At 71.8% G+C, this 57,671-nt stretch carries 26 protein-coding genes (1 of these 26 cut by a window edge); 7 read left to right on the top strand and 19 right to left on the bottom strand.

Annotation, left to right across the window (positions count from 1 at the left end):
- The 7 genes in view from ABZ374_RS03455 to ABZ374_RS03425 are tightly spaced (at most 52 nt apart) and all read right to left on the bottom strand, a layout consistent with a single transcriptional unit that may run on beyond the window.
- Positions 1-2,188, bottom strand: the 5' portion of a protein-coding gene (locus tag ABZ374_RS03455; protein WP_360305643.1) for a type I polyketide synthase. It extends 929 nt beyond the left edge of the window; only the first 2,188 of its 3,117 coding nucleotides appear in the window; its start codon is at positions 2,186-2,188; its stop codon lies off the left edge, out of view.
- A 2-nt stretch (positions 2,189-2,190) separates the two neighbouring features.
- Positions 2,191-8,766, bottom strand: a complete 6,576-nt coding sequence (locus ABZ374_RS03450) for a type I polyketide synthase (RefSeq protein WP_360305641.1) — start codon at positions 8,764-8,766, stop codon at positions 2,191-2,193.
- A 9-nt stretch (positions 8,767-8,775) separates the two neighbouring features.
- Entirely contained in the window at positions 8,776-14,412 is a 5,637-nt protein-coding gene (locus ABZ374_RS03445; RefSeq protein ID WP_360305639.1) for an SDR family NAD(P)-dependent oxidoreductase, read from the bottom strand.
- 39 nt (positions 14,413-14,451) lie between these two features.
- A complete protein-coding gene (locus ABZ374_RS03440) occupies positions 14,452-17,547 on the bottom strand; it encodes a type I polyketide synthase (RefSeq protein ID WP_360305637.1) in 3,096 nt (1,031 codons plus the stop codon).
- A gap of 52 nt (positions 17,548-17,599) precedes the next feature.
- Positions 17,600-18,331, bottom strand: a complete 732-nt coding sequence (locus tag ABZ374_RS03435; protein ID WP_360305635.1) for a thioesterase domain-containing protein — start codon at positions 18,329-18,331, stop codon at positions 17,600-17,602.
- Positions 18,328-19,575, bottom strand: a complete 1,248-nt coding sequence (locus ABZ374_RS03430; RefSeq protein ID WP_360305633.1) for a cytochrome P450 — start codon at positions 19,573-19,575, stop codon at positions 18,328-18,330. The genes ABZ374_RS03435 and ABZ374_RS03430 overlap by 4 nt, the downstream gene beginning before the upstream one ends.
- The gene (locus ABZ374_RS03425; protein WP_360305631.1) at positions 19,572-19,802 is read right to left on the bottom strand and encodes a phosphopantetheine-binding protein; all 231 of its coding nucleotides are present in this window, start codon (positions 19,800-19,802) and stop codon (positions 19,572-19,574) included. Before ABZ374_RS03425 ends, ABZ374_RS03430 begins: the two co-directional genes overlap by 4 nt.
- Before the next feature lie 476 nt (positions 19,803-20,278).
- Between ABZ374_RS03425 and ABZ374_RS03420 the strand changes: the two genes are divergently transcribed.
- Positions 20,279-21,187 carry a putative nonproteinogenic amino acid hydroxylase gene (locus tag ABZ374_RS03420; RefSeq protein ID WP_360305629.1) on the top strand — a complete coding sequence of 303 codons (909 nt, stop codon included), beginning with the start codon at positions 20,279-20,281 and terminating at the stop codon, positions 21,185-21,187.
- Positions 21,188-21,338: 151 nt separating this feature from the next.
- Here ABZ374_RS03420 and ABZ374_RS03415 read toward each other — a convergent pair whose 3' ends face one another.
- The gene (locus ABZ374_RS03415; RefSeq protein WP_360305627.1) at positions 21,339-22,265 is read right to left on the bottom strand and encodes a phytanoyl-CoA dioxygenase family protein; all 927 of its coding nucleotides are present in this window, start codon (positions 22,263-22,265) and stop codon (positions 21,339-21,341) included.
- A 740-nt stretch (positions 22,266-23,005) separates the two neighbouring features.
- Here ABZ374_RS03415 and ABZ374_RS03410 point away from each other — a divergent pair.
- Positions 23,006-26,149 carry a BTAD domain-containing putative transcriptional regulator gene (locus ABZ374_RS03410; RefSeq protein ID WP_360305625.1) on the top strand — a complete coding sequence of 1,048 codons (3,144 nt, stop codon included), beginning with the start codon at positions 23,006-23,008 and terminating at the stop codon, positions 26,147-26,149.
- Here the strand turns inward: ABZ374_RS03410 and ABZ374_RS03405 are convergent.
- The 11 genes from ABZ374_RS03405 to ABZ374_RS03355 all read right to left on the bottom strand — a co-directional run bounded on the left by ABZ374_RS03405 (position 26,133) and on the right by ABZ374_RS03355 (position 53,660).
- Positions 26,133-26,894, bottom strand: coding sequence for an ABC transporter permease (locus ABZ374_RS03405; RefSeq protein ID WP_360305623.1), 762 nt, complete (start codon positions 26,892-26,894; stop codon positions 26,133-26,135). The two genes, ABZ374_RS03410 and ABZ374_RS03405, sit on opposite strands and share 17 nt — an antisense overlap.
- A complete protein-coding gene (locus ABZ374_RS03400; RefSeq protein ID WP_360305621.1) occupies positions 26,891-27,829 on the bottom strand; it encodes an ATP-binding cassette domain-containing protein in 939 nt (312 codons plus the stop codon). The genes ABZ374_RS03405 and ABZ374_RS03400 overlap by 4 nt, the downstream gene beginning before the upstream one ends.
- A 119-nt stretch (positions 27,830-27,948) precedes the next feature.
- Positions 27,949-28,686, bottom strand: a complete 738-nt coding sequence (locus tag ABZ374_RS03395) for an alpha/beta fold hydrolase (RefSeq protein ID WP_360305619.1) — start codon at positions 28,684-28,686, stop codon at positions 27,949-27,951.
- 15 nt (positions 28,687-28,701) lie between these two features.
- Positions 28,702-33,732 carry an amino acid adenylation domain-containing protein gene (locus ABZ374_RS03390; RefSeq protein WP_360305617.1) on the bottom strand — a complete coding sequence of 1,677 codons (5,031 nt, stop codon included), beginning with the start codon at positions 33,730-33,732 and terminating at the stop codon, positions 28,702-28,704.
- Positions 33,733-33,737: 5 nt separating this feature from the next.
- Positions 33,738-41,579 carry an amino acid adenylation domain-containing protein gene (locus ABZ374_RS03385; protein WP_360305615.1) on the bottom strand — a complete coding sequence of 2,614 codons (7,842 nt, stop codon included), beginning with the start codon at positions 41,577-41,579 and terminating at the stop codon, positions 33,738-33,740.
- An 11-nt stretch (positions 41,580-41,590) separates the two neighbouring features.
- A complete protein-coding gene (locus ABZ374_RS03380; protein ID WP_360305613.1) occupies positions 41,591-49,351 on the bottom strand; it encodes an amino acid adenylation domain-containing protein in 7,761 nt (2,586 codons plus the stop codon).
- A gap of 43 nt (positions 49,352-49,394) precedes the next feature.
- The gene (locus ABZ374_RS03375; RefSeq protein WP_360305611.1) at positions 49,395-50,582 is read right to left on the bottom strand and encodes an NAD(P)/FAD-dependent oxidoreductase; all 1,188 of its coding nucleotides are present in this window, start codon (positions 50,580-50,582) and stop codon (positions 49,395-49,397) included.
- 146 nt (positions 50,583-50,728) lie between these two features.
- Positions 50,729-50,959 (bottom strand): phosphopantetheine-binding protein, encoded by a 231-nt coding sequence (locus tag ABZ374_RS03370; RefSeq protein WP_360305609.1) that lies wholly within the window; start codon positions 50,957-50,959, stop codon positions 50,729-50,731.
- Positions 50,960-50,993: 34 nt separating this feature from the next.
- Positions 50,994-52,589 carry an amino acid adenylation domain-containing protein gene (locus ABZ374_RS03365; RefSeq protein WP_360305607.1) on the bottom strand — a complete coding sequence of 532 codons (1,596 nt, stop codon included), beginning with the start codon at positions 52,587-52,589 and terminating at the stop codon, positions 50,994-50,996.
- Between the two features lie 161 nt (positions 52,590-52,750).
- On the bottom strand, positions 52,751-53,410 hold the full coding sequence (locus tag ABZ374_RS03360) for an FMN-binding negative transcriptional regulator (protein WP_360305605.1): 660 nt from the start codon (positions 53,408-53,410) through the stop codon (positions 52,751-52,753).
- Positions 53,411-53,444: 34 nt separating this feature from the next.
- Complete coding sequence (locus tag ABZ374_RS03355) at positions 53,445-53,660, bottom strand: MbtH family protein (protein WP_360305603.1); 216 nt, start codon at positions 53,658-53,660, stop codon at positions 53,445-53,447.
- 556 nt (positions 53,661-54,216) lie between these two features.
- Between ABZ374_RS03355 and ABZ374_RS03350 the strand changes: the two genes are divergently transcribed.
- Genes ABZ374_RS03350 through ABZ374_RS03330 form a run of 5 tightly spaced genes read left to right on the top strand, consistent with a single transcriptional unit; the run spans position 54,217 to position 57,581 of the window.
- Complete coding sequence (locus ABZ374_RS03350; protein WP_360305601.1) at positions 54,217-55,125, top strand: thiamine pyrophosphate-dependent dehydrogenase E1 component subunit alpha; 909 nt, start codon at positions 54,217-54,219, stop codon at positions 55,123-55,125.
- Positions 55,125-56,105 carry a transketolase C-terminal domain-containing protein gene (locus tag ABZ374_RS03345; protein ID WP_360305599.1) on the top strand — a complete coding sequence of 327 codons (981 nt, stop codon included), beginning with the start codon at positions 55,125-55,127 and terminating at the stop codon, positions 56,103-56,105. The genes ABZ374_RS03350 and ABZ374_RS03345 overlap by 1 nt, the downstream gene beginning before the upstream one ends.
- Positions 56,102-56,401 carry a lipoyl domain-containing protein gene (locus ABZ374_RS03340; RefSeq protein WP_360305597.1) on the top strand — a complete coding sequence of 100 codons (300 nt, stop codon included), beginning with the start codon at positions 56,102-56,104 and terminating at the stop codon, positions 56,399-56,401. The genes ABZ374_RS03345 and ABZ374_RS03340 overlap by 4 nt, the downstream gene beginning before the upstream one ends.
- The gene (locus ABZ374_RS03335) at positions 56,398-56,646 is read left to right on the top strand and encodes a phosphopantetheine-binding protein (protein WP_360305595.1); all 249 of its coding nucleotides are present in this window, start codon (positions 56,398-56,400) and stop codon (positions 56,644-56,646) included. Before ABZ374_RS03340 ends, ABZ374_RS03335 begins: the two co-directional genes overlap by 4 nt.
- Positions 56,643-57,581, top strand: coding sequence for a ketoacyl-ACP synthase III (locus ABZ374_RS03330; RefSeq protein WP_360305593.1), 939 nt, complete (start codon positions 56,643-56,645; stop codon positions 57,579-57,581). The genes ABZ374_RS03335 and ABZ374_RS03330 overlap by 4 nt, the downstream gene beginning before the upstream one ends.
- The last annotated feature ends 90 nt before the right edge of the window (positions 57,582-57,671 follow it).

Here is a 57,671-nt window from a genome sequence, read left to right as displayed (position 1 = left end):
CGTTGACGACGGCGATGCTCACCCGGTCCTTCCACGGGGTCAGCCGGGCCGCCACGAGGTCCGCGGACTCGACCACCGACGCCATCCCGCCGTGTCCGATCAGGTCCACCAGAGCCTTGCTGCGCAGCGCCACGATCTTGGCGGCGTCGCGCAACGACAACGCGCCGCACACGTGCGCGGCGGCGATCTCGCCCTGGCTGTGCCCCACCACCGCGGCCGGTTCCACACCCCAGGACCGCCACAGCGCGGCCATCGACACCATCACCGAGAACAACGCCGGTTGCACCACGTCCACCCGATCCAGCGTGGGCGCACCCGGCACCTCGCGCAGCACGTCGAGCAGCGACCAGTCGACCCACTCGGCCAGCGCGGCCGCGCACTCGTCGAGGGTGCGCGCGAAGACCGGGAAGGTGTCGTGCAGTTGCCGGCCCATGCCGACCCACTGCGAGCCCTGTCCCGGGAACATGAAGACCACGCCGCCGAGCTTGCCGGCGGCCCCGCGCAGCACCGCGGCGGACTCCACGCCGTCGGCCAACGCTTCCAACCCGCCCAGGAGTTCGTCTCGATCGTGGCCCAGCACCACGGCCCGATGCTCGAACCGGGAGCGGCTCGACCACAACGACCGACCCAGGTCGCCGACATCCGCGTCCGGATCGGCCGCGACGAAATCGCGCAGCCTGCCCGCCTGGCGCTGCACGGCCGCCGCGCTCTTGCCCGACAACACCCACGGCACCAGCCCGCCGACCACGCCCGGGCTCGGAGCACGCTCGTCCGGGTCCGCGGGCGGCGCCTCCTCCAGGATCACGTGCGCGTTGGTGCCGCTGACTCCGAACGACGACACCCCGGCCCGGCGCGGACCGTGCGCCGGCGTCCAGGTCCGTCCCGCCAGCAGCAGTTCGACCGCGCCGGAGGACCAGTCCACGTGCCGGGAGGGCTTGTCCACGTGCAGGGTCTCGGGCAGGAAGCCGTGGCGCATGGCCATCACCATCTTGATCACCCCGGCGACCCCGGCGGCGGCTTGGGCGTGGCCGATGTTGGATTTCATCGATCCCAGCCACAGCGGCCGGTCCGGGGAGCGGTCCTGTCCGTAGGTCGCCAGCAGCGCACCCGCCTCGATCGGGTCGCCCAGCACGGTGCCGGTGCCGTGCGCCTCGACCGCGTCCACCTCGGCGGCCGCGACTCCGGCGTTGGCCAGTGCCTGTCGGATCACCTGCTCCTGGGCGCGACCGTTGGGCGCGGTCAGCCCGTTGCTGGCCCCGTCCTGGTTCACCGCCGTACCGCGAACGACGGCGAGCACCGGGTGGCCGTTGCGGCGGGCGTCGGACAACCGCTCCAGGAGCAGCACGCCCACCCCTTCGGCCCAGCCGGTGCCGTCGGCCCCGTCCGCGAAGGACTTGCACCGGCCGTCGGCGGCCAGGCCGCGCTGCCGGGAGAACTCCACGAAGATCGCGGGCGAGGACATCACCGACGCCCCGCCCGCCAGCGCGAGCGAGCACTCGCCCGACCGCAGCGACTGCATGGCCAGGTGCAGGGCCACCAGCGAGGAGGAACACGCCGTGTCCACGGTCACCGCCGCCCCGGTCAGCCCCAGTTCGTACGCCACCCGGCCGGACGCGACGCTCAGCGCGCTCCCGTGCAGCAGGTAGCCCTCCAGTTCGCTCTTGCCTCCCTCCAGGAAGCGCCAGCCGTATTCGGTCGAGCTCACCCCGGTGAACACGCCGACGTCGGCTCCGCGTACCTCGGCGGGAACGATGCCCGCCCGCTCGAAGACCTCCCACGAGGTCTGCAACAGCAGGCGCTGCTGCGGATCGATGGCCAGCGCCTCACGCGGGCTGATGCCGAAGAATTCCGCGTCGAAGTCGCCCACGTCCGCCAGGAATCCGCCGTGCCGTACATACGAGCTGCCGACCGTGTCGGGGTCCGGGTCGTACACGTCCCGCCAGCCACGATCGCCCGGGAACTCGTCCACCATGTCCACGCCGTCGCGGACCATGTCCCACAACTCCTCGGGCGAGGACACCCCTCCCGGATAGCGGCAGGCCATCGCCACCACGGCGATCGGCTCGACCCGGCCCGCTTTCAGCGCGTCGTTCTCCTGCCGGAGGCGGTCCCGCTCCTCCAGCAGCGTGCGCAGCGCCCGCTGGACCCGGTCCGCGCCGTCCGCCGGGCGATCCGCGGCGTTGTTCATGGTCACTTGCCCCTCTCATCCAGAGCCAGGTCGACGAGTGCTTCCAGGTCCAGGGCCGCCAGTTCACCCGGATCGGCCTCCGTGTCCGGCGCCTGCCCGTCGGCGTCCGGGTGCGGGGAATCGGCGCAGGCCAGGACCAGTTCCAGGATTCCCGCGCTGCGCAGCCGCTCGATCGGCACGTTGCGCAACACGTCCCGGATCCGCGCGTCCTCGGCCGAGCCGGGCTGCTCCGTCGCACGCAGCAGGCCGCGGACGTGCCGACCCAGCTCGCGTGGTGTCGGGTAGCTGAAGACGAGGGTGGAGGGCAGCCGCAGTGCGGTCGCGGAGGCCAGTCGGTTGCACAGTTCGACCGAGGTCAGCGAGTCGAATCCGAGGTGGGTGAACGCCCGGTCGGCGTCCACCACCGCGCCGGAGGGGTGGCCCAGCACGATGGCGACCTGATCGCGGATCCAGTCCAGCACGACCGTGTCCGCCTCGTCCTGGGCGAGGCCGGCCAGCCGGGCGGGCAGGCCGAGCGAGCCACCGTCCCCGGTGCCGCCCGACCGGTTGCGGGCCGGAAGGGCGCCGGCGACGAGGTCGCGCAGGAGCAGCGGCAGTTCGTCGGCACTCCTGCCGCGCAGTGCGGCCGGGTCCAGTCGGGCGGGGATGAGCACGGGCTTGTCGATCGCGTACGCCGTGTCGAACAGGTCCAGGGCCTGGGCCGTCGGCATCTCGGCGATGCCCAGCCGCCGGATCCGGGAGAGGTCGACCGCGTCCAGGTCCTCGGTCATTCCGGTGCGTTGTTCCCACCAGCCCCAGCACAGCGACGTGCCGACCCGGCCGGATGCCCGGCGCTGCGCCGCCAATCCGTCCAGGAAGCCGTTCGCCGCCGCGTAGTTGGCCTGGCCTCCGGTGCCGAGTGTGCCGGCGAGGGCGGAGAAGAGCACGAACGCCGTCAGGGTGTGGTCCGCGGTCAGTTCGTGCAGGTTGATCGCACCGCCGACCTTGGCCCGCAGCACCCGGTCCAGGCTCTCCGCGGTCAGTGACTCCAGGGTGCCGTCGGCGAGGCCGCCCGCCGCGTGCACGACCGCGGTCAGCGGGTATCGCCCGGGCATGTCCGCGAGCACGGCGGCCAGGGCGGCCCGGTCCGCGACGTCGCAGGCCACGACGGTGACGGTGGCGCCGGCCGCCGCCAGTTCCGACCGCAGTTCGGCGGCGCCCTCGGCGGCGATGCCGCGCCGGCTGAGCAGTACCAGGCTGCGCACTCCGCGTTCGGTGACCAGGTGGCGGGCCACCAGGGAGCCCACGCCGCCGGTCCCGCCGGTGACCAGAACGGTCCCCCCGCCGAAGCCGTCGCCCAGGTCGAAGACCAGCTTGCCGATGTGCCGGCCCTGGCTCATCTCGCGAAACGTCCTGCGCGCGTCGCGGATGTCGCGGACCGAGATCGGGTTCGGGCGTACCCGTCCGTCGGCGAACAGTTCCATGACGGCCCGGAACATCTCGTGGATCGAGTCCGGGCCGGCCTCGTAGAGGTCGAATGCCCGGTAGTCGACCCCGGCGTGATCGGCCGCCACCCGCCCGGGATCGCGGATGTCGGTCTTGCCCATCTCGACGAAGCTCCCGCCCTCGGGGAGCAGCGTCAGCGAGGCGTCGACGAAGGTGTGCGCGAGGGAGTTGAGCACGACGTCGACGCCGCGACCACCGGAGGAGTCCAGGAACTTCTCCGCGAACTCCAGGTTCCGCGACGATGCCAGGTGCTCGTCGTCCAGACCCAGACCGCGCAGGGTGGCCCACTTGGCCGGGCTCGCGGTGGCGTAGATCTCGGCGCCGACGTGCCCGGCCAGTCGTACGGCGGCCATCCCGACGCCGCCCGCCGCGGCGTGGATGAGGATGCGTTGGCCCTTTTCCAGCTTCGTCACGTGGAACAGGGCGTAGTAGGCGGTGAGGTAGGCACCGGGCACCGACGCCGCCTCGGCGTAGCTCCACCCGTCGGGGATGGGCATCAGCAGCCGGTGGTCGGCGACGGCCACCGGGCCGAAGGCGCCGGAGAAGATGCCCATCACCCGGTCGCCCGGTGCCAGGCCGGTGACGTCGTCCGCCACCTCCAGTACGGTTCCGGCGCCCTCGCTGCCGATCCCGGCGTCGATGGCGGTCCGCTCCACCAGTCCCAGGGCGATCGTGACGTCCCGGAAGTTGAGCCCGGCGGCGTGCACGCGGACGCGCACCTGCCCACCGGTGAGGGGTGCTTCCACCTCGGGGCAGGGAATCCAGGTCAGGTTCTCCAGCGTGCCCTTGATCGGGATGCCCAGCCGGTGGGCGCCGTGCGCCGGTGGCTCGATCCGATGGTTCGCGGTCTCGGTCGCCGTCATCCTCGGGACGAGGTGCGCGTCGCCGCGCAGGGCCAGTTGCTCCTCGTCGAGGGCGAGCGCGTTCGCGAGGTGTGCCCAGGAGGCTTCCTCGTCGTCGACGTCCACGAGTCGGAACCTGCCGGGGTGCTCGGTCTGGGCGGAGCGGATCAGGCCCCATACGGACGCGCCGGGGAGGCTTTCGACGCGCTCCCCGCCGCCGGTGTCCACGGCCAGGCGGGTGAGCAGCACCAGCGTGGATTCGGCGAGCACCTCCTCGGCGAGGAAGCGCTGGGCCCAGGCCAGCACGCGCATGTCGGTGCCGCCGACGGTGGCGAACGGGTCGGCGTCGGCGGCGACCAGGAAGTCGTCCAGGCACAGCACCAGGTGTCGGGGCGCCTCCCCGGCCAGGACGTCGTCGATGGACGCGTGGAACGCCACACTCTCGGCGCCGGTCCGGGCCAGGCGCGCGGCCTGTCCGTCCGGCGTGCCGAGCACGTCCCACCGCTCGGGCCGGCTTTCCGGCGGGCCCGGCCGAGCCGGGCGCCACTGCACCTCGAACAGCGCTTGCTCGTTCCCGCCGCGTGCCGCGCGCAGTTGCTCGGCGCTCGCCGGTCGAAAGGTCAGCGCCCGCACGTGCGCGATCGCGCGGCCGTGCTCGTCGGCGATCGCCACGGACACCGCGCCCTCGCCGGCCGGGGAGATCCGGACCCGTACGGTGGCGCCGCACGCGCCGACCCGGTCCACTCCGGACCAGGAGAAGGGCATCCAGCCCCGGCCGTCGGTCACCTCGATGACCCCGCCGGCCACCACCGCGTGCAGCGCGGCGTCGAGCAGTGCCGGGTGCAGGGCGTACCCGCCGGTCTCGGCGGGGTCCGGCAGCGTGGCCAGTGCGAACAGGTCGTCCCCGCGCCGCCACACCTCGCGCAGGCCGCGGAAGGTCGGGCCGTAGTCGAAGCCCGCGTCCGCGAACGAGTCGTACAGACCCGCGACGTCGAGCCGGCGTGCCCCGACCGGCGGCCACACGGTCGGGGCGGGGGCGTCCTCGGTCCGCGCGATCGGCCGCGCCGCGCTCGGCGCCAGGCCGCCCGTCGCGTGCCGGGTCCAGCCGCCCGCGGTCGCGCCGTCCACCGTGCGGGCGGCCGGGTCGGGTCGCGAGTAGACGTCCAGGGAGCGGTGTCCCGTCTCGTCCGCCGCGCCGGCGACGATCCGTACCTGCACGTCGCCCGAGTCGGGCAGCACCAGCGGAACCTCCAGGGAGAGTTCCTCGATCGCGGCGCAGCCGAGGACCTCGCCCACCGACAGCGCCAGGTCCAGGTAGGCGGTCGCCGGTACGACGGCCGCACCGAACACGGCGTGATCGGCCGGCCAGTCGTGGGTCCGCAGGGACCACCGGTCGGTGAACACCACCTCGCCGGTGCCCGGGTGCTCCAGTACGGCGCCCAGCAGCGGGTGGGCCGGGGCCGCGAGGCCGGCCGAGGCCACGTCCGCCGTGCCCGTCCCGGCCCGGAAGTCCAGCCAGTAGCGCTCGTGTCGGAACGCGTACGTCGGCAGGTCCACCCGCCGGCGCGATCCGAACAGGGCCTCCCAGTCCACGAATCCGCCCCGGACGTGCAGTCGGGCCAACGTGTCCAGCAGCGCGGGCACCGCCGCGCGGTTGCGCCGCGACGAGGACACGACCACCGCGTCGTGCACTCCCTGGGCGGCGAAGGCTTCCGTGGTGATGCTCGTGAGGGTCGCTCCGGGTCCCACTTCGACGAAGACGTCCGCGCCGGCCGCGCGGGCGTGTTCCACCGCGTCGAAGAAGCGAACGGGTTCGCGGACGTGGTTCACCCAGTGCGCGACGGACGTCAACTCCTCGATCGTGGCCTCGCGGCCCGTCCTGGTGGAGACGATCGGGATCGACAGGCGGCCCGGGGGCAGTTCGCCGATCGCCTCGGCGAACTCGGCCAGGATCGGGTCCATCAGCGGGGAGTGGAACGCGTGGTCGACGTCGAGCGGTTTCGCCGACGTGCCGCCGGCGACGAGCCGGTCCCGGAGTTCGTGCACCTGGTCGCGAAGGCCGGAGAGCACCACCGATTCCGGGCCGTTGACGGCGGCGATACCGACCCGGTCGTACCCGCCGAGCAGCGCGGCCACCTCGTCCGCCGAGGCGCGTACCGCCAGCATGGCGCCGCGTTCGGTGACCGTCTGCATGATCCGTCCGCGGGCGGCCACCAGCCTGGTCGCGACGTCCAGGTCGAGGACGCCGGACACGTGGGCGGCGGCGATCTCGCCGACGGAGTGGCCGATCAGGTACTTCGGCTCGCGGCACAACCGCACCATGAGCCGGTACAGGGCGACCTGTAGGGCGAACAGCGCCGGCTGCGCGATGTCGGTGCGATCGCGGGCCGCGGGCTCGTCGGCGAGCAGCAGGGGCTTCAGCGCGAAGGGCAACCGGCTGTCGAAGCGGGCGCAGACCTCGTCGAGGGCGTCCGCGAATACGGGAAAGGTGTCGTACAACCGCCGTGCCACACCGGTCCATTGCGATCCCTGCCCGGGGAACGTGAAGACCGTCGCACCGAGGTCCCCGGCGACGCCGCGCACCACCGCGGCGGACTCCGCGCCGTCGGCCAACGCCGCCAGACCGCTCAGCAACTCGTCCCGATCACCGCCCAGCACCACCGCGCGATGCTCGAAGCGGGCCCGATCGGCCACCAACGAACGCCCCACGTCGGCGGGTTCCAGGCACGCGTCGGCGGCGGCGAAGGCACGCAGCCGCCGCGCCTGCGCCCGCAGCGCGTCCGCCGACCGCGCCGAGACGACCCACGGCACCAACCCGGTGTCGATACCCGGGTCGGCGGCGTCGGGCACGGGCGTTTCCTCGGGCGCCTCCTCCAGGATCAGGTGGGCGTTGGTGCCACTGGCCCCGAAGGCCGAGATGCCCGCCCGCCGGGGTCGTCCCGGGGTGTTCGGCCATTCCCGGGCCTCGGTCAGCAGTTCCACCGCCCCGGCGGACCAGTCCACGTGCGTCGACGGGCGGTCCACGTGCAGCGTCGCGGGCATCGTCCCGTGTCGCATCGCCATGATCATCTTGATCATCCCGCCGACGCCGGCCGCCGCCTGCGCGTGGCCGATGTTCGACTTCAACGACCCGAGCCACAGCGGCCGATCGGGATCGCGGTCCTGCCCGTAGGTGGCCAGCAGCGCCTGCGCCTCGATCGGATCGCCCAGCGTGGTCCCGGTGCCGTGCGCCTCCAGCACGTCCACCTCGCTCGCCTGGACCCGGGAGTCGGCCAACGCCGCCCGAATCACCCGCTGTTGGGCCGGCCCGTTGGGCGCGGTCAAGCCGTTGGAAGCGCCGTCCTGGTTGATCGCCGAGCCCCGGATCACCGCCCGGATCGCCCGCCCGTTGCGCCGCGCGTCCGACAACCGTTCCAACACCAGCATGCCGACGCCCTCGGAGAAGCCGGTGCCGTCCGCCGCGTCGGCGAACGCCTTGCATCGGCCGTCCACCGCCAGACCGCGCTGCCGCGACATCTCCCGGAACACCTGCGTCGTCGCCATCACCGTGACGCCCCCGGCCAGGGCCAGCCCGCACTCCCCCTGCCGCAGCGACCGCACCGCCTGGTGCACCGCCACCAGCGACGACGAGCACGCCGTGTCGGTCGACACCGCCGGCCCCTCCAGGCCCAGCGCGTAGGCCACCCGCCCGGACGCCACGCTCAGCAGCGAACCGGTCTGCGCGTAGCCCGAGATGCTCTCGGGGGTGAAGAGGTGGTTCCCGTACCCGAAGTACGCCAGCCCGGCGAAGACGCCGGTGTCGCTGCCGCGCAGGGTCTGCGGGTCGATGCCGGCTCGTTCCAGCGCCTCCCACGAGGACTCCAGCAACAACCGCTGCTGCGGGTCCGCGGCCAGCGCCTCGCGCGGGTTGATCCCGAAGAACTCGGCGTCGAAGTCGCCCGCGTCGTGCAGGAACCCGCCCGAGCGGGTGTAACAGCTATTGGGCCGGTCCGGATCCGGATCGTACAGAGCCGCCAGGTCCCAGTTGCGGTCGTCCGGGAAGTCCGACAGCGCGTCCCGGCCCGCCCGCACCAGCTCCCACAGCGCCTCCGGGGACTCCACCCCGCCCGGGTAGCGGCAGGCGACACCCACGACCGCGATGGGCTCGGCAGCGGCCTCGGTCAGCTCCTTCAGGCGCCGGCGTGTTTCGATCAGCTCGATCGATGTGCGCTTGAGGTAGTCGAGAACATCGGCGTTGTTGTCGTTCGTCATCGCTCTCCCCTAGCCGAGCTCTTTGTCCAGCAGCGCGAGAAGCTCTCCCGCCGAGGCCGAACCGATCCGGTCGACGATGCCGACCGGCGATGCATCGCTCGCCATCGCCCGTACCCGGCCCTGTAGTTCGCCGAGCAGCGTGGCAATGGCGGTCCTGTCCGGCGCCGCGAGCCCGTCGAACGCGTCCGCCAGCCGGGCGCCCAGTCCCTCGATCTCCCTGGTCAGGCGTTCGGCCGCGGACTCCGGGTCCGCGCCGGAGTCGGGGGCGAGGGCCGCGGACAGGAACCGGGCGAGAGTGCTCGGATTCGGCTGGTCGAACGCGAGTGTGGCGGGCAGCTTCAAGCCGGTCGCCTCGGCCAGCCTGTTCCGCAGCTCCAGTGCCATCAGCGAGTCGATGCCGAGATCCTTGAAGGCCGCGTCGGGGCCGACCCGTCCGGTGCCGGCATGGCCGAGGACGATCGCGGTCTGGGCCCGAACGGCGTCCAGCAACACCGCCTCGGCGTCGGCCGGCGGCAGCGCGGCGACCCGCCGCGCGAGTGCGATGTCCTCCGCCTGCGAAGTGTCCGCATCGACGGAACCGACGGAATCGGCCGGTGTGCCGAGCAGTTCGCGCAGGAGCGGTGACGGCGCCGGACCCGCGGGCGCGGTGCCCGGCGCCGGGAGGTTCAGTCGCGCCGGCACCAGCACCGGTTCGTCGCGCGAGATCGCCGCGTCGAACAGCGCGAGCCCCTCGCGCGAGGACATCGGCCGCACGCCCTGGCGTTGCAGGCGCACGATGTCGGACTCGCCGAGGTCGGCGCCCGCCTCGGTGCGTTGCGCCCAGTAGCCCCAGCACAACGAGATCGCGGCCGCTCCGGCGCCCCGACGGGCCTGCGCCAAGCCGTCGAGGAACGCGTTGGCCGCCGCGTAGTTGGCCTGCCCGGCCGTGCCGAGCACGCTCGCGATCGAGGAGAACAACACGAACGCGGACAGGTCCAGGTGCCGGGTCGCCTCGTGCAGGTACCAGGCGCCGTGCGCCTTCGGGGCCAGCACCGCGTCCAGCCGGTCCTCGGTCAACGCCTCCACGACTCCGTCGTCCAGCACGGTCGCGCAGTGGATCACCGCCGTCAGCGGGTGTTCGTCGGGCACCGCGGCGACCAGTTCGGCGACGGAGGCGCGGTTCGTGACGTCGCACGCGCGGATCTCGACGTGCGCCCCCGCCTCGGTCAGCTCCGCCCGCAGCCCCGCCGCCGCCGGTGATGCCGGTCCCCGCCTGCCGACCAGCAACAACCGGCGCACCCCGTGTCGTGCCACCAGGTGCCGGGCGAGCATCGCCCCCAGGCCGCCGAGACCGCCGGTGATCAGCACCGTCCCGGAGCCGAGGCCGGGACGGTCCGCCGCCGGGCCGAGGGAGCCGCCGGGGGCGCGGACCAGTTGCGGGGTGCTCACGAGGCCGGCGCGGATCCTGAGCTGGGCCTGCCCGGTGGCGATCGCCGCCGGGACGGCCGGCCACGAAGCGGGCAGGCCGTCCGTGTCCAGGAGGGTGAACCGGCCCGGGTTCTCGGTCTGCGCGGTGCGGACGAATCCCCAGATCGCGGCCGCGGCCGGATCGGTCTGCGCGCCCCGCTCGTCGTGGATCGCGTCCCGCGTCACCACGACCAGCCGCGAGTCGGCGAACCGGTCGTCGGCGAGCCAGCCCTGCGTCCACCGCAACACCCGGTGCAGGTTGTGCTCGACGACGGTTGGGGTGTCGCCGCCGTCCGGGCCGACCGGATCGATGCCGGCGATCACGATCGGCGGGATCACCGCGCCGGAGGCGGCGAGTTCGTCGAGGTCGGCGAACACCGCTCCGCCCGGTCCCGGCAGCGCGGCCGGCGCGTCGGACCCGCCCAGCACCGCGTACCGGGCTTGCTCGGCAGGGCTCGAAACCGGCGGCATCGCGACGGGCACCCAGTCCACCCGGAACAACGAGTCCCGCCGGTCGAAGCCGAGTTCGGTCAGCTTCTCGACATCCACCGGCCGCAGGGTCAACGACTCGACGCCGCCGACCGGCACTCCGTCGCCGTCCGCGAAGGTGACGGACAGCGTGTCCTCCCCCACGCCCGCGAGGTGCACCCGCAGCGTGGTCGGCGCGGCGGCGGCCAGGCGGATCCCGGTCCAGCGGTACGGCAGCCACCCTTGGGGCCCGGACTCGTCGGCGGGTCGCCCCGCCCCGGTCGGGAGCAACGCGGCGTGCAGCAACGCCGGGTGGATCCGGAATCCGCCCGGCCGTGCGCCGTCGGGCGCGGGCGACTCCACTTCCGCGAAGAGGTCGTCGCCGCGACGCCAGAGCTGCTTCAGGCCACGGAACGAGGGCCCATGGGTGAACCCGAGGGCGGACAACCGGGCGTACTCCTGCGCGACCGGCACGCCGACCGCACCCGCCGGCGGCCACACCACGAGGTCGTCCTCGCGGTGGGTCGCTCCGGAGTTCGACCCGACCACGCCGACGGCGTTGCGCGTCCACTCGGCCTCGCCCTCGCCCCGCGAGTGCACGCCGATCGCCCGCTTGCCGTCGATCACGACGCGGATCTCGCGATCGGCCGTCCGGGACAACACCAACGGTGTCTCCACGACGAGTTCGTCGACCACGTCGAACCCCGCCTCGGCCGCCGCCCACACCGCCAGCTCCGCCAGCACCGCTCCCGGCACCAGCACGGCACCGTGCACGACGTGGTCGGCGAGCCACGGGTGGCGTCGCAACGACAGCCGCCCGCCGGCCACCAGGCCACCGCGCTCGCCGTCGTCGGGCAACCCGATCACGGCATCGAGCAGCGGGTGGTCCGAGGTGCTCTCGGCGGTGCCCTCCCGGGGTGTGTTCAGCCAATAGCGCTGCCGCTGGAAGGCGTACGTGGGCAAGTCGACCCACCGGCCGTCCCGGTCCGGGAGCACCGCCTCCCAGGAGACCGCGACGCCCGCCACGAACGCCTCGGCCGCGGACCGGTACAACCGCGCCCAGCCGCCCTGGCCCCGGCGCAGCGTGCCCACCACCACCGCGGCGGAACCGGGGGTGGCGTCGAGCATCGCCTGGATGTTGACGGTGAGCAGTGGGTGCGCGCCGACCTCGATGAACGCACCGTGCCCCTGTTCGAGGAGACGCGTGATGCCGGCCTCGAACCGAACCGGTTCGCGCAGGTTGCGGAACCAGTAGGCCGCATCCAACTCCGCCGTGTCGAGCGGCCCACCGGTCACCGTCGAGTGGAACGCCACCGGCGCGGACATGGGCTCGATCCCGCTCAGCTCGTCCCGGAGTCGCTCCTCGAAGCGGTCCATCAGCGGCGAGTGCCCGGGCACGCTCGCCGGGATCCAGCGAGCGCGAACGCGCTGGGACTCACAATGCGCGATCAGCTCCCGGACGGCCGCCGCCGCACCCGAGACGGTGGTCGAGTACGGCCCGTTGACCGCGGCGATCGCGACCTCGGACCGCCACGGCTCCAGCAACTCCCGCACCCGGTCCTCGGAGGCCACGATCCCGGCCATGCCGCCGTCCTGTGCGGTCGTGGCCAGCAGACGGGACCGCAGGGCCACGATCCTGGCCGCGTCCGGCAGGGTCAGGGCGCCCGCGACGCAGGCCGCGGCGATCTCCCCCTGGGAGTGCCCGATCACCGCGTCCGGGCTCACCCCGAGCGAACGCCACACCTGTGCGAGCGAGACCATCATCGCGAACAGCACCGGCTGGACGACGTCGATGCGATCCAGGTCCGCCGCGTCCGGCCCGCCGCACACGGTGTCGATCAACGACCAGGACACCCACGGCTCCAGCGCGTCCGCACACGCGCGCACGTGCTCCGCGAAGACCGGGCTCGACTCCCACAACTCCCGCCCCATCCCGGCCCATTGCGACCCCTGGCCGGGGAACACGAACACCGTCCGACCGACCGGTCCGGCGACTCCGGACACCACCCCGACCGGGTTGCGGGCGCCCTCGACCACGGCGGTCAGGCCGGCGAGCAGCTCGTCCCGGTCCGCGCCGAGCACCACCCGACGGTGCTCGAACAACGAGCGGGTGGTCACCAGCGCCCGGCCCACGCCCGCGACCGACAGGCCCGGGTCGGCGGCCACGGCGTCCCGCAGCCGCAACGCCTGGTCGCGCAGTGCCTGCGCCGAGCGCCCCGACAACACCCACGGCACGGTCCCGGCGGCGCCGGTCGACACCCGGCCGGCGACGGGGTCCCGGGCCGGACGGGGCGCGACGCCCGGGCCGGGGGCCTCGGACGATCCGGGTGCCTCGGGTGCCTCGGGTGCCTCTTCGAGGATGACGTGCGCGTTGGTCCCGCTGACCCCGAAGGACGACACGCCCGCGCGCCGGGGCCGCCCGGGTGCGCCGGGCCATTCCCTGGCCTCGGTCAGCAGTTCCACCGCGCCGGTCGACCAGTCCACGTGCGGGGTCGGGCGTTCCACATGCAATGTCCCGGGCAACACCCCGTGGCGCATCGCCATGATCATCTTGATCATCCCGCCGACGCCCGCCGCCGCCTGGGTGTGGCCGATGTTCGACTTGAGCGAGCCCAACCACAGGGGGCTGTCGCCGTCCCGGTCCTGCCCGTAGGTGGCCAGCAGCGCCTCCGCCTCGATCGGGTCGCCCAGCTTCGTACCGGTCCCGTGCGCCTCCACCGCGTCCACGTCGGCGAGCGACAGCCCGGCGTCGGCCACGGCCGCTCGGATCACCCGCCGCTGCGCCAGTTCGCTCGGCGCGGTCAGCCCGTTGGACGCGCCGTCCTGATTGATCGCCGAGCCCCGGATCACCGCCAGGATCCGACGCCCGTGGCGCCGCGCCTCGGACAACCGCTCCAGCACCAGCACACCCGCGCCCTCGCCCCAGCCGGTGCCGTCGGCCGCGTCCGAGAACGACCGGCACCGCCCGTCGGCCGACAGGCCCCGCTGCCGGGCCACCTCCACGAACATCCCGGGAGTCGGCATCGCCGACACCCCGCCGGCCAGTGCCAGCGTGCACTCGCCCGCTCGCAGGGACCGCACGGCCTGGTGCACCGCCACCAGCGACGACGAGCACGCGGTGTCGATCGACACCGCCGGGCCCTCCAGACCCAGTACGTACGCCACCCGGCCCGAGGCCACGCTGGTGTACGTCCCGGCGATCCCGAAACCCTCCACCTCGGCGGCCGCCCCGCCGCCCAGCCGCGGGCCGTAGTCGACCGCGTAGATCCCGGTGAACACCCCGGTCGCCGAACCGCGCAGCCGGGCCGGGTCGATGCCCGCCCGTTCCAGCGCCTCCCAGGTCGTCTCCAGCATCAACCGTTGTTGCGGATCCATCGCCAGCGCCTCGCGCGGGCTGATCCCGAAGAACGGCGCGTCGAACTCCGCTAGATCGCTCAGGAATCCGCCCGAACGCGTGTACGTCTTCCCGCGCGCCTCGGGGTCCGGGTCGTAGAGCGCCTCCACGTCCCAGCCGCGGTCCCCGGGGAAGTCGCCCATCGCGTCCACACCGTCGGACACGACCTGCCACAGCCCCTCGGGGGACGTCACCCCACCCGGGAAGTGACACCCCGCACCCACGACCGCGATCGGCTCGCGAGCGGACTCCTCCAGTTCGCGCACCCGCTCGCGCAATACCTGCGCGTCGCCGACGGCGCGTCGCAGGTAGGAGCGGAGCTTGTCGACATCCTCCACCGGGAACTCCCCCAACCGTTGCCAACAGAACAGGTGTGGCTACACGTAGCCGCGGTCGATCAACGCGTACAGGTCGTCGTCGCTGTGGTTTGCCGGACGCGTCGTCGCCGCTTCCCCGGCTTCGGGCAACTCCGGTGCGAGGAGGGAGAAGATGTGGCGCCCGAGCGTTTGTGGCGTGGGATGGGTGAACGCGACGGTGGCCGAAAGCCGCACCCCGGCCGCCGCGGTGAGCCGATTGCGCAGCCGTACCGCCATCGAGGAGTCGAAACCCAACCCCTTGAACGTCTCCGTCGACCGGGCGAGGAGATCGGCGCCGGTCGGATCCGCGTCCCCGGTGTGCAGTACCGCCGCCGTCTCGGCGCACACCAGGTCGAGCACCGCAAGCTCCGAACCCAGGTCCGCCGTGCCGGCGTTCGGGCCGGATCCACCATCGTGCGCGGCGGCGCCCGGGGGCGTCGGGCCGGCGTCCTCGGGCGCGGTCAGCCAGTACCGCCGGCGCTGGAACGGGTAGGTCGGCAGGGGGATTCGGCGCGGCCGGTCCGCGGCGAACGCCGCCGCCCAGTCCACCGACACCCCACGCACGTACAGTTCGGCCAACGACGCCAGCACCTCGCCCGCGCTCCCGTCGTCCTTGTGCAGCGTGCCCACCACCACCGGCGAGGCGGCCAGCGCGTCGCCGGTCTCCGCCATCGCCACTTCGAGCACCGGATGCGGACTCACCTCGACGAACACCCCGCCGCGCTCGCGCATCAGGCGTTCGACCACCTCGCCGAACCGCACCGTCGAACGCAGGTTGTCGTACCAGTACGAGCCGTCCAGCATGTGCGTGTCGAGCGGTTCGCCGGTGACCGTGGAGTGGAACTCCACCGCCGAGGTGCGCGGCGACAGACCCGAGGTGGCCGCGAGCAGCCCGGTACGGATGCGTTCGACGTGGTGCGAGTGCGACGCGTAGTCCACCTTGACCCGGCGCACCCGGACACCCTCGTCGGCCGCCGTCGCCGCGAAACGGTCCAGCGCCTCGTCGTCTCCGGAAATCACCACCGAGGACGGGCCGTTGACCGCCGCCAAGGAGAGCCCGGAGCACTGCCGCAACCGGTCCCTAACCCATTCGGGGGACGCGGCCACCGCACTCATCCCGCCCGAACCGGCCAGCTCGATCAGGGCCCGGCTGCGCACCGCGACGACCCGCGCCGCGTCCGCCAACGACAGCGCGCCCGATACGCAGGCCGCGGCGATCTCGCCCTGCGAGTGCCCCACCACGACGTCGGGGACCACCCCCAGCGACTGCCACACCCGCGCCAACGACACCATCATCGCGAACAACACCGGCTGGACCACGTCCACCCGATCCAACGACGCGGCCGACTCCGCACCGGTCAGCACCTCGACCAACGACCAGTCCACCCAGGGCTCCAGGGCCCGCGCGCACTCGTCGATCGCGGCCGCGAACACCGGCGACTGCGCGTACAACCGCTTCCCCATGCCCGGCCACTGCGACCCCTGGCCGGGAAACACGAAGACGACCGGACCCACCGGCCCCGCCGCCACCCCGCGCACGACCTGCGGCGCGGCACCGCCCGCCGCGATCAGGTCCAGACCGGCCAGGGCCTGTGCCCGGTCGGCGGCCGGCACCACCGCCCGATGCGCGAACGAGGACCGCGTCGACACCAGCGAGTACGCGATGTCCGCCACCGACCGTGAGGCGTCCGCGGCCGACGACTCCCGCAACCGCGCCGCCTGCTCGCGCAGCGCCGGCTCGGTGCGCGCCGACAACACCCACGGCACCGCCCCGAAGGGGCTCGCGGTGCCCGATTCCTCGGCGGCGGGCCGGGGTTCGGTCCGCTCCTCGGGGGCCTGTTCGAGAATCACATGCGCGTTCGTGCCGCCCAGGCCGAACGCCGACACCCCCGCCCGCCGCGGTCGACCGGGCGTGCCCGGCCACGGCCGCCCGGCCCCAAGGACCTCGAAGTCCGCCTGGAAGTCCGGGATCGCGGGGTTGGCGACGCGGAAGTTCAGGTTCGGCACCAGATGGGCACGATCCAGGCACAGCGCGACCTTGACGAAGCCGACGATGCCCGCGGCCGGCTCCAGGTGCCCGACATTGGTCTTCACCGAGCCGACCACCAGGGGCCGACTCCGGCCGGTCTCCCGGAACACCTCGCGCAGGCCCGCCGCTTCCGCCGGATCGCCGACTCGGGTACCGGTGCCGTGCGCCTCGACGTAGTCGAGGGAGTCGAACGGGACACCCGAGCGTGCGAGCGCGGACAACACGGCCGCCGCCTGTGCGCCGGGGCTGGGGTCGGGCATCCGGGAGGTCGCCCCACCGCTGCCCACCCCCCAGCCGCGCACCACCGCGTAGATGTGGTCGCCATCGGCCACGGCCAGGTCGAGCCGCTTCAACACGACGAACGCCCCGCCCTCCCCCCGGACGAAGCCGCCGGCCCGCTCGTCGAACGTGAAGCAACGGCCCTCGGGGGACAACGCGCCCAGGTTCGCCAGGCCGAGTCCGGCCTCCGGGTCGGCGATCAGGTGCACGCCGCCCGCGATCGCCAACTCGACCGCGCCGGCGCGGATCCGGTCGCAGGCCAGCGCCAACGACACGAGCGAGGAGGACTGGCCCGAGTCCGCGCAGAAGCTCATGCCGCGAACGTCCAACAGCGCGGAGATCCGGTTCGCGATCAACGCCCCGCTCGACCCGAGGGCGGCGTAGTGGTCGTCCCGGTCGCCACCGGACAGCCTGCGCAGCAGTTCGTACCCGGAGGGGGCCGCGCCGACCACGACGTCGACCTCCCGGCCCGCCAGCGCGGTCGCCGGGACGCGGGCGTCCTCGACGGCCTCCCAGGCGAGTTCCAGGCCCAGTCGCTGCACCGGGTCCATCGCGGCGGCCTCCGCCGGACCCGTACCGAAGAACTCCGCGTCGAAGCCGTCGATGGCCGCCAGGAACGAACCCGCGTTCACGGTGGCGGCGTCCGGGTGGGTCGAGGGGGGCGTCGTATCGGCCGCCCGCCGCTCGGGAAAGGTGCCGACGGTCGAGTTGCCCTCGACCAGCAGACGCCAGAACTCCTGCGGATCGTGCACGCCGGGGAAGCGGCACGACATCCCGATGACGGCAATATCGGTGGCTGCGCCACTCATGCGAGTCCCTTCCGGTTTCCTCGGCGCACGGCTCTCACGGGCTGCACGGCTTTCACCGCCAGGAGGTCGACAACTTCAGCAGTTCGTCCGCCGCGTTCATGAAGTCGTAGCGGCCTCCGTCGACTTCTCGGATGTCGACGGAATCCGCGTACCGACGCCACCCCTGGAGCCGGTCGAGGCTCACGTCGGGGTCGTCCCGCCAGCGCAGGACCACGATCGGGCAGGGCAGCGGGACCGGCTCCACCCGCCGGTACTCGCGCGCGGCGGCCAGGTCGCGAAGCAGCACCAGCATGCCCAGTTCGAGCATGTCCGGGCGCGGTTCGATGCCTCGGCCGCGCACGACCGCCGCCAACTCGGCCCGCAGCTCCGCCTCGGTCATGGCGAGCATCCGGTCGCCCGCCGCGTCGTGTGGTGCGACCTGGCCGGAGACGATGAGCGACTCCGGTGTGGGCAGGCCCAGTTCGATCAGGCGCAGGGTGGTCTCGTAGGCGGGCAGCGCGCCCGCGCAGTGCCCGAAGAACGCGAACGGCCGGTCCAGCAACGGCGCCAGCGGTTCGGTCAGGTCGACGACGAGCCGCTCGTAGGTGCCGTAGTGGGGTTCGGCCAGTCGGCTCTCGCGGCCGGGGAACTGCACCGGGCAGACCTCGACGTCGTCGATCACCGCCGGCCAGCCGCCGAAGGCCGACGACCCGGAACCGGCATAGGGGAAACAGAAGATCCGGGCGGGGTGATCGCCGGACGGCGGCCGGACGAACCACGGCCACGTGGCGGCGGCGGATGTCATGGCGTCGTCCGTTTCCGGGCGACGATGGGCAGGTGGGTCATCCCGGCGATGAAGTACGAGCGCAGATGTTGCGGTTCGCCGGCGAGTTCGATCGATTCGAACCGCCCGAGCAGTTCCTCGAAGAAGATCCGCAACGTCTGCCGGGCCAGCGGTCCGCCGATGCAGTAGTGCGGCCCGAACCCGAACGCGACGTGGCGGTTCTCCCGCCGCGTGACGTCGAACCGGTGCGGATCGGTGAATTGGGACTCGTCCCGGTTGGCCGATCCGATCCACGCGACGACCGCGCCGCGGGCCGGCACGACGCCCCCGCCGATCTCGGTGTCGGCCACCGCGTAGCGCATGAAGTTGCACGCGGCCGACGTCCAGCGCAGCCCCTCCTCGACCAGCGAGGGCACCAGCGTCGGGTCGGCCTGCACCTTGGCGAACTGCTCGGGCCGCTCGATGAGCGCGTGCACCGTGCCGGAGACGGTGTGCGGCGTCGTCACGTTGGCGCCCAAGAGCAGGCTGTATCCGTCGAGGGCGATCTCCTCGTCGGTCAGCGGCGCGTCTCCCGCGTGCACGGTCATCAGGTGGTCGAGCAGGCTGCCGTCCTCGCCGCCGGCCGCCCGCCGCTTCCTGACCCATTCGGTGACGTAGGTGACGAGTTCGTGGTGCGAGATGGCCAGCGTCGCGGCCTCGCTGCCGTGTCGGAAGTGCGGGTCCGAGGGGGCCGTGACCATGGCGGTCAACTGCACCAGCTCGTCCCAGTCCCGCTCCGGGATCCCCATCAGCGGCCCCGCGACGATCATCGGCAGCCGATGCGCCTGCTCGGCCAGGTCGAAGGTGGCGCCGTCGAGGGCCGGTTCGAGGAAGCGCACGATCGACTGCCGGATCCGGTCCTGCCAGGGGGCCACCGCCCGCGCGGTGAGCTTGGCGCCGATCGCCCGGCGCACCTGGGTGTGTCGCGGCGGATCGGTGGACGTCATCAGCTTGCCCGCCGCGACGTCGTCCTCCCCGAGGTGGGTGACCACCGTGCCGCGCTCCGAGGTGAACTCCCGGTGGTCGCCGAGCACTCGGCAGACGTCGTCGTAGCGGGTCACCGACCAGAACTCCCGCCCGTCCGGGAGGACCTGGTGGTGCAGGGGCGCCTCGGCCCGCATCACGTCCCAGATCGGATGCGGATCGCCCGAGGTGTACAGGTCCAGGTCGAACAGGTCGACGCGGTCCAGGTCGACGTCGCCTCCGGCACCCGGCGTCAACCTCACGACCGGGCCCTCCCCTGCTCGATCAGCTCGGCGACCCGGGCCGGGGTCTGCGCCAGATAGAAATCACGCACCGACAATTGCACACCGTAGTCCCGGGTCACCCGGTCGATGATCTTGATCCCGATCAGCGAATTTCCACCGATGGCGAAGAAGTCGTCGTCCGCCCCGACCGCGCGGCCGTCGAGATATTCACCCCACAGCGCGGCAATTTCCGGTACGAGGGACACCGGCGCACTCGAAGGCGCGGCTTGTCGTTCCGACACCTGGTCCTGCCCACCTTGCCGGTGGACCTGCGGTGACGATTCCATGGCCAGCCTTTCCTTTCTCCGCCGAACGGGAATTACCACCCACGCCATTGCGGGTGTTCGCGAGGTTCGCCGGCCGGGCCGGCGCCGTGCCGGTACGCGGCGATCCGGAAGCCCGTCCCGGCATCGATCGGGTACTCGATACGTGCACCCGAAGGCCATCGCGACGCCAACGTAAATGGCCGGGGAAACCACAGGCAAGGGCCGGCGGTGCGGACGGCCGGCCGGGCACCGGTTGTCCCGCCAACAGGACATTATGAGCCGGTGCCCGGTCGCACGGCACCCGTGTACTGCGACTATCAGCCGCAATGTACGGCGGCCCGCGCCGCTCCCGGAGCGCCCGGAGACACGCGACTCCGGGCACGGTGACGTCATTGCCATCGCAGATCCGGAGAATTATGGTGACGATCGGGAGTAACGCCCAGCAGCTTCCGGGTGCATCAAACAATCATGTGCTGAAGGGGATTCCCGTGCTTGAGTCGCAACGGCTTGCGGTACTGCCCATCGATTCGTACGACCTGGATTCCGAATTGTCCGTCGTGGATCGCCACGAATACGGAGGCGACTATGACACCTATACCTTCGGGTCGTGGTCGTCCCATGTGCTGGCCAATGGCAGCGGCGCCGATTCCGATACCGCCTTCCGCCCGCACGACGGTCGCCTGACCCTCACCGAACTGGGTCGGGAACTACCGGGAATCATGTCCCTGGTGACCGATAATTTCCCACTGGACCGGCTGCAATGGGTGCGCATCTTCAGCCTCCGTGACGGAATTCTCGCACCGCACGTGGACTTTCTCGAATTCGCCGAACCGGGCACCAGGTTGCAGATTCCGTTGCGCACCACCGATGAATCCCTCCATTCCGAGAACGACATCGTCTATCACCTGCGTCGCGGTGAGGTGTGGAAGATCCACACGACCGTCCCGCATTCCGTGCGCAGCTCCGTCGGGACGGCCCGGCTCTCCCTGTGCCTTGATTTCACGGACGCCGAAGAGCCCGTCGCGATCCGCAACGCCATCCCCGCGACCGAGCCGATCCGCATCGTCGAACGGCCCGAGCCGACCGACGCGGAGCTTGAGGAACTCATGGACTCCGGACGGGACTTGACCCCGGAGACCATGCGGGCGGCGTTCCGTCGCTTTGCCGCGCTGCACTTCGTGCGACGCGCACACGCCGCCGCGTCGTTCGACTGGTACGTGGAGGCCGTACGGCGCACCGGGGACGCCGACATGGTGGCCAAGGCGCAAGCCTTCCGCGCCTACTGCATCGAGAAGCGGGGCGACGGGGAAGCGTTCGTGTGGTGAGCCGCCCCGGCCGCCGGCGCCACGCCTGAGCAGCCGGCCCGCGGCACCCCGCACCACCCCGCCCCGAAGCGCCCGCCGAGCGATCGGGCACCGACAACCACCGATGGCACACCGCCCCAAAGCGGTGTGCCATCGGTCGGTGCGGCTGCGATCAGCGCTTCACGGTGCCTTCGCGCAGCCGGTCGATCATGCGTCGGGTCGCCTCGATCGGACTGTCCTCGGAACCCTCGCGCGAACGCGACGTCAGCGCCTCGTTGAGCGGGGCCACCTTGGCGCTCCACTCGTCCTGCCCGGCGAAGGGAATCGTCTCGCCCTCCTGGTAGGCGGGGAACGGGCGGTAGGTGTTGACACCGTTGCTGTCGGCCCCGCGGACGAGCAGGGGGTCCAGGTACAGCCCCTCGCTGTGGATCCGCGTGGTCGTCGAGATGTAACCGATGTCGAGACCGCACCGGCGCTTGGCGGAGGTGTTGGGTTCCGAGCAGTGCAGCAGGTGCGGATGGTGGATCGACACGTCGCCCGGCCGGAGTTCGATGTCCACGATGCCGCGCTTGTCCACCCACTCCCGCACCAGGGTCTCGTCGGACACGGAGAACAGCATGTTGTCCTTGTCCGTACGGACCGACGGTTTGTGCAGCGGCAGTTCGTGGCTGCCGGGGATCATGCGCAGGCAGCCGTTCTCGGTGTTGCTCTCGTCGACGGCCAGCCACACCGTCAGCGCCTCCATCGGACTGAGCGTCCAGTAGGCGCCGTCCTGGTGCCACAACACCGGTTGTCCGGTGTGCGGGGGCTTGCAGATGTAGTGGGCGGTGAAGCACGCCACGTCCGGGCCGAGGAAGAACTCCGCGATGTCCACCAGACGGGTGTCCGAGACCAGACGTGCCCAGAAGGCGTCGTTGCGGATCAGCGGGTGATGGAAGTGCTCGGGACGCAGGTCCGGGTACTTGCCGGTGAGCCATTCGACGTGGGCGCGCGCCTCGTCCACGACCTCCGGTGGCACGACGTTGCGGATGATGGAGAAGCCCTGCTCCGCGTACTCCGCCGCGGCCTTCTCCAATACGCCATCGCCAAGTGTGTTCATGGGTCAGCTCCTACTTGTCAGGTACTGCTTGCCGTGCGGAACGAGTTCGTGAAGCCGCCACGGGGTACCGTCTGCCGGCTCCTGAAGTTCGGCCCCGGACACGAAGAGGTGGTCGAAACCGGGGTGTCGACGCGGCATCGCCCCTGATGCGCAGCCGCTGTTGGCCGGGCAGACGGCCCGCGACACGGTTCCACTCGCGGTGGACACGGTTCCAGTGGCTCGTCTGCGTGTACGGATCGACGCTCACGCCCAACAGCGATCCGCCGGGCCGGGGGTCACGCCGGCCGATCGCAGCAACACGACCCGGGCCTTTTCGCGGTTCCCCAGCTCCAATACTCTGTCCGCCGGGCCGGAGGGTGTCAACGTTCCAAGGGCCGGTGCAAGGCCCGCCGGCAAGCCGGTCCGCGGGTGGCAACTGCGCCCGAAGTCATGGGATTTCGGGCTCCACGGCTGGTGGGACGGTCGGGCCCGGAGTCGGCTGCGGGCGGCCCGGTGCGCGGGCTGTCCCGTCGGCGGGACGGGTCCACCCGCACGCACCGGAAGACCGGGTGGATACCTGCACGAGTGCGCGGCGCGGCGGTGATTTCGCCCGCGTCCAGTTGTCCGCACCACCGGCGGGGCAACATGCGGATACCGGTACCGGCGCCGGTCGACCCGGGTGGCCGCCGTCGCACGCGCGCGACAGAATCAGCCGGTCGACGCGGTCACTGCCCGCCGAACACCCATGACAAAATCAATGGGTGCAGATCGGGATGCTGGGTCCATTCGAGGTGCGCACGGACGCCGGCGACCTGGCCGACGTGCCGGGCGCGCGGCTGCGCGGACTGCTGATCGCACTCGCGCTCAGGCCCGGTCGGGCGATCCCCAAGGCGTCGCTCGTCGACTGGATCTGGGGGGAACATCCGCCCGCCGACGCGACGAACGCCCTGCAACGCCTGGTCTCCCGATTGCGCAAGGTGCTGCCGGACGGCGCGATCGAGGGGCAGCCGGACGGCTACCGGCTGACGGTGGGGCCCGACGGCGTCGACGCCGTGCGGTTCGAACGCCTGGTCGCCGCGGCCCAGTCCCGCACCGAGGACGCCGCCGGACGGGTGCGGCTGCTGCGCGAGGCCCTGGCGTTGTGGCGCGGTGCGCCGATGCAGGACGTCGGTCTCCAGGACAGCGCCGCGTTCGACGCCGCGGTCGCCCGGCTCGAAGGGTTGCGGTTGACCGCGACCGAGGAGCGGGTCGACGCGGAGGTCGCCCTGGGGCACGGTGCCGAACTGGTCACCGAGTTGGCCGATCTGGTGACCGCGCACCCGCTGCGCGAACGGCTCGTCGCCGCCCTGATCCGCGCGCTCGTGGCGGCCGGTCGCGACAGCGAGGCGCTGCTGGCCTACGAGCGGGCCCGGGAGGCCCTGGCCGACGCGCTGGGCGTGGATCCCTCGGCCGAGCTGGCCGCGCTGCACGTCGCGCTGCTGCGGGGCGAGTTGGGGCCGAGCCGGGAGAGCCGCAGGACCAACCTGCGCGCCGAACTGACCACCTTCGTCGGTCGGGGCGCCGATGTCGCCGCGGTCCGCGAGCTCGTCGCCGAGCACCGCCTGACCACGGTGATCGGGCCGGGCGGCGCGGGAAAGACCAGGCTGGCCACGGAGACCGCGCGCACGCTGCTGGGCGACCTGCCGGACGGGGTCTGGCTGGTGGAACTCGCCGGCATCGGCGCGGACGGCGACGTGGCGCAGTCGACCCTGGTCGGGCTCGGCCTGCGCGACGCGCTGCTCGGCGGCGCCCCGAACGCGGAGCCGGTGGACCGGTTCATCGCCGCGATCCGCGAGCGGGAGACGCTGCTGATCCTGGACAACTGCGAGCATGTGATCGAGTCCGCGGCGGTGTTCGCGCACCGGGTGCTGGGTGAATGCCGGCGGCTGCGGATCCTGGCGACGAGCCGGGAGCCGCTGGGCATCACCGGCGAGGCGCTGTGGCCGGTCGAGCCGCTGGCGCTGCCGGAGGGGGACGCGCGGCTCGGCGAGATCGAGTCCTCACCGGCCGTGCGGCTGCTGCGCGACCGGGCCGGGGCGGTGCGCCGGGATCTGTGGGTGGACGCCCACACGCTGGCCACCATGGCGCGGGTGTGCCGGGCCCTGGACGGCATGCCGCTGGCGATCGAACTGGCCGCCGCCCGATTGCGCACCATGTCCATCGACCAACTCGCCAACCGCCTCGACGACCGGTTCCGCCTGCTGACCGGTGGCAGTCGGACCGCGCTGCCGCGGCACAAGACGTTGCGCGCGGCGGTCGACTGGAGCTGGGAACTGCTCACCCACGCCGAGCGGGTGGTGTTGCGGATGCTCTCGGTGTTCTCCGGCGGGGCGAGCCTGGAGGCGGCCGAACGGGTCTGCGCGGGCGGCACGGTCGAGCGGGAGCAGGTGCTCGAACTGCTCACCGCGCTGACCGAGAAGTCGCTGCTGGTCGCCGAGGGTTCCGGCGCCCCGCGCTACCGCATGCTCGGCACCATCAAGGAGTACGCCGGGCACCGGCTCGCGGAGGCGGGCGAGGCGGACCTGGCGCGCCACGCGCATCTCGCCTACTTCACCGAACTCGCCGAGACCGCCGAGCCGCATCTGCGCCGCGCCGAGCAGTTGCGGTGGCTCGCCACGCTGGAGGCCGAGCACGAGAACATCGGTGCGGCGATGCGCGGCGCGTTGGCGGCCGACGAGGCCCAGGCGGCGATGCGGCTCGCGGCGGGCGCGGGTTGGTACTGGTGGCTCGGCGGGCACCGGACCGAGGGCATCGAGCTGATCACCGCCGCCACCAGGATGCCCGGCGAGGTGACCGACGAGGTCCGGGCCACGGTCTACGCGCTGGTCGTGTTGTTCGTCAGTGCCGGGCGGGGCGACGAACACCAGGCCGCGGAGTGGATCCGCGAGGCGCACCGGCTCGGCCGCCGCAGCCGGCGCGGTTTCCCGCTGCTGGGGCTCGTCGCCGCGCTGGAACGCCTGTTGCAGTCGCCCGACGCGTTCCTGCCCGCCTTCGAACCGCTGCTGGACGACGAGGATCCGTGGGTGCGCGCGCTGGCCCGGCTGCACCTGGGCAAGATGCGGATCATGCTCGGCCACGACGGGCGGGACGCGGACGCGTACCTGGAGATGGCGCTCGCCGAATTCCGGGCGCTCGGCGAGCGGTTCGGCATCTCGTTCGCCCACAGCGAGTTGGCCGACCGAATAGCGGTGCGCGGGGAGTTCGCCGCCGCGTGCGAGCACTACGAACAGGCGATCGCGGTCGTCACCGAGGTCGGCGCCATCGAGGACGTCATCCGGATGCGGTCGCGGCAGGCGCAACTGTATTGGCTGGCCGGCGACAAGGACGCCTGCGCCGTCGCCATCGCCGAGGCGCAGCGCTGCGCGCAACGGGTGGCCTGGCCGGACGCGCTGGCCGAACTGGCCCTGGCGAAGGCCGAACTCGCCCGCTGGGAGGGCGATGCCGAGGAGGCCCGTCGGCAACTCGGCGTGGCGACGGCCATTTTGGGCGAGGACGCGGAGCAGGTGAACGTCCGCGGGCTGACCCAGGATCTGCTCGGCTACCTCGCCGAAGACCTCGACCAGGCCCGGGAGCACCGCGCGGCGGCCTGCCGGGCGGCGGCCCAGGCGGGCCACGCGCCGCTGATCGCCCAGGTGCTCGTCGGCGTCGCGGACCTGGCGTTGCGCCGCGGGGATCACGCGCAGGCCGCGCGGCTGCTCGCGGCGAGCGCGGCCGTGCGCGGGCTGCCGGACCGCTCGCACCCGGACGTGGCCCGGATCGAGCAGAGCGTGCGGCGGTGCCTCGGCGACACGGGGTTCGCCGAGGCGGCTCGGGAGGGCACGCGGACCGACTGGTCGCGGCTCGTCGAGGTCACGCTCGCTTCTTGAACGTGGCCACCGCCCACACGTAGCCCAGCAGGGCCAACCCCAGACACCAGGCGACCGCCGCGAGCGCGTCGCCGGTCGACGGGTCGCCCGCCAGCAGCCCGCGCAGCGTCTCGATGATCGGGGTGAAGGGCTGGTACTCCACGAACTGCCGCACGCCCGCTCCCATCGTGTCCGAGGGCACGATCGCGCTGCTGAGGAAGGGCAGCATGATCAGCGGCACGGTGGCCAGACCCGCCGACTCCGCGGTCTTCGCAGCCAATCCCATGGCGACGGTGAGCCAGCTCGCCCCGAAGGTGAGCAGCAGCAGCAGACCGACTACGCCGAGCCAGTCGAGAGCGCTCGCCTGCGGGTCGAAGCCCATGGTGAAGGCCACCGCGACGATCGCCGCGCAGGCCACCAGGCAGCGCACCGTGGTGACCACGACCTGCCCGGTCAGTACCGCGCCGCGGGAGATGTCCATGGCCTTGAACCGGTTGATGATGCCCTTGGTCATGTCGTCGTTGACCGCCGTCGCGGTGGACCCCAGGCCGTAGCTGACGGCCATCACGAGCATGCCCGGCGTCGCGTAGTCGATGTAGTTCTCGCCGACGCTGAAGCCGCCACCGAGCACCTTGACGAACATGAGCAGGAGCACGATCGGGAACAGGATCGCGTTGAACAACACGAGCGGGTTGCGCACCGTGTGCTTGAGGTTGCGGCGCAACATGATCCCCGAGTCGGCCAACGCCGTCGAAACGCTGCTCACTTGGCGATCGCCTCCGCGCTCGTGCGCCCGGTCAGGGCGAGGAAAACGTCGTCGAGGTCCGGCGTGTGCACCGCGAACTCCTCGGCGTTGATCATGTATTCGTCGAGCCGGTCCAGCAGGGCCCGCAGCGACCTCGACTGGCCGTCGCTGGGCACCCGCAGGGTCAGTTCCTCGTCGTCGCGCGCGCCCCCGGGCAGGATGCGATCCGCCACCTCGAGGTCGGCGATGTCGGTGAACCGGAGCCGGACGTGGGTGCCGGGAGCCTGGCGCTTGAGTTCGTCGGGAGTGCCCTCGGCGACCAACTTGCCCTGGTCGAGGACCACGAGCCGGTCGGCGAGCTGGTCGGCTTCCTCCAGGTACTGGGTGGTGAGGAAGATCGTGGTGCCCTCGGCCACCAACTCGCGGACGATCCCCCACATCGTGCGCCTGCTGCGCGGGTCCAGTCCGGTCGTCGGCTCGTCCAGGAAGATGATCCGCGGCGTGCCGACCAGCGTCATCGCCAGGTCCAGCTTGCGGCGCATACCGCCGGAGTAGGTCGCGGACCGCTTGTCCGCCGACTCGGTCAGGTCGAACCGCTCCAGCAGCCCCGAGACCAGTTGCTCCTTCGACCGCACCCGCTTCAGGTCCGCCATCAGCTCCAGGTTCTCCCGGCCGGACAACAACTCGTCCACCGCGGCGAACTGTCCGGTCACCCCGATGGCCGCCCGCACCGCCTTGGTCTCGGTCGCCACGTCGTGGCCTGCGACGCGCACCGTCCCGGAGTCGCCCTTGAGCAGGGTCGCCAGGACGTTCACCGTCGTCGTCTTGCCCGCCCCGTTCGGCCCGAGCATGGAGAACACCGATCCTGCGGCGACCTCGAAGTCGATGCCGTCGAGCACGACCTTGTCGCCGAATGCCTTGCGCAGCCCTGAGACTTCAATCGCCGAACTTTTCATGCCCCCCACCGTGGCCGCCGAGCCTGACACCGGTCTGTCACGCCCCTGACACGGCGCTCCGGCACACCCTCCCCGATGAACGGGGACGACCTGCCGGAGCGAACGCGCCCGGGACACCGCTAACGATCGCGGCGGGATTGCGCCTCGATCAGATCCAGCACCTCCCGGCCCCGGTCGACCAGGTACATGTGATCGCCCGGGAACTCCGCGTACTCGAACTCCCCGGTGGTCGCCTTCCGCCACTCCTGCGCCTGGTCCGCGCTCACCAGGCCGTCGGAGCCGCCCCGAATCGAGCAGATCGGCACCGACACCGGCTCGTCCGTGCTGGGCAGGTAGTTCTCGTGCATCTCGCAGTCGGCCTGGAGCACGGGGAGGATCAGTTCCCGCATCTCCGGGTGATCCAGAGCCTCGTGCCGAAACCCCGCGAACTCCTCGACCCGGGCCAGGAACTCCTCGTCCGGAAGGCCGGTCGCCCGCCGCTCCCGCTGCGTCCACGGCCCCGGCGAACCACTGACGACGAGCCGCTCGACCCGCACTCCGCGGGCGTCGAGCAGATGCACCAACTCGTAGGCGAGCACCGCGCCCAGACTGTGCCCGAACAGCACCACGGGCCGGCCCCCTTCGCCGAGGTCCGCGATGACGCCGTCGACCGATTTGCGGGCCGCTTCGACGACATTGCGGTACGGCGTCTCCAGAATCCGCCGCTCCCGACCGGGCAACTCGACCGAGAGCACCCGCCACCGGTCGCCGGACAACTCGCGCCACGGATGGAAGAACGACGGTCCCGCTCCCGCGAACGGCACGCACAGCAGCGCGCTCCGGTCGCGGTCGGGTCCGGACTTGTCCGCCTGTGTCACCCCGACCAACCCCAATCACGCATTCGAGTACCCGGCCCTGCCCACCACGTCCAGCTCCGCCAGCTTGGCGACGATGACCTTCATGATCTGACCCGCGGGCTTGGGCATGTGCAGGTCGTGGTGCGTGGCGTCCACGTCGTGCGATTCGATCGCGCCCAGGACGTGCGGCCGCCAGTCGGGCCCGTACGAGAAGCCCTCCTCCTTGTCCAACTTCGCGTTGAAGTACAGCACGTCACCGCGGTAGACCGGGGATTCGAAGACACCCATCGTCTTCAGGTTGTTGGCGCCCACCCGCGACATGTTCTCCAGGAAGTTGTCCAGGTTCTCGGTGTTCATGAACTGGCCGAAGACTTCCTCGACATCGGCCCGGTACATCACCTTCCCCTTGTCGCGCACCTGCCGGAAGCCGTTCCCCGGGGCGGAGTTCGCCGGTTGGGAGTCCAGCACGGCGACGAAGGCGACCTCGCGACCCAGCTTGTCCAGCGACGCCGCGACGGCGTGCGCGATCGGGCCGCCGAAGGACCAGCCGACCAGGTGATAGGGCCCCTCGGGTTGGATCCGCAGGATCTGGGCGAGGTAGTCCTCGACCATCTCCTCGATCGAACCCGCCAGTTCGTCCGTGCCGTTGGAGCCGCGGGACTGGAGGGAGTAGGCCGGCCGGTCCAGGTAGGGCGCGAAGGTGAAGAACGCCCAGCCGACGCCGCCCCCGCCGTGGAAGAACCACACCGGCGGCTTGCCGGTACCGGGGTCCCGGTTCAGCGGCAGCACCACGTCGAACGAGTCGTCGACGTAGTCCTCGGGGATTCCGCCGACGAGCACCAGCGCGCCCAGCTCGGCCACCGTGGGGTACTGGATGATCGTCCTGAGCGGCAGATCGACGCCGAACTGCTTGCGGATCCGAGCACAGAGCCGGGTGGCCAGGAGCGAGTGCCCGCCCAGTCGGAAGAAGTCGTCGTCGATGCCGACCGTCTCCAGGCCGAGCAACTCGGTGAAGAAGGAACACAGCTTTTCCTCATGGGAGTTGCGCGGCCCGCCGCTGCTCACCGTGGTGGTGTGCTCGGACGGCAGCGCGCGCCGGTCGAGCTTGCCGCCCGCGGTCAACGGAAGCTCGGCAAGCGGCACCAGCACGGCCGGGACCATATAGTCCGGCAACCGGCCACGCAGATACTCGGGCAGCCCGGCCAGCAGGGGGGCGATCGACTTGCCCAGGGCGGGAGCGTTCGCCTTGTTCCGCCCCGAAGCCGCGCCGGGCACGAACCCGGCTGCGAGGGAGCGCTGTTCGCCTTGCGGTTCGGACAGCAGGATCGCGTCGAAGTTGTGCACCGCGTCGCCGGACCAGGTGAGCACCGCCTCCCCGCCCCGCCGGCGGGCCCAGGCGGCGAGGTCCTCCGGGTCGACCGGCCGGCGCGAGGCGGTGGCCGTGCCCAGCACCCCGGTGGCCGACGCGGCGGTGGCCTCCGCCATCAGCCGCGCGTTGGGTATCCCGGACACCCGCACCGGAGCGCCGCCCGCCCGGTCCACACACGCGCCCAGCCCGGCCAGGTCGGACACCTCCCGACCCCACGGCAGCGCCGGGACGGCGGACAGGTCGAGCACGTCCGCCGGTTCCTTGTGCAGGACGATCTCGTAGCGGTGCCGGGTGAGTTCGTTGTGCGCCCGGCCCGGCTTCAGCCGGATGTCGACGCCGACCCCGTGCTCCGCCGCCCAGTCGGCGAACCACTCGGGGGCGACCACCAGTTCGCGTTCGGCGAGCAGCGCCTGCTCGACCGCCTCGCGCACGTCCTCACGCGAGGCGTTCGGCTGCGCCGTACGCCGCACCGCGGTCAGCAGCAGGCGCAGAGTCGCGGCGTTGCGGACGTCGCCCACGATCACCCGGCCGCCCGGCGCGAGCAGTTCCAGCGCCTGGCGCAGCACCCGGTCCAGGTAGTCGACGCTCGGGAAGTACTGCACCACCGAGTTGAGCAGCACGGTGTCGAATGTGCCTCGGGGCAGTCCGCGGACGTCGTCGGCCGGTTGCACGCTCAGCCGCAGTCGTTCCCCGTGCCCGGCCTGCTCCGCCTGTGCGCGGACCCGGTCCACCACCGTCGGCGAGATGTCGGTGGCCCAGTATTCCTCGACCTCGCCGACGATCTTCGCGAGGAGCAGGCCCGAACCCGCGCCGATCTCCAGCACCCGCCGCGGCGCGAACCGCAACACCCGGTCCACCGCCGCGTCCCGCCACTCCCGCATCTGATCCAGCGGCAGCGGTTCGCCGGTGTAGCCGGAGTTCCACAGGCGGAAGTCCTCGCCCCATTCCTCGCCGGCCGAACCGGCGTATCCCGCGTCGCAGACCTGGCGCCATTCGTCCACCTGCGCGTCGGCGTCGTCCACCGCGGCCTTGGGGTCGGGCACCACGTACGCCACCAGGCGCTTGTCGCCCTTCTGGTCCTCGCGCACCACGACCGCCGCCTGGGCCAGCGCGGGGTGCCCGGTCAACGCCTGCTCGATCTCGGGCAGTTCGATCCGGAAGCCGCGGATCTTCACCTGGAAGTCGGACCGCCCGATGTATTCGACCCGACCGTCCTTGTTCCACCGCACCAGGTCCCCGGTGCGGTACATCCGCGCGCCGGGCTCGCCGAACGGGCAGGCCACGAACCGCTCGGCGGTCAGCGCGGTCTGTCCGAGGTAGCCCCGGGACAGGCCGGCGCCGGTCACGTACAACTCGCCGGCCACCCCGGGGGCGACCGGGCGCAGCGCCGTGTCCAGCACGTATACCCGGGTGTTCCAGATCGGTGCGCCGATCGGCACCCGGTCCGCGCCCGGCACGTGTTGCCACGAGGTGACCTCCACCGTGGCCTCGGTGGGGCCGTAGAGGTTGTGCACGGCGCAGTCGGGCAGCAGGTCGGCGATCGTGTTGGCGAGCGGGGCCGGGAACACCTCGGCCGCGATCTCCAGCCAGCGCAGGCTCGTGCACTCCTTGGCCGCGGGTTCGGCGACGAACGCCCCCGCCAGGGAGGGGACGAAGAACGCGCTGGTCACCCGCTCGCGCCGGATCAAGTCGGCCAGGTAGGCCGGATCCCGGGGTCCGTCCGGACGGGTGATCACCACGGCCGCGCCGATCTGCAGCGGCGCGAACAGCTCCGGCATGGACGCGTCGAAGCTCGCCGATGAGCTGAGCAGCCCCCGGTCCTCCGCGGTGACGTCGAAGTGCGCCAGGCCCCATTCGAGCCGGTTCATGATCGACCGGTGGGTCACCTGCACGCCCTTGGGGCCGCCGGTGGATCCGGAGGTGTAGATGACGTACGCGGCGTTGTCCGGCGACAGGGCGCGCTCCGGGTTCGTCTCCGGGTAGGCGGACACGTCCGCGAGCGCCTCGTCCAGCACCAGCAGCGGCTCGGCGCCGTCGAGCATCAGCCGCACCCGGTCCTCGGGCAGCTCGGTGTCGATCGGCAGGTAGCCGGCGCCCGCCTTGAGGGCGGCGTAGATGGCCACCATCAGATCCACCGAGCGTGGGATCCGTACGGCGACCAACTGCTCGGGGCCCGCGCCCTGTTCGATCAGCCAGTGGGCCAGTCGATTGGCCCGTCGGTTGAACTCGGCGTAGGTCAGCGTCTCGTCTTCGCCGATCACCGCGACGCGCTCGGGGGCGCGCGCCACCTGCGCCTCGAACGCGCCCGGCAGGGTGAACTCGCTCACCGTGTGCGCGGTGTCGTTGACCCCGCGCACCAGCCAGTCCCGCTCGTCCGCCGACAACACCTCGACGGCGCCGATGGGGGCCTGCGGGTCCGCAACCAACTGCTCCAGCACGCGGGCGAATCGGGCGGCGATGGCCTCGGCCGTGTTCCGGTCGAAGATCTGGGTCGCGTACTGGAGGTCGCCGCGCAGCGCGCCCGTTTCGTCCATGCTGAAGAACATCAGCAGGTCGGCCAGCGAGGTCTGGGTGAGGTACTGCTCGAACTCGACCTTGAGGCCCGGGAGTTCAAATTCCTGCTTCTCGAAGTTCTGCCAGGCGAGCATCACCTGGAACAGCGGCTGGTAGGCCGTGGAGCGGTCGGGGTTGATCAATTCGACCAGCGTCTCGAACGGCACGTCCTGGTGCTCGTAGGCGGTCAGCGCCTTCTCCCGCACCCGGCCGAGCAGATCGACGAACGACGGGTTGCCGGACAGGTCCACCCGCAACACCTGGGTGTTGACGAAGAAGCCGACCAGGTCGGCCAGCGCCTCGTCGGTCCGCCCGGCGATCGGACCGCCGATCGTGACGTCCTCGCCGCCGCCGAGCTTGCCGAGCAGCACGCCCAGCGCGGCCTGCAGGACCATCGACATGGTCATCCCGCGCTCGTCGGCCAGCTTCTGCAGGCCGGTCGCCACCTCCGGTTCCACCACGAGGTCGACCGCGTCGCCCTGCAGGTTTCGTTCCGCGGGGCGCGGCCGGTCCAGCGGCAGGTTCAGCGGCTGCGGCACCTCGGCCAACTCCGCGCGCCAGTACTCGGCCTGTGCCGCGGCCAGACTGCCCGGGTCGGCCACGTCGCCGAGCAACTCGCGCTGCCATACCGCGTAGTCCTTGTACTGCACGGGCAGCGGCTCCCACGCCGGCGCCAGGCCCTGCCGGCGGGCGGTGTAGGCAGTGGTGAGATCCCGGGCCATCGGCGCGCCCGAGGCGCCGTCCGAGGCGATGTGGTGAACCAGCAGGACCAGCACGTGTTCCTCGGCGGAGCAGCGGAACAAGGCGGCGCGCAACGGGAGTTCGGCGGAGAGGTCGAACCGGTGCGCGATGAAGTCGTCGACCGCGCCGGACAGCGCGTCGGGCGCCACGTCGACGACCGGAACCTGCACCTGCGCCTGCGCCGCCGGCAGGATCCGCGGGTGCGGCTCGCCGTCGTCGTCCGTGACGTACGTGGTGCGCAGGATCTCGTGCCGCTCGACGACATCACGGATCGCCGCGACCAGGGCGTCCCGGTCCAGCGGCCCGGTCAGCCGGAACGCCGGGGAGATGTTGTAGGTCTCCGCCCCACCCTCCAGTTGGTGCGTCAGCCACATGCGGCGCTGTGCGAACGAAAGCGGAATCACTGGTTCTACTCCTCTACGATCATCTTGCGGAGAGCGGGGCGAAGGGGAACAGCCGATTTCTCCGTCCACTCCGCGAGCGCGGACACCGTGGGCAGGTCGAAGAGCCGGCGGATGGGTATCTCCACGCCCACCTCGGCGCGGGCGCGGGTGATCAGCCGGGTGGCGAGCAGGGAGTGCCCGCCGAGTTCGAAGAAGCCGTCGTCGATGCCGACCCGCTCCAGGCCGAGCACCTCGGCGAACAACGCGGCCAGCGCCTGTTCGCGGGCGGTACGCGGCGCCCGGAAGGGCCTGGTGGGGGTGAGGTCGGGGGCGGGCAGCGCCTTGAGGTCGAGCTTGCCGTTGGGCGACAGCGGCAGCCGGTCGAGCGGTACGTAGGCGGCGGGGACCATGTAGTCGGGCAGTCGCTCGGCCAGGTGCTCGCGCAGTTCGTCCGGGTCCGGGGCGCTCGCGCCCGGGGCGGGGACGAGGTAGGCGGCCAGGTAGGGAGTGGTGTCGTCGGTCCGCTGCGTCACCACGGCGGCCTGGGCGATCCGCGGATGGGCCGTCAGTGCGGCTTCGACCTCGCCGGGTTCGACGCGGTAGCCGCGGATCTTGACCTGGGTGTCGATCCGGCCCAGGTGGTGCAACTCGCCGTCGGGGGTGAGCCGGGCGAGGTCGCCCGTGCGGTACATCCGGGTGCCGGGCGGCCCGTACGGGTCGGCGACGAAGCGCTCGGCGGTCATCCCGGGGCGGCGGTGGTAGCCGCGGCCGGCCCCGGCCAGGTAGAGCTCGCCGGGTGTGTCCGGCGGCAGCAGGGTCAGGCCCGGGCCGAGCACGTAGGCCCGCACCCCGGGGAAGGGGCGGCCGATGGGCACCCCGCCGGCGTAGCGCTCGTCGGGGTCCAGGAGGTGTCCGGTGGCGTAGAAGGTCTCGCTGGGGCCGTAGCTGTTGATCACCCGGGCCGTCGGCCAGAGCGTGCGCACCCGCTCCGCCAGGGCCGGGGTCAGCACTTCGCCGGAGATGTTCAGTGCCGTGGGCCGGATGCGGTCGCCGAGTTGGTCGACGAGTTCGGCGAACGCGGACGGGACCGAGCAGATGACGTCGACGTCCCAACTGTCGCGTTCGATCAGCGCCAGTACGTCGCGCACGATCTCGACGCTGCCACCGGTGGTGAGCGCGGCGAACAACTCGAAGGTCGCGACGTCGAAGCCGATCGAGGCGGCGAGCAGCACCCGCCCGCCCGCCGTGGTGCCGGCGTGCGCGACCAGGGTGTCCACGGCGTTGACGACCGTGGTGTGGGTGACGCTCACGCCCTTGGGCACGCCGGTGGAGCCGGACGTGTAGATGACGTAGGCGAGGTTGTCCGGGCCGGCCGCCGGCCGGGCGGTGGTCGACGCGGTGGCCGCCGCACCGGTCGACGCGGTGGCCCGCAGGTCGAGGTCGTCCAGGACGAGGATGGGGGTGTCCGTGGCGGGGACGACGTCGCGGGTGCTCGCGTCGGCCAGGATCAGGTGCGGCCGGGTGCCGGGCAGGATGTGCGGCAGGCGGCTGCGGGCGAAGGCCGGGTCGACGGGCAGATAGGCCCCGCCCGCCCGGAGCACGCCCAACAGGGCCACGGCCGCGTTCGCGGTGCGCGACAGGACCACGCCCACCACGGTCTCCGGGCCCACCCCGCGCCCGACCAGTTCGACCGCGAGCCGTTCGGCGCGGGCGTGCAACTCGGCGTAGGTCAGCGACTCGCCCTCGGCGACCACGGCGATCGCGTCCGGGGTCCGGGCCACCTGGGCCTCGACGAGTTCGGTGATCGTGACGCGCCGGGGCGCGGCGGCCGGGTCGTCGAATCGGGCGAGCATGCGCTCGCGTTCGGCCGGCTCCAGGGTGTCGACCTGCGCGACCTTGAGCCCGGGGTCGGCCGCCAGTTGCCGCAGCACGCGGGCCAGGCGGGCCGCGTACGTCCGCACCGTCTCCCGGTCGAAGACGGCCGGCGCGTACTGGATGGTGAGCTGGAGATCCGGGTCGGCCGCCGCCAACAGGCACAGCGGGTAGTGGTTGCCCGCGGACGGGCGGAAGTCGGTGAAGGCGATCCCGTCCGCGGCGTCGGTGGCGGCGCTGAGCCCCTTCCGGTCGATCGGATACGACTCGAAGACGAACAGCGTGTCGAACAGGGGTTGCAGACCGACGGCCTGTTGGATCTCCGCGAGCCCGTGGTAGTGCTGCTCCACCAGACCGGCCTGCCGGCTCTGCAACCGGGTGAGCACCTCGGCGACGGTGTCACCGGGCGCGTACGCGACGCGCACCGGGACGGTGTTGATGAACATCCCCACCATCGACTCGACGCCCGTGACCGCGGGCGGGCGCCCGGAGACGGTGGTGCCGAAGACCACGTCCCGGCGGCCGGTCAGTTCGCCCAGCAGCAGCGCCCAGGCGCCCTGCACCAGGGTGTTCGCGGTGATGCCCAACTCGGCTGCCCGTCGGCCGAGTTCGCGGGCCTGGTCGAGCGGGAGCGGGATGTCGACCAGGCCGCGAGCGCCGTCGTCCGCGTCGCCGGCGTCGGGAGCGAGCAGGGTGGGCGCCTCGACGCCTTCGAGTTCGGCTGCCCACGCCCGAGCCGCCTCGTCCCGGTCCTGTCGGGCGAGCCAGGAGAGGAACTCGCCGTGGTCGCGGGTCGGGGGCAGACCGGCCGGGTCGCCGTCGGCGGCGTAGAGCAGCAGCAGGTCCCGCATCAGCAGCGGCGTGGACCAGCCGTCGAACAACACGTGGTGGACGGTCAGCACGAATTCCGGTCGATCGGGGTCGAGCACGGCCAGGGCCAGCCGGAACAGCGGCGGGGCGTCGGCGTCGAAGTGCGCGGCCCGGTCCTGCGCGAGGAAGCGCTCGAACGCCTCGGCTCGTTCCGCCTCGTCGGCCCCGGTCAGGTCGAGGTGGCGCCACGGCAGGGTCGCCGTCTCCGGGATCACCTGCACGATGTCGCCGTCCGCCCGGTCGACGAACGCGGCGCGCAGGCCGGCGTGCCGCTCCAGCAGTGCCTGCCCGGCCCGGCGCATGCGCTCCGGGTCGACCGCGCCGGAGAGTTGGAAGACCAACTGGATGTGATACGGGTCGAACGACGCCCCGGCCAGCATGGTCTGGAAGAGGATCCCGGACTGTGCCGGAGTCGCCGGCCACACCTTCGCCAGTCTGCCGAAGCGGGCCTCCCAGGCGTCGATCTCCGCCTGGCTCACCGTGACCAGAGGCGCGTCGCTCGGGGTCAACCCGCCGGCGTCGCACGTTTCGGCGTGCCGAGCCAGGGCGGTCGACGCCTCGACCCACGCATCGGCCAGTTCGCGCACCTCGTCGCGGGAGAGCACGCCGGTCGGGAAGCCGAAGTACGCGGTCAGTTCCTCGCCTTCGGGGCCGGCCGCGGTCACCGCGTTGATCTCCAGCGCGGACAACACCGGCAGGTCCGCGTCCGGCGCGGCGATCAGGTCCGCGTGCGTGGTGTCCGGGACCCACCCCAGGCCCCGCAGTTCCTCGGGGATGTCCCCGCCGGAGGCCCGGCCCAGGTAGTTGAAGCCGATCTGCGGCTCGCGCTCCCCCGCCAGCACGGCGGCGGTCTCCGGGTTGAGCCGGCGCAGCAGGCCGTAGCCCATGCCGTGGTCCGGCACCGCCCGCAACTGCTCCTTGACGGCCTTGATCGCCCGCCCGGCCGCCGGCCCGCCGGCGAACGCGTCCGCCACGTCGATCCCGGCCCAGTCCAGGCGCACCGGATACATCGCGGTGAACCAGCCGACCGTGCCGGACAGGTCCGCGCCCGGCACCAGGTGCTCCTCGCGGCCGTGCCCCTCCAGCCGGACCAGCGTCGAGGATCCGGCCCCGCCCCGGGTGCCGCGCCGGCGCGCCAACGCCAGTGCCAGGGCGGCCAACAGCGCGTCGTCGACCCCGGCGCGGAAGAGCGCGGGCACCGTGTCCAACAAGGTGCGCGTGACGTCGGCCGGCACCCGCACGCGCACCGTGTCCACGGTGGCCGCGACATCGCGGGTGCGATCCGGCTCCCGCGAACCCAGCACGGGCTCGTCACCGGCCAGGATCCCCTGCCACACGGGCAGTTCGGCCACCCGCGCGGGGTCGGTCGCCTCGTCGGCCAGGGCATGTGCCCACCGGCGCAACGAGGTACCCGTGCCGGCCGGCTCCGGGGTGTGGCCGTCGCGGACCCGCTGCCAGGCGGACACCAGGTCCGGGACCAGGATCCGCCACGACACGCCGTCCACGACCAGGTGATGCAGCACGATCAACAACCGGCCGGTGTCCGCGTCGGTGTCCGCGTCGGCCGACAACCAGACGAACTGCGCCATCACGCCCGCGTCCGGGTCCAGCCGACCCGCCGCCGCGTGCAACTCGGCCCGTACGTCCGCCTCGCCGTGGACCACCTCGCGCAGCAGCGCGCCGGCGTCCACACCGCCGACCGGGTCCATCCACAACCGCGACCCGGCCCGGTCCAGCCGCGAACGCAGCACGTCGTGCCGATCCAGCACCGCCTGCAACGTCGCGACCAACCCCGCACGATCGACGCCCTCGGGCAGCGTCAACAACGCGGACATGCAGAACCGACCGATGCCGCCACCCAGCTCCAGCACATGCGCCGCGGTCGGCGGCAACGGCGCCCAGCCCACACCGCCCCCCGGCAACTCGGCCAGGGTGACCCGCTCCTCGTCCCCCCGGCCCTCGACCAACTCCGCCAGCCGGGCGACCGTTCGCTGCTCGAAGACCTCGCGGGTGCTGACCAGCACGCCACGCGTCCGGGCCCGTGCGACGACCTGGATGGATCGGATGCTGTCGCCGCCCCGGGCGAAGAAGTCGTCGTCGACACCGACGCGTTCGGCGTCCAGCACGTCGGCGTAGACCTCGGCCAACACCCGCTCCGCGTCGCTGCGCGGCGCCCGGTAGCCGGTGCCGGCGAACTCCGGCTCGGGCAGCGCCGCCCGATCCAGCTTGCCGGTCGCGGTCAACGGCAGCCGGTCCAGCAGCACGAACACGGCGGGCACCATGTAGTCCGGCAACCGCTCGGCCACGAAGCGCCGCAGCTCCGCCATCGAGACATCGGCGCCCGTCTCGACGTCGACGTCCGCGGGACGAACACCCACCGGCGCCACGTAGCCGACGAGTCGTTTGTTGCCGGTCCCGTCCTCGCGCACCGTGACCGCCGCCCGGCCGATCGCGGGATGCCGGGCCAGGACGGTCTCGATCTCGGTCGGATCGATACGGATGCCGTTGATCTTCGTCTGGTTGTCGGCTCGCCCGACGTATTTCAGCCGACCGTCGTCGTCCCACCGGGCCAGGTCGCCGGTGCGGTACATGCGTGCGCCGGCGGGTCCGAACGGGCAGGCGACGAACCGTTCCGCGGTCGCCCCGCCGGCCCGATGGTAGCCGCGGGCGAGCAGGCCCGTGACGTACAGTTCGCCGACCACGCCCGGCGGGACCGGGGCCAGTTCCGGCCCCAGGACATGGGTGCGCATGTTGGCCAGTGGTTGGCCGACCGGGATCGCACCGGTCCCGGCCCACCGGCGCGGGAGCGTGAAGGTGGTCGCGTAGAAGCTTTCGGTCTGCCCGTAGGCGTTGACGATCCGGGCCTCGGGGAGCGCGCCGTGCACCTTGTGGACCAGGTCCGCCGACAGTGCCTCGCCGGCGAGGATCACGGTCCGCACATCCAGTTCCAGGGCGCCCGGGCGGTTGCCGGCGAGGTCGTCGAGCAGGGCGGAGAACACCGTCGGCACCGCGCTGATGGTGCTGCCCGACCACCGGTCGCGTTCGGCGAGTTCGAGGACATCCCGGACGATCTCGACACTCGCCCCGGTGCCGAGCGCGGTGAAGATCTCGAAGACGGAGACGTCGAAGTTCACCGAGGTCGCGGCGAGCATCCGCGATCCCGCCTCGATCCCGGCCACCCGACGCAGGTCCCGCACCCCGTTGACCACGGCGGCGTGGGTAATCGCGACGCCCTTGGGGGTTCCGGTCGAACCCGAGGTGAACATCACGTAGGCCAGGTGGTCCGGGCGGAGTCCGGTGTCGGGCCCGTCGCCGACGAGGTCGCGCCGGTCCCGGTCTTCGGGACGCTGGGCTTCGGGACTCCGGTCTTCGAGGCGCCGGTCTTCGAGGTGCAGCACCGGCGCCGGGCAGTTCGGCAACGTCGACGCCGTGTCCCGATCGGTCAGGATCAGGGCGGGCGCGGCCGTGCCGAGCAGGAGGTCCAGGCGGGCGGCCGGGTGTTCGGGGTCGATCGGCAGGTAGGCGCCGCCGGCCTTGAGCACGCCGAGCAGCGCGACGACCAGGTCCGCGGATCGCGGCAGGGCCACGGCCACCAGGACGTCCGGCCCGACCCCGCGTCCGCGCAGCACCTCGGCCAGCCGGTCGGCCCGCGCATGCAACTCCCGGTAGGACAAGGTGGTCTGCCCGAACACCACGGCGGTCGCGTCCGGTGTGCGCAGCGCCTGTTCGGCGAGCAGCCGCACCACCGTCGAGTCCGGCGCCGGCACCGTCGTCTCGTTCGACCGGTCCAGCCGATCGTGCTCGTCCTCGGTGAGCACGTCCACCGCGCCCAGCCGCCTGTCGGGATCGGCGACCACCTGGCGCAGCACCCGCACGTAGCGGTCGGCCAGGCTCTCGGCGGTGGTGTGGTCGAACAGCTCCGTCGCGTACTCCAACCGCCCGTAGGCCCGCCCGGACGCGCCCGGGACGATGTTGAGGAACAGGTCGAACTTCGCGGTGCCGGTGCCCGCCGGGACCGGGGTGACCTCCAGGCCCGGTATCTCGAACTCGGCCCACACGAACTGCCAGGCGAGCATCACCTGGAACAGCGGTTGGTACGAGGTGGTGCGGTCCGGGCCGAGCAGTTCCACCAGTCGCTCGAACGGCACGTCCTGGTTGTCGTACGCGGCCAGCGCCCGATCGCGCACCTGCTCCAGCAGGTCGCCGAACGAGGGGTTCTTCGACAGATCGACGCGCAGCACCCAGGTGTTGGCGAACAGGCCGATCAAATCGTCGAGTTGCTCGTCGGCGCGGCCCTCGATCGGGCTGCCGATGGTCAGGTCGTTGCCGGCGCCGAGGTGGTGCAGGAGCACCGCGAGCACGGCCTGGGCGACCATCGGCGCGGTGGCACCGTGGTCCGCGGCCAGCTTGCCGATGCCGGAGAGCAGTTCCGGTTCCATCTCGAAGTCGACGTGGCCGCCGCGGTGTCCGGGCGCGGTCTGCCGGGGCCGGTCCAGCGGCAACTGCACCGGCTGCGGAACTCCGGCCAATTCCGCACGCCAGTAAGCGAGTTGCTCTGCAGCGATGCTTTCCGGGTCCGCCTCGTCGCCCAGGAGCTGCCGCTGCCACAACGTGTAGTCCTTGTACTGCACCGGCAGCGGCTGCCACCCCGGCGCGTGCCCCTCCCGGCGGGCCGAGTACGCCGACACCAGATCCCGCAGGAACGGTGCCACCGACGCCCCGTCCGCGGCGATGTGGTGGAACACCGCGACCAGCACGTGCTCCTGCGGAGCGATCCGAAGCACCGTCACCCGTAAGGGAAGTTCGGTGTCCAGGTCGAACCCCTCGCACACCACCTCGTGCAGCGCGGAGTCGACCGCGTTCGCGGCCACGTCCACCACCTCGAACCGCACGGCCGCCTCCTCCGGCGGCAGGACCCGCTGCTCCGGCGTGCCGTCCGCGTCCTCCACGACCAACGTGCGCAGGCTCTCGTGCCGAGTGACGACGTCCGCCACCGCCTCGGCCAGCGCCGCCGTGTCCAGCGGCCCGTCCAGGCGCAGCACGAACGGGAAGTTGTAGGTCGCGGACGGGCCTTCCAGACGGTGCAGGAACCACAGTCGGCGTTGGGCGAAAGACAACGGGATCATCGACGCTTCTCCTAGACGGTCATCTGGCGGAGCTGGGGGCGGCGCTTCGACTTCGACAACTCCTCGATCCGCGCCGCCAACCCGGCGACGGTCGGATTGCGGAACACCATCGTGACCTTGACGTCCACGTCGAGTTCGCTGCGGATGCGGCCGATCAGCCGCGTGGCCAGCAGCGAGTGCCCGCCGTGGTCGAAGAAGCCGACGTCGATGCCGACCTCCTCCACCCCGAGCAGCTCGGCGAACAGCCGGCACAACACCTGCTCCCTGGGGTTGCGCGGTCCGCGTCCGGTCGCGGCCTTCGCGTGGTCGGGTGCGGGCAGCGCGGCGCGGTCGATCTTCCCGCTCGGTGTGGTGGGGAACGCGGCGAGCGACAGGATCGCCGAAGGAACCATGTACTCCGGCAGGCGCTCGCGGAGCAGGCCGGTCAGCGCCTCGACGTCCGGCCCGCCCGGGTCCGCCCCGGCGCCCGCCAGCACGTACGCGACCAGCCGCTGGTCCCCGACGCGGTCCTCGCGCACCACGACGAGCGCCTGTGCCACGCCGGGGTGTTCGGCCAGCACCTGCTCGATCTCCCCGGGTTCGATCCGGAAGCCGCGGACCTTCACCTGGAAGTCGGTGCGTCCGAGGTACTCCAGTCGACCGTCCGCGCCCCATCGCACCAGATCGCCGGCGCGATACATCCGCGCGCCGGGCTCGCCGAACGGGCAGGCCACGAAGCGCGCGGCGGTCAACTCCGGCCGACCCTGATACCCGCGGGCCAGGCCGTCGCCGGCGATGTACAACTCGCCCGGCACCCCGCGCGGGACCGGCAGCAGCGCCGAATCGAGCACGTAGACCGAGGTGTTCCCGACCGGCGTCCCGATCGCCGGGACACCGCCTCCGGGCTCGACCCGCGCGATCGTCGACCAGATCGTCGTCTCGGTCGGACCGTACACATTGGCGACCTCGACGCCCGCCGCGGCCAGGGCTTCGGCCAGTTGCGCGGGCAGCGCCTCGCCACCGACCAGGATCCGCAGACCCCGCGCCGCGTCCGGCTCCTCCATCAGCAACATCTGCCAGAACGCCGGTGTCGCCTGGACGACGGTGACCTCGTGCCGGCGCATCGTCTCCACCACGGCCGACGGCTGGGCGACGGTGTCCTTGCCCGCGAGCACCACCGCCGCCCCGGAGATGAGCGGGAGATACAGCTCCAACCCCGCGATGTCGAAGGAGACCGTCGTCACGGCGAGCAGCCGATCCGCCGCCGTCAGCGGAACCCGTCGGCGGAAGGTGGCCAGGAAGTTGGCCAACGCGCCGCGCGAGACGGCCACTCCCTTCGGCCGTCCGGTCGAACCCGAGGTGTAGATCACGTACGCGGTGTTCTCCGGCCGCACGACCGGCTCCGGCGGCGAATCCGGATACGCCGAACACCGCGCATCGGCGAGCAGATCGGGATCGAGCACGAGCGCCGGACGGGAGTCCGCCAGGATGTGGTCGATCCGCGCACGCGGGTGTGCCGGGTCGATCGGGATGTATCCCGCGCCGGCCTTGAGCACCGCCGACAGCGCGACCACCAGGTCCGCGGTTCGGGGCAGGCACACCGCGACCAGCGACTCCGGCCGCACCCCCCGATCGATCAGCCAATGCGCCAACCGGTTCGCCCGCTCCTCCAACTCCCGGTAGGTCAACGACTCTTCCTCGCCGATCACGGCCGGAGCCGCCGGCGTCGCCCGGGCCTGCGCGGACACCGCCCGCACCAGGTCCGGTTCCAGGGTCGGCTCGACCGTGTCGTTGACGCCGTGCAACAACCAGTGCCGCTCCTGCTCGCCGAGCACGTCGACGTCCGCGAGGCGCGCCCCCGGATCGGCGAGGAGTTCGTCCAGCACCCGGACGAGCCGGGCGGCGATCGCCTCGGCCTCGGCGCGGTCGTAGAGGTTGTTCTGGTAGTCGAGGGAAAGCCGCAGGTAGGGGTCGGCGGAGTTGAGGGTCAGCGGGTAGTGCGAGCCCGCGAACGGCCGGATGCCGTCGATGGTGAACCCGGCCGAGGTGTTCGCGTCGGCCATGCCCTCGCGGTCGACCGGGTAGTTCTCGAACACGACGATCGTGTCGAACAGGGCGGGCAGCCCCACGCCGCGCTGGATGTCGGCCAATCCGTGGTAGTGGTGGTCGAGCAGCGCGGTCTGCCGGGCCTGCAACTCGGTGAGCACACCGCCCAGGGTGTGCTCCGGTCGGCACGACACCCGGATCGGCAGGGTGTTGATGAACAGGCCGACCATCTCGTCCGAGCCGAGCAGGTCCGCCGGGCGACCGTTGACCGCCGCGCCGAACACCACGTCCTGCCGGCCGGTCAGCTTGGCGAGCAGGATCGCCCAGGCACCTTGCAGGAGCGTGTTCTGGGTGACCCCCAACTCCGCGGCACGCCGCGCGAGTTCGCGGCCCTTGTCGATCGACAGCGGCACCTCGACCCGCCCGAGGGCGGACGCCGCCTCCTGGAACGGGGCCTTCGGGGCGACCAGGGTCGGCTGTTCGAGTCCGGCGAGCTCGGCGGCCCACCGGGCGGCCGACGCCTCCCGGTCCTGCCGGGAAAGCCAGGCCAGGTAGTCACCGTAGCTGCGGACCGGCGGAAGCTCTTCGGTCTCGGAGTACAGCCGAACCAGGTCCGTGATCACCAACGGCGACGACCAGCCGTCGAACACGGTGTGGTGCGCGGTGATCACCAGCTTCGCCCGCTCCGGCCCGCAGGTGAGCAGCCCCAGGCGCAACAGCGGCGGCCGGGTGGGATCGAGTTGGTCGGCCCGGTCCTGGGCGAGGAACGTGTCCAGTGCCGCGTCCTGTTCGGCCTCGCCGCGCCCGGTCAGCTCGACGTGCCGCCAGGGCAGCACCACGTGTTCCGCCACGACCTGCACCGGATCGCCGCCGGCGCCGGTGACGAACGCGGAGCGCAGGTTCGGATACCGGCCGAGCAGTGCCTGGCCGGCGGCCCGCATCCGCGCCGGGTCCACGCGTCCGGACAGGTGCAGCACGAACTGCATGTGGTAGACGTCGAAGGAGCCGTCGGCGAACGCCGCCTGGAACAGGATCCCGGACTGCGACGGGGAAACCGGCCAGACGTCGGTCAGCCGGCCGTAGCGGGTCTCCCAGGTCTCGATCTCGTCCTGGCGCACCGGCACCAGCGGGGCGTCCGAGGGGGTCAGTCCGCCGATCGCCGGCCGTGCGGCGTACGCGGCCATGCCGTGCAGCATCTCCACCCACAGGTCGGCCAGTTCGCCGGCCCGCTCGCGGGACAGCGCCCCGGTGGGGAACATGAAGACCGCCTGCAACCGGGTGCCGTCGGCGGTCTCGGTGGCGACCGAGTTGACCTCCAGGGCGGACAACGCGGGCAGGTCCGGGTCGGGTGCCGGGATCAGTTCGGCCGACCAGGACGCCGGGCCCCACCCGTTGCCGCGCAGGTGTTCGGGCACATCGGCGTCGGAGATCCGGCCGAGGTAGTTGAACCCGATCTGCGGCACCGGGAGGTCGGCGAGTCGTGCGCCGGTCTCCGGGTTCAGATGGCGCAGCAGTCCGTACCCGACGCCCTTGTCCGGGATCGCCCGCAGTTGCTCCTTGACCAGCTTGATCGCCGTCCCGGCGGCCGGGCCACCGGTCAGCGCGTCGGCCGAGTCGACCCCGCGCACATCGATCCGGGCCGGGTACATGCTGGTGAACCAGCCGACGGTCCGGGACAGGTCGGCGCCGGGGACGACGTCCTCCTCCCGGCCGTGCCCCTCCAACCGCACCAGGGTCGAGCGGTCCGCGTCGCGCCACCGGTTCACCGCCAGCGCGAGGGCGGCGAGCAGCACGTCGGTCCCGGTGCTCTTGAACGCCGCGGGCAGCTTGGTCAGCACCGCCTCGGTGACCTCGGCGGACAGTTGCACCCGCACGCTGTCGAGCGTGGCCATCACGTCCACCGCCGGGTCGAACGCCCGGGCGCCCAGCGGGGGGTTCGACGCTTCGAGCACGTCCCGCCAGTAGTCCAGCTCCGCTTCCCGTTCCGGGGCGAACGCCTGGCTCTCCAGGGCCGCGGCCCAGCGCCGGGCCGAGGTGCCGACCTCGGGCAGCTCGGGCGGGCGACCGGAGCGGACCTGCTGCCACGCCTCGGCCAGGTCCGACATGAGGATGCGCCAGGAGACGCCGTCGACCACCAGGTGGTGCAGCAGCACGAGCAGCCGGCCCGCTCCCGATTCCGGGGCGAACCAGACGAAGGCGGCCATCGTCCCGGCTTCGGGGTCGAGTCGCCCGACCGCGTCGTCCAGTTCCGCCTTGGCCGCCTTCAGCGCGGAAGGCTCGTCCCACCGGCCGTCGCAGGCGACCCGGCGGATCAGGTCCGCCGCCCGCACGGAGCCCTGCGGCCGCGCGACGAGCGAGAGTTCGTCGGCCCGTACCAGCCGCGCGCGCAGCAGATCATGCCGGTCCAGCACCGCGTCCAAGGTCGCGATCAGGCCGCGCTCGTCGATGTCCGCGGGCAGTTCGAGCACCATCGACATGGCGAAGCGGTCGATGCCGCCGCCGTGCTCGAAGACGTGTCGGGCCACCGGCTGCAACGGCATCGGGCCGACGCCGCCGCCCTCGTCCTCGGCGAGCGCGGGCGCCCGGTCCCGGTCGGTGCCGGCCACCTCGGCGAGGCGGGCCGCCGTACGGCACTCGAAGATCTCCCGGGTGGTCAGGTCCAGGCCACGGGCGCGGGCCCGGGCCACCACCTGGATCGAGCGCAGGCTGTCCCCGCCCACCGCGAAGAAGTCGTCGTCGACACCGACCCGTTCCACACCGAGTACGTCCGCGTAGGCCGCGGTGATGATCTCCTCGGCCTCGGTGCGCGGTTCCCGGTAGACCTCGCCCACGAACTCCGGTTCGGGCAGCGCCGAGCGGTCCAGCTTGCCGGTCGGCCCGAGCGGCATCCGGCCCAGCACCACGAAGGCCGACGGCACCATGTAGTCGGGCAGCCGGGCCGCGACGAACCGGCGCAGTTCGGCGGCCGAGGCCCCGGCCTGCACGTCCACGTCGCCGATCCCGCCGACACCGTCGGCGCCGACGCCTCCCTCGCCGATGTGCACCACGTACGCGACGAGCCGTCGCCCGCCCGCGGGTACCTCGCGGCTGACCACCACGACCTCGCTGAGGCCGGGGTGTTGCGCGAGCGCGGCCTCGACCTCGGCCGTCTCGATCCGGAAGCCGCGCACCTTGACCTGGCCGTCGCCGCGACCCAGGCACTCCAGCCTGCCCTGGGCGTTCCAGCGGGCCAGGTCGCCGGTGCGGTACATGCGTTCGCCCGCGGGGCCGAACGGGTTCGCCACGAACCGCTCGGCGGTCATCCCGGGGCGGCCGTGGTAGCCGCGACCCAGGCAGGTCCCCACCACGTACAGCTCTCCGATCACACCCTGCGGCACCGGGGCCAGTCCCGGGCCGAGCACGTAGGCACGCATGTTCCCCAACGGGGTGCCGATCGGCGCGACCTCGCCGTCCGTCCATTCCTCGGTCGCCCCGAGGGCGAACGTGGTGGCGTAGAAACTCTCGCTCTGCCCGTAGGAGTTCACGATCTGCGCGTCGGGCAGCGCCGCGCGCACCTGTCGCACCAGCCGGGCCGGGAGCACGTCGCCCGCGAGCACGACGGAGCGCACCCCGGTCGTCTTCCCCAGGTGGCCGAGCAGTTCGCCCAGCACCGAGGGGACCGCGCTGATCACCTGGCCGTCCCAGCCGTCCCGCTCGCCGAGCACCAGCGCGTTGGGCACCACCTCGGCGGTGCCGCCGGTGGTCAGGGTGGTCAGCAGCTCGAAGACCGAGACGTCGAAGTTGACCGAGGTGCCGGCCAGCATCCGCCACCCGGGCGGCGCGTCCAGCACCCGCACCAGTTCGCGTACCCCGTTGACGAGGTTGCGGTGGGTGATCGCCGCGCCCTTCGGCTTGCCGGTGGAGCCGGAGGTGTACATCACGTACGCCAGGTTGTCCGGGCGCGGCGCCGGGATCCGGCCCGCGTGCGACGCCCCGGCGCGGGCGGGCCATTCGGCGCGCCGGTCGAGGTCGACGGTCGTGATGTCCTCGTGCGGCAGGTCCCGCCACGTCGCGGTGTCGGTGACCGCGAACCGCGGCGCGGCCTCGGCCAGCACGGTCGCCGCCCGCCCGCCGAGGTACTGCGGGTCCATCGGCAGGTAGCCGGCACCGGACTTGAGGATGCCGAGCAGGCCGACCACCAGGTCCTCGGTGCGCGGCAGCGCCAGTACCACCAGGTCCTCCGGCCCGGCGCCCCGCCGGACCAGTTCGCCCGCGACGTCGTTCGCCCGGTCGTCCAGCTCGCGGTAGGTCAGCGTCCGGTCGTCGCACACGATCGCCGGGGCGTCGGGGGTCCTGGCCACCTGCTCCTCGAACAGATCCGGGACGGTCAGTTCGGGCACCGCGGTGGCGCTGTCGTTGAACCGGACGAGCAACCGCTCCCGTTCGGCCGCGTCGAGCACGTCCATGCCGCCGATCCGGCGCCCGGCGTCGGCCACGAGCCGGCTCAGCACGCGCACGAACCGGTTCGCGATGCCCTGGACGGTGTCCTGGTCGAACAGGTCGGTGACGTACTCCAGCCGGCAGTTCGCGCCGCCCGCGGCGAGCGGAATCATGTCGAAGAACAGGTCGAACTTGGCTGATTTGGTGTCCAGTCGCTCGGCCCGCACGTCGAGGTCGGGCAGGGTCAGATCCGGCACGGGCGGTTGCCAGGACAACATCACCTGGAAGAACGGGTTGTAGGCGGTGGACCGGTCCGGGTTCAGCAGTTCCACCAACCGCTCGAACGGCATGTCCTGGTTGTCGTAGGCGGCCAGCGCCCGGTCCCGCACCCGCCGGAGCAGCTCGCGGAAGGTCGGGTTCCCGGAGAGATCGACGCGCAGTACCCAGGTGTTGACGAAGAAGCCGACCAGCTCCCGCAGTTCCTCATCGGTGCGGCCGGCGATCGGCGCGCCGATGGGCACGTCGTCGCCGCAGCCGAGGTGGTACAGCAGGACGGCCAGCGCGGAATGCATGACCATTGAGACGGTGGTGTCCGCCTGCGCCGCCAACTTTTCCACGGACGCCAGCAGTTCGGGGTCGATGGTGAACGCCACCTGATCGCCGCGGGGGCTGATCGCCTTCGGGCGCGGACGGTCGGTGGGTATCGCCAGCGGTTGGGCCAGATCGGCCAACGTCGCTCGCCAGTAGTCCAGTTGTCGGGCCGCCAGGCTGTCCGGGTCGGACTCGTCACCGAGCACGTCGCGCTGCCACAGGGTGTAGTCCGCGTACTGCACCGGAAGCGGCTCCCAGGCCGGCGCCCGGCCCTGCCTGCGCGCCGCGTAGGCGGTGGTGAGATCGCGGAACAGCGGCCCGAACGACTCGCCGTCCACCGCGATGTGGTGCGCCACCAGCACCAGGGTGTGGTCGCGCGGTCCGCACCGCACCAGCAGGGCGCGGATCGGCACGTCGGCGGCCAGATCGAAGGTCTCGGTGGCCACCTCCTCGACCGCCGCCGCCCGCCGGGCCTGCGTGACCTCGACCACCGGGAGTCGGAACGGCCGGTGGTCGGCCGGGAGCACCTGCTGATGTGGCACGCCCTCGTCGTCCTCGACGATCACCGTACGGAGGATCTCGTGCCGGTCGACGACGTCGCGAAGCGCCGACTCCATCGCGCCCACGCTCAGTTCACCGGTCAGCCGCAGCGCGAACGCGCCGTTGTAGGTCGGCGACGGGCCTTCGAACCGGTCCACGAACCACAGCCGGCGCTGCGCGAACGACAACGGGATCATCGGGTCTCCAAATCGGCGGCACCACGAGGGAGCAGGTGGTCGCTCAGCTCAGGCCGAGCAGGGTCAGGAGTTCGTCGTTGTAGAAGTCGTCGATGGAGCACGCCCCCGACAACGTCGAGAAGTAGCGGTCGATCTGCTCCTGGTGTCCGACCAGTTTCCGCAGCATGTCGACCCGCCCCTCGGGCTTGAGTTCGGCCACGTTGAGGGCGCCCTGGTAGTGGCTGAGGGCTTCACCGCTCAGGCCGTTCTCGTACCGCCGCAGGGCCGTCTTGAGCGCGGCGTCGTCGTGCAGCCCCTGGCCGATGTGGTCGGTGAGCGACTGGGCCTGGACGAAGGCTTCGGTGATGCCGCGGGCGGTGATGGAGTCCTTGTGGTTCACCGCGTCACCGATCAGCACCCACCCGGGCCCGTACGCCTTGCGGAAGAAGTTCTCCTGATGGCCGGTGCCGTACAACTGCTCCACCCGCCGGCCCGCCTGCATGCGCTCGTACAACTCGGGCTCGGTGGTGCGGAAGGCGTCGAGGTAGGCGGGTTCGACCGCCTTGCGGACCTCGTTGAACTCGTCCTGGGGGAAGTAGGCCATGATCAACGTGAGGTCGTCGTTGGTGGGGATGACCCCGAGCCAGCGCCCCGGCCGCTCGTACAGCTCGAAGTGCGAGGGAACGTCGGCCCAGTAGCTGTAGTAGGTGGTGGTCATCCGCGGGTGTTCGACGACGTTCTGCGCGCCGACCTTGCGGGCCACCAGCGAGCGCATGCCGTCCGCGCCGACGACCAGACGCGCCAGGTCCGTCGCCTCGGCGCCGCCGGGCGTGGTGTACCGCACCCCGACGACCCGGTCGCCCTCGAACACCAGATCGTTGACGGCGCAGCCCTGCCGGAAGTCCACGCCGGCCGCCGCGGCGCCGTCCGCGAGAATCGGGTCGAGCACGAACCGCCTCGGCGCGTAGGTCTGGTGCAGACCGTCGATCGGCAGCGAGAAGCCGTCGACCCGGACGCCGGGCCCCGCGTAGCTCTGCCGGGTGATCGGCGTGCAGCCCGAGTCGCGGATCCGGTCGAGCAGTCCCCACCGGTTGAGCAACGCGACGCCCTGCATGTGGATGTAGTGCGAGGACAACGTGTCGAGCGGGAACCGCGCCTTCTCCAGGAGCAGGACGCGATATCCCTGCTGAGCGAACAACATGGCCGCCGGCGCACCCGCGCAACGGGCACCTATGACAATTACGTCGTACATGGCGCCTCTCTTACCAGGTAGTTTTCGGATCCCAACGCGGCCGCAGCCGGAAATGTCACCGTGTTCGCGATCCCACGGTGCTTGCGCATGCCGTCGATGCAGCGGACGGAATTTCCGCTGCCGAACGGCCGTGAATTCGCCCGACGCTACCGGGTTTCCGCGGTCATGGATTCGATGTACGCGGAAATCGAGGCCACCGTCGGATTCAGGAACATCTGGTCCGCCGGGACCTCGACGTCCAGTTCGTCGATGAAAGCACCCTGAATCCTGGCCATAATCACGGACTGGCCGCCCAGGGCGAAGAAGTTGTCGTCGATCGATATGTCGTCGCGCTGGAGTTCCCGGCACCAGATGGTGCGCACTCTTTCGGCAATCATCACAGTCCTCTCGGTTGCCATCAAGGTCCGTCGACTATGCCGTGTCGTCGTCGGCGCCGGTCGACGCATATTGCTTCCGGCCCGCTTCGGCCAGCGCCGCCCGGTCCACCTTTCCGTGCGGACTCAGCGGAATCCGCGCGATATTGACGAAGCGGGCCGGAACCATGTTGCGCGGCAACGTCTCCAGGAGGCGGGTACGCACGTCGTGCTCGGCCAGGTCCTCCCCCGTCGGGACGAGGAACGCGATCAGCTCGGCGTCGCCGGATTCGGGGTGGCCGACCACCACGGCGGCCTGCCGGACCCCGGCCAGCCGGCCGAGTGCCCGCTCGATGTCGGTCGGATCGATCCGCATGCCCCGCACCTTGACCTGGGCGTCCATCCGGCCGCCGACCACCAGTTCCCCGGCCTCGCTCACGTGGCCCCGGTCGCCCGTGCGGTACAGCCTGCGCGGCTCGCCGTCGACCACGATCGTGGTGAATCGCGCGGATTCGGGACCGGAGCCGTTGAGGTAGCCGGCGCCGACGCCGGCCCCCGAGATGCAGATCTCGCCGTCCTCCCCCACCCCGACCCCGCGCAGCCCCTCGTCGAGGAGGTGGATGTCGGTGTTGTAGGCCGGCCCGCCGACCGGTGCGATGTCGTGTTCGCCGGGCCGGTATCCGGCCAGGTCGTACGACGACGCGACATCGGTGCACTCGGCGACGCCGTACTGGTGCAGCAGGGTGCAGGTGTTGCCCGGACGCCGTGCCCAGTCCAGGACACGTTCGACGTGCAGCGGCTCGCCGCCGAAGAGCAGGTAGTCCAGCCGGCCGAGCGCCTCGCCCTTGCGGGCGATCTCCCAGTCCACCAGCAGGTACAGCGTGCTGGAGGCGCAGTGCACCGTGCGGATCTCGTACCGCGTCAGCATGCGATACGCCAACGCCGCGTCGAAGTTCCGGCTGGCCATCAGGTATTGGGTGGCCCCGCAGAACAACGGCATCATCAGGCTGCGTTGGGAGAGGTCGAACCCGAACGCGCTGACGACCAGGTTGTTCGACCCGGCATCCAGGCCGTACTCGATCATCAGCCAGTTCAACAGGTTGAACCAGCCCTCGTGCCGCACCGCGGTCAGCTTCGGCGTACCGGTCGACCCGGACGTGAACACCGCGTAGCACACGTCGTCCCCGGTGACCGGGACGTTCGGGGCGGTCGTCGGGAGAGCGTCGAGCCGCTCGGCCAACCGGTCGAGGGTGACGACCTCGACGGCCGCCGACTCGACCGATTCGACGGTGGTCGGGGAGGCCACGATCAAGGCGAGGTCGGGCACCTGCCCGAGCAGCAGCCGCAGTCGCGCCGCCGGGTAGGCCGGGTCGAAGGGTACGTAGGCCGCGCCCGCCTTGAGCGTGCCGAGGATGGTGACGAGCAGGTCGATCGAGTAGTCGAGGCAGACGCCGACCTTCGCCCCCGGGCCGTGTCCGAGCGCGGCCAGCAGGTGCGCGAACCGGTTGGCCTCGGCGTCCAGTTCCGCGTAGGTCACCTCCCGGCCGGCGCAGTGCACCGCGACGGCGTCGGGGGTGGCCTTCGCGTGCGCCTCGAACTGCCTGTGGACGACGGGCGCCGAAGGCAGGGCAACCCGCTTTCCCTGAAGAATCATCAGCCGACTCCGATGTGACGGGTGTCCGGTCGGGTGAGCCGCCGGCGCACCGCGGGGGAACGGGCTGCTCCGGCGCCGCTGGGCGATCCGCGGCTAGGCGGCGTCGAGCACCCGGGCGCGCGGGCGGGCGGCGATCGCGCGGCCGGGTACCCGGGCGTCGATCACGGTTGTTTCACTTCGGTCAGCCTGCCCATGTACTCCGCGGTCTCCCGCTGTCGGCCGGCCCCCTCCCGGGCGAAGTGGCTGCACACCTGGTCCCGGGTCTCGCTGGTCTGCTCCTGGCTGAGCTTGAACATCGCCTCGGCCCTGGTGATCTCGAACCGGAACGCGCCGACCCCGGGCAGTATCTTGCGGAAGTAGTCGATCGACTCGGACATGTCCCAGCCGGATCCGAACCCGGACTCCAGGACCTGCACGGTGGAGCGCACCACGAACAGCGTCTCCTCGACCGACTCGATCGGGTGGATCACTCCACGCACCTGTGCGGCCGTGAAGTTCCAGGTCGGCGCCGCGGGGGTGAACCCGTAGAGCGTCGGCGAGACATAGGAGTGCGGGCCGGCGAAGCTGAGCACCCCGGGCATCGCGGGTCGCAACGCCTTCCACTGGGGGTTCTCCCGGTTCATGTGGCACAGCAGCGTCGCCCCGGTCAGGTCCGCGAGCCCCTCGACGGGCGACTCCGGGTCCGGGACGACCGGCAGGTGTGTGCCGAACGGCCCTTCCTCGTCGCTGCCGTTGGTCATCAGCAGTGCCAGTGGGTTCCGCCGCATCAACTCGACGATCCACTGCGCGTCGGGCTCTCGGTACATGCGAGGTACGAACATCGTGATCCACTCCTCCGCAGAATCCGACCGGCGTTCAGTCCGCCGCCATCGCCTCCCGCAGGCTCCTCGGGCGCAGGTCGGTCCAGTTCTGCTCGACGTATTCCAGGCACTCGGCCCTGGCCGCCTCACCGAAGACCACCCGCCAGCCGGCGGGCACCTCGGCGAATACCGGCCACAGGGAGTGCTGTTCCTCGTCGTTGACCACGACGTGGAAACGGCCGTCCTCGTCGTCGAAGGGGTTCGTGCTCACTGGCACCGTCCTTAATTCGTCACGATACGACTCGGGAATGAAAAAGCCGGAACCGAGCAACCCCAATCGACTCGGGGCATCTCGGGATTGCCATTCGGCCGGGTCCGGGCGACCCCGATCGGCACGGGCAACTCAGGATTGCAAATCACCGGAGCCGGGGCGACCCCTGACCGGCCTCGGAGCGACCCGCGACGGCAAATCGTCGGAGTCGCACGCGAGTTCGCCGTTCGGCATCGTCCCGTCGACGGGACAGTCGGCATCTGCGGCCGCCGTCCGAGTGCCGACGCCACACGGTAGGACGCGGCCGCCGAGGTCACCATGGTGGCGGGATCGCCGACCGCCATCGGCCCGGACCTGTACCCCACCGAGTTCTGTGCCACCATGACCGAGCATCGGCCCGGGTCCGGGCCTGCTCGATTTCGGGTCGGGCCGATCTCCTCGCGTCGAGGCGATCGAGAGCGCGTGGTCGATTACCGACCCGCGCGGCGGCGACCGCATTCATGCCACAAAGGCACGGCGACAGATGGCTCATCGACGAACCTGCGACTGGTGATCAATGGTCTTGAAGTCAGATTCCGAATACGAAGCCGTTCCGGACGACACGCGACGGTCGTTGTTGCGCCACATGCTGGTGGCCAGGGGCGTCGACCAGGAGGCCCGTCAGCTCCAGAAGCAGGGCGCGCTCGACCTGTGGTTGTCCTGCCAGGGACAGGAGGCCGCGCAGGTGGGCTCCGCCCTCGCGGTGGGTCCCGCCCCGACCGTCTTTCCCAGTTACCGCGAACACGCGGTCGCCCTGCTCCGCGGCGTGGCACCGGACGAGTTGGTCGCGCAGTGGGCCGGTCGCACCTTCTGCGGCTGGGACCCGCGCAGGTTGCGATTCTTTCCCTACACCCTGGTGCTGGCCGCGCAGACGCTGCACGGCGTCGGCTACTCGATCGGGCAACGGCTCCAGGGGCTGGAGGACTTCGTCGTCGTCTACATCGGCGACGGCGCCACCAGCGAGGGCGACATGTCGGAGGCGATGAACCTCGCCGCCGTCGAGTCGGCGTCCGTGCTGTTCGTCTGCCAGAACAACGGCTGGGCCATCTCCAAACCGACCGACGAGCAGATGCGCACGTCGCTCGCCGAGCGCGCCCGGGGTTTCGGGATCGAGTCCGTCCGGATCCCGGGGCAGGACCCGGAAACCGTCTTCGCGGCCTGCTCCCGGGCCGCCGCCCACATCCGCACCGAGCGGGCGCCCTACCTCGTGGAGATCCGAGTCGCCCGCATCCACGGTCACTCGACCTCCGACCCCCACGAGGTGTACCGCAGCCCCGACGACATCGCGCAGGCCCGGGCCGCGGACCCGGTGAGCGCCTACGCGGCCCGATTGAGCGAACTGGGCCTGGTGGACGGCGGATGGCTCGACGGGGTCGACGCGCAAGTGCGGGAGCTGCGCGAGCGGTTGATGAAGGAGTACGCGTGATGAGCACCGTGCGGTCCGCCAGTCTGGCGGAGTCGATCAACGCGACCCTGGCCGACCTGCTCGAACAGGATCCGCGCCTGCTGCTGCTCGGCGAGGACATCGGGCGGCTGGGCGGCGTGTTCCGGGTGACCCGGGGTCTGCGCGAACGCTTCGGCGCGGACCGGGTCCGGGACTCGCTGCTGGCCGAGTCCACCATCGTCGGCCAGGCCGTCGGCATGGCGATGAGCGGGCTGGTGCCGATCTGCGAGATCCAGTTCGACGGATTCACCTATCCCGCGGTGAACCAGCTCGTCACCCAGGCCGCCCGGATCGGCGACCGGTGGAACGGACAGGTCAGCCCGAGCCTGGTGGTGCGCATCCCCACCGGCGGCGGCGTGCGGGGCGTCGAGCACCACAGCGAATCCAATGAGGCGCTCTTCGCCCGTGTGCCGGGGATCTCGGTGGCCTGCCCCTCCACCGGGGAGGACGCGGACCAGGTCCTGCGGCACGCGGTCACACTCGGTTCGCCCGTGGTGATCTACGAACCGATCCGCCTGTACTGGCGGCGCAACACACCCGCCCGCGACCCGGAACCGGCCGGTTCGCCGACCGCGGCCCGGGTCGTGCGGCGCGGCACCGACCTGACGATCGCCACGTACGGCGCGGTCACCCACGAGGTGCTGGCGGCGGCACACGCGCTCGCTCCCGATGTCGACGTCGAGGTGGTGGACCTGCGCTGGGTGGCCCCGCTCGACCTGGAGACGGTTCTGGAATCCGTCGCCCGCACCGGGCGGCTGCTGATCGTGCACGAGGGGTCGAAGGACGTCGGTATCGGTGCCGAGATCGCCGCCTCGGTGGCCGAGCACGGCTTCGACGTGCTCCGCGGCCCGGTCCGCCGGCTGGCGCCCGAGCGCCGCGCGTATCCCCCGGCGGACTTCGAGAAGACCTATCTGATCGGTGTGCAGGAGATCAAGGACGAGGTGCTGGTGATGACGAAGTGAGCGACTCCTCCGTGGACATGCATGTTCCCGGCTTCGGCCACGGCCTGGGCGAGGCCCTGCTGATCGAGTGGGTCGCCGGCATCGGCGACCGGATCGAGCGGGGGGACGTCGTCGCGGTCGTGGAGACCGACAAGGCCAGCACGGAGATCGTGGCGGAGCGCGGCGGACGGGTCACCGCCCACGCCGCGACGGTCGGCACGATCCTCGGTTCGGGCGAGGTGTTGTACCGGTTGGCGGCGGACCAGGGCGTGTCCGAGGTCCAAGCATCCAGTCACTCGACGGGAGAAGGAACATGAGCGACATCGACAGCCGTATCGCGGAGACCATGCTGGCCAAACTCCGCGAGCGCGACCCGTCGTTGGGTCCCGACGATCTCGGCCGGCCGATCGCCGACCTCGACCTCGACTCGCTCGACCTGGTCGAGTTGCATCAGCAGTTGGAGCGCGAACTCCAGGTCAAGGGCGACCTGAAGGAGACCGCGGGCTACGCCTTCCTGGACGAATTCGGCAGCTACTTCGTGAAGCTGGCGAACGGGGAATGAGCGCGGGCATCGTCGATATCGCGACCGCGAAACCGGGCCGGACGATCGACAACGACCACTTCGCGTCGATCGGCCTCACCGACGCCTGGATCCGGCGCCGCAGCGGCATCGCGTCCCGCTCCTGGTGGCCGGACGAGACTCCCCTGGCGGAGGTCGCGGCGGAGTCCTGCGCCCCGATTGTCGGCCAAATGCCCGACCCCTCCTCGATCGGCGCGCTGATCGTGGTCAGCACCTCGGTGCGACAGCGCGTCCCGGGGATCGCGCAGAAGGTGGCGCAACTCGTCGGGCTGGGGCCCTCGGTGCTGGCCTTCGACATGAACGCGGCCTGCTGCGGCTTCGTCTACGGGCTGGTCACCGGCCTTTCGCTGTGCGACGCCGGATCCGCGCGCTCGGTCCTGGTCTGCTCGGTGGAGGCCATGTCCCGGCTGGTGGACCGCACGGACCGGCAGACGGCGTGCATCTTCGCCGACGGCGCCGCGGCCGTCCTGTTGGAGGACCGCGCGGAGTTCGCGGGCTTTTGCCAGGTCGCCGGCTGCGACGGCACCCAGGAGGGGCTGATGCGGGAGACCGACGAGGGCGGCATCCATCTGGACGGGGCGCAGGTGTTCGACCGCGCGGTGCGTCGCATGTCGGAGTCGGCGCAGTACCTCTGCGACCACGGCCCGGCGCCGACCGTGCTGGTCGGCCACCAGGCGAACGGCCGCATCCTGGAACAGGTCCGCAACTTCACCACCCATCTCGGCGTGCCCTTCGTGAACCGGATCGAGACCTTCGGGAACACCTCGTCCGCCTCGATCCCGCTGGCGTTCGCCGACGAACTGGACTCCGGTTCGCTCCCGACGGCGGGCCGACTCGGGGCCGTGGCCTACGGCGCCGGCGAGGCGTGGGGCGGCGTCTCGGTGGGCTACCGGGTGCCGGCGGCCCCGGCACCCTGAACACACCCCGGAATCCCGGGACTCCGCAAGCCGTGAACTCGAGAACCCGGGACTTCCGGCACTCGGCGCTCGGGAACTCGGGAACTCGGG

The organism is Embleya sp. NPDC005971, from assembly GCF_040629175.1.
GTDB lineage: Bacteria > Actinomycetota > Actinomycetes > Streptomycetales > Streptomycetaceae > Embleya.
Note: the sequence above shows the minus strand (reverse complement) of the source record. Positions and strands in the feature narration are given on the sequence as shown.

Excerpts from the sequence above, each read along its gene's own strand:
- ABZ374_RS03375 (WP_360305611.1), bottom strand. The coding sequence starts at position 50,582 with ATGTACGACGTAATTGTCATAGGTGCCCGTTGCGCGGGTGCGCCGGCG.
- ABZ374_RS03435 (WP_360305635.1), bottom strand. The coding sequence starts at position 18,331 with ATGACATCCGCCGCCGCCACGTGGCCGTGGTTCGTCCGGCCGCCGTCC.
- ABZ374_RS03385 (WP_360305615.1), bottom strand. The coding sequence starts at position 41,579 with ATGATCCCGTTGTCTTTCGCCCAACGCCGACTGTGGTTCCTGCACCGT.
- ABZ374_RS03450 (WP_360305641.1), bottom strand. The coding sequence starts at position 8,766 with ATGACGAACGACAACAACGCCGATGTTCTCGACTACCTCAAGCGCACA.
- ABZ374_RS03365 (WP_360305607.1), bottom strand. The coding sequence starts at position 52,589 with ATGATTCTTCAGGGAAAGCGGGTTGCCCTGCCTTCGGCGCCCGTCGTC.
- ABZ374_RS03335 (WP_360305595.1), top strand. The coding sequence starts at position 56,398 with ATGAGCGACATCGACAGCCGTATCGCGGAGACCATGCTGGCCAAACTC.
- ABZ374_RS03380 (WP_360305613.1), bottom strand. The coding sequence starts at position 49,351 with ATGATCCCGTTGTCGTTCGCGCAGCGCCGGCTGTGGTTCGTGGACCGG.
- ABZ374_RS03330 (WP_360305593.1), top strand. The coding sequence starts at position 56,643 with ATGAGCGCGGGCATCGTCGATATCGCGACCGCGAAACCGGGCCGGACG.
- ABZ374_RS03420 (WP_360305629.1), top strand. The coding sequence starts at position 20,279 with ATGGTGACGATCGGGAGTAACGCCCAGCAGCTTCCGGGTGCATCAAAC.
- ABZ374_RS03350 (WP_360305601.1), top strand. The coding sequence starts at position 54,217 with ATGGTCTTGAAGTCAGATTCCGAATACGAAGCCGTTCCGGACGACACG.
- ABZ374_RS03360 (WP_360305605.1), bottom strand. The coding sequence starts at position 53,410 with ATGTTCGTACCTCGCATGTACCGAGAGCCCGACGCGCAGTGGATCGTC.
- ABZ374_RS03440 (WP_360305637.1), bottom strand. The coding sequence starts at position 17,547 with ATGAGTGGCGCAGCCACCGATATTGCCGTCATCGGGATGTCGTGCCGC.
- ABZ374_RS03415 (WP_360305627.1), bottom strand. The coding sequence starts at position 22,265 with ATGAACACACTTGGCGATGGCGTATTGGAGAAGGCCGCGGCGGAGTAC.
- ABZ374_RS03345 (WP_360305599.1), top strand. The coding sequence starts at position 55,125 with ATGAGCACCGTGCGGTCCGCCAGTCTGGCGGAGTCGATCAACGCGACC.
- ABZ374_RS03400 (WP_360305621.1), bottom strand. The coding sequence starts at position 27,829 with ATGAAAAGTTCGGCGATTGAAGTCTCAGGGCTGCGCAAGGCATTCGGC.
- ABZ374_RS03370 (WP_360305609.1), bottom strand. The coding sequence starts at position 50,959 with ATGATTGCCGAAAGAGTGCGCACCATCTGGTGCCGGGAACTCCAGCGC.